This is a genomic window from Mycobacterium sp. IDUB_21, assembly GCF_055419425.1.
Map to the genome: position 1 here is coordinate 1 of NZ_JBVAXQ010000013.1, position 57,671 is coordinate 57,671.

A 57,671-nucleotide genomic window follows, 5' to 3' on the forward strand; every position below is an offset into this window, starting at 1 on the left:
AGCCCCGGCAAAAGCCAGGGCAATCTGTAACCGATGACGCGACTCAGATGTCACCTATGACGCGACTCATCACAATGGCGGTGGCGGAGGGATTTGAACCCCCGGACGGTTTTAGCCGTCTCTCGCTTTCAAGGCGAGTGCATTAGGCCGCTCTGCCACGCCACCGCGGGAAATCGTACCCCGGCGCCCCGAGTGCACTCGGGCCGTCGCAAACGCGCGGGTGCGCGACGCTTTTAGCGCGAGTCCGCAACGTGGGAAGGCCCGGCACCCTGCTGGCGGTTTCTAGGGGTCGTTGCAACACTGCTTGCTAGTTGGCGGTGATTAGATCACGCAGACGCTCGGCTGGGGTTTCCCAGCCGAGTGTTTTGCGTGGACGACCGTTGAGTTGCTGGGCGACGTGTTCGAGGTCTTCGGGACCGAAGACGCTCAGGTCGGTGCCCTTGGGGAAGTACTGGCGTAGTAAGCCGTTTGTGTTCTCGTTGGTTCCACGCTGCCAAGGGCTGGCCGGATCACAGAAGTAGCCGGCCATATCGGTGGCCATCGAGAACTGCTTGTGACGCGCCATCTCGGCGCCCTGGTCCCAGGTCAGTGATCCACGCAGATGGGCCGGCAAAGTAGCGATGGTGGTGATCAACCCGTCGCGCACGGCGTCGGCGTCGTGACCAGCGGGCAGATGCACCAGCATCGTGTAGCGGGTAGCGCGTTCGACGAGAGTGGCGATCGCGGTCCTGTTGCCTTCCCCCATGATCAGGTCGCCTTCCCAATGACCGGGCACCGCACGGTCTGCCACCTCGGCGGGCCTGTCGCTGATCATGATCATCGGATCGACGAACCGGTGTGTGCGTTGGCCGGCGACCCGATGCGGTTTGCGACGCGTCCTACCCGTTCGGAGTGCCTGCTGCACTTCCTTTTTCAGCCCGCCCCGGGCCTGAAAGTACAACGCCTGGTAGATCGTTTCGTGACTCACTCGCATGCTCTCGTCGTCGGGGTAGTCCCGGCGCAGCCGATGCGAAATCTGCTCCGGTGACAACCTGCGCGCCAGACCATCCTCGACCGCCGCCCGCAGGACGGTGTTGGTCACCAGTTTGGACTGCTTGGGCCGCGCCCGATTGGCGGTAGCTGCCCGATGAGCCTGATACGGCAGATACTGCCCGGCGACGCTGTGCCGGCGCAGCTCCCGCGACACGGTGCAGACGTGCTTACCGATACCGTCGGCGATCGCCTGCATCGGCTGCTTGGTGAGCAGACCGTCGGCGATGGCGAGCCGGTCCTGCAAACACAGATACCGGCCATCAGCCGCTGACTGGGCATCGTCACCGCAGGTCACATCGGTCACTGGAGTTTTGTAGCGGGTGCCGGTGGTGTAGTCCACCACCGTCCCGTCCGGGTGGATCCGCGTGTCGCGGGTCTTCCGAATCCCATCGCGCCAGTCGCGGACAGTGCGTTCGTTGACTCCGACCTCGCGTGCAGCCCGTGCGGCCGACCACCCCGAGGCCATCAACTCCAGGCACCGGCGCTTGGCCTGCGGCTTACCCACCGGTCGCAGCCTCTGCCCAGTGACCAGCCCCTCCTCGACCAGAATGCGGCGGGCCACCGAATGAACAACCCCGCAGGCCTTCGCCGCAGCGTTGATCGACCCAGACTCGGTGAACACCGCGACGATCACCCCGCGATCAGCAGTGCCTCCGCGGCCACGAGGCCTACCCTTCGGCTGCCCGACAGCCCGCAGGATCGCATAACACCGATGCCTCGACAGCCCAACCGCCACCGCAGCGTCCTTGACCGAGACCCCCGCATCGACCATCCCCACCAACCGGTCCCCAAACCGAGCACAGTCCTCCGAAAACGACATGGTCGCCGCAACCTCTCAATCGAGAGTGTTGCGACGACCATGTGAACCCGCCGCTGCGTGCCGGGCCTTCGCCACTTGTCGGCCTAGGCTGCGGGAGCCACGTGGGCGCCGGTGCCGCCCGCACCGCCGATGCCGCCGGTGGTCCCGGTGGCCGGGGTGCCGGGTTGGCCGAGGTCACCGGCCGTGTCAGCAGCGGCACCGCCGTTGCCTCCGCCGCCCCCGTTGCCGCCGTTGACCGCGCCGGCGCCGTTGCCGCCGGCGCCGCCCTGGCCGCCCACTCCGCCGTCACCGCTGGTGGAAGGGTTACCCCCGGCGAGATAGCCATTGGCGCCTTGGCCACCGGTGCCGCCATTGCCACCGTTTCCGCCGTGGCTGGGGCCGATGCCCAGGTCGTTGGTCGGGGTTTCCACGCCGCCGCTGGCACCGCCGGCACCACCGGCGCCGGCGTTGCCGCCATTGGTCGCACCGGGGCCACCATCACCGCCGTTACCGCCGTTACCGCCAGAGGCGGTCCCGGACCCACCGGCACCCCCGGCACCACCGTCACTGCCGGCACCACCGCCGGCGAAGATACTGCCGGTGTTGTACCCGCCCGCACCGCCGTTGCCGCCATTGCCGCCCACACTGACCACGCCGGGACCGGTGGCGCCGTCACCGCCGGCACCCCCGGTGCCCCCGCCACCCGTGGTGGTAGTGCCCTGGCCGCCGTCACCGCCGTTGCCGCCGATGCTGTAGATGGTGCCGTCGTGCAGCCAGCCGGTGCTGGTGCCGCCGTTGCCGCCGTTGCTGCCGCCGTAGCCGCCGTTGCCGCCGTCGCCGCCGGCGTAGGTGCCCGTACCGCCGTCACCGGCCGCCCCGGCGAGGCCGCCGAAGCTCGTGCCGCCATCACCACCGTTACCGCCGAAGGTTTGGACGGTGTTGTCATCGGTGGCGCCGTTGCCGCCGGCTCCGCCGTTGCCGCCGGTGCCGCCGGCGCTGAAGCCGCCGATCCCGCCGTTGCCGGCGTGACCGGCGCTCGCGCTACCGCCGTTACCGCCATTACCGGCGGTCGAACCGTGGTAGCCCTGCAGGGACGAGGAGCCGTCGCTGCCACCGCTGCCACCGTTGCCACCGTTGATGCCGGCTCCCCCGTTACCGCCGTCACCGCCGTTACCACCGATGGGGCCATCACCTCCGTAGCCGCCGTCGCTGCCGTTGCCGCCGTTGCCGAGGTAGTTGCCGGCGCCGTCTTGGTAGCCGTCACCGCCGTCACCGCCGGCGAGGCCGACTCCGCCGACACCGCCGGCGCCCGCGTTCCCGTACATCGGGCTGGTGTAGATGCTGGAACCTCTGGCGCCGCCCGCGCCGCCAGTACCGCCCATACCCGACCAACCGCCGTCGGCACCGTCGACGTGGTCGATGGTGCCGGAGGCGCCCAGTCCGCCGGTGCCGCCGCCACCGCCGTTGCCGCCGATTCCGCCGATTCCGAACATGAAGCCGCTGCGCCCGCCGGCGCCGCCGTTGCCGCCGAGGCCACCGGTTTCGCCGCGGCCGTCACTACCGTTGTCGAAGGTGCCTGCGGCGCCATTGCCGCCGTCGCCGCCGTTTCCGCCGTTCCCGCCGTTGCCGAACAGCCAGCCCGAGGCGTTGCCGCCGGCCCCGCCGTCGCCCATATAGACCAGACCGGCGATACCACCCCCGCCGTTGCCGCCGTTGCCGCCGTTGCCCATCCACAGGCCGCCTGCGCCACCGGCGCCGCCGTTGGCAGCACCGGCACCGCCGTCACCGCCGTTCCCGCCGTCGCCGATCCAGCCGGCCGCGTTGCCGCCGTTGCCGCCGGCAACCCCGGCGGCGTCGGAGTCCCAGCCATCGCCGCCATCGCCGAACCACAATCCGCCGGCACCACCGTCGGGGTTGGCCTCGGTGCCATCAGCACCGTCACCGATCAAAAACTGCCCGGCCGAGGTGTTGATCCACCCATTGACCAACTCCCCGAAGTCACTGTTGATCCAGGCCTGCATCGAGGTGTGGATCGGGTCGTAGAACCACTGATCCATCATGGTGGTCCAGTCGATCGGGTCACCGACCGCGATCCCCTCCACCCCGAACGACACGGTGTCGGCGGCTCCAACCCCACCCAACAACGGCTCGAACAGATCAGTGATCCAATCGAATTCATCGGCCTGCGCCGCCGGGGCAATGGTCAACGGGGCCATCCCGAATGCCAGGAACGCACCAACCGCACTGGCAGTGCCGATCACACGGCTACCACGCCGAGTGCGCGGGTTGTGGTGAAGACTCATGAGCGAAAACCTTTCTGAGGTAAGCACAATCGAAGAAGGGGGGGTGGCGCGATCAGAGGCCGAGCAGGTCCTGCAACCAACTCGTCGCCTCAGCGCCCATGCCGCCATCGTCAAGAAGATCGGTGGGCACCAACGGCAGATCCGTCCCGGCCAACGGTGGCGTCACCACGACTGCGCCCTTGCCGTCCCAGCCCGATCCCAACAGCGCACCAACGGTCTGACCCCAGGCCTGCCACGCCGCGATCGGCCCGATCCCCGCACTGTCCAAATCCAGCGTGCCCAGCACCGGAACCCCACTGAACTCGATGCCGACACTCTGGAACAGCGACCCACCGACCGCGGGCACCGAGGCCACCACCTCACCGCCCGTACCGAGCACCTCATAGGGGCCCACCGCTACCGCACCCGGGGACAACAATCCGCCGAACGCGAAATCCAGGTGATCCATGGACATTCCAGCCGGGAAGAAGCCGGCGTCGTTGATCATCGGCAACAGCGCGTCGAGGTTGAGGGTGGCGCCGTTGAAGAACGCCCCGCCCATGTTGGTCAGGATGTCGAAGGGGTTGTCGCCGTCGGTGATCCCGTTCAACAAGGCGATCAACGGGCTGATACCCGGGCCGATCATCCCCATCAACACCGCGCTCGACGGGGATCCCAGGTAGTCGATGATCGGCAGAATCTGGTCAGGATCGACATCGGCGGGCAGATAGCCGGCCACCTGGCCGAACATCAGGGCATGGGTGCCATCCATGGTGTGGTTCAAGATCGTGGCGCGGGTCTCGGCGGTCATGTCCTGCATGGCGAAACCGGAGATCACCGCATTCAGATGCAACTGGATCTGCTCGTTGACCGCGTTCGTCGAACCGGCCGGATCATTGGCCAGCTGATCCCAGTAACCCATTTGGTTGGCCATAAACTGCTGCATCCCGACCCCGGGGGCCAAGAACCAGTTGTTCATCAACGTGGTCAGATTCGCCGAGGTCGCGTTGAGCACGTCATCCCAGGCACTGGTCAACGCCACCGCGCGGGACGCGATATCAGACAGGGCGGTCAGCGGCGCCGCCACCGGCGTCACCGCGATCAAGCCGGCCCCGACCAGCACCACACCGGCGGTGGCGTAGGGGCGAAGAGTGACGTGCAAGGGAACTCCTTCAGGTATGTGACGCACAACGCAGGGGAACGAGACATGAGAGTAACTGAGAGCATCCTTGTTTGTATATATATAATTAGAACTTGTTCTAAAATAACGTGGCAGCCTAGGCGGAGGGCTAGTTATACGCCCGGAGAGATCACCGGTATTCGCTGGTAAACCATTGGAAATCTGTTGAACACAGTAGAACTTAGGACGACCACCTGCGCTCTGCTGGCCCCGTCGGGACCGACCCCTGGCCAGCCCTGGATGTATACGATTAGAAATCTGGCCCCAGTATCCACAAGGTCACATGGGAGAAATTTCCAGGGTCTCTCAGACTCCGCTTGGGCAGGTGGGTTTCGCGGGCCCTGGCTGCTGCCCGCCATTGGACACCGCCCAAGGCCCGTCGGCCTCGTGCTCGCCCCGTGGGCCGTGGCCTCTTATGTGGCCGGGCTCCCGGCCGGCGCAGGCGTGACGGCAGTGGCAGTGGCTCGACGGACATGCGCCGCTACCGATCGATGACTATTTGTAAATCCGTTGCCGGTCATACCAATTCGCATGATTGTTCAACGCGGGGATAGCTCGTCCAGCCGGCGAATCACTCCACGCCCAGCGGTGATCGCGGCGCCGCGCGGCGTAATACCGTGCGAGTCCCGCCGGTAGGTAGCGTGTTCGGCATGCGTGCCATCGTCGCCGAGTCCACCGAAGTACTGACCTGGGCAGAGGTCCCCGACATCCGACCCGCCCCGGGCGAGGTGCTGATCCGAGTCGCCGCGGCCGGGGTGAATCGAGCCGATCTGCTGCAGGCCGCGGGGCACTACCCGCCGCCACCGGGCGCGAGTGACACCATCGGCCTGGAGGTCTCCGGTGCCGTCGCCGCGGTGGGTGATGACGTAGCAGATTGGACTGTCGGGCAAGAGGTTTGCGCGTTGTTGTCCGGCGGGGGCTATGCCGAGTACGTCGCGGTGCCCGCCCCGCAGGTACTGCCGATTCCCTCTGGTGTGGACCTGGTGGACGCCGCCGGCCTGCCGGAAGTGGCCTGCACGGTGTGGTCGAACCTGGTGCAGACGGCGGGCCTGGGCGAGGGACAGCAGTTGCTGGTGCACGGTGGTGCGAGCGGGGTCGGCAGCCACGCCGTTCAGGTGGCCCGCCAGCTGGGGGCCTGGGTTGCCGTCACCGCCGGTTCAGAGGCCAAACTGGCGTTCTGCCGCGAGTTGGGCGCCGAGGTCACCATCAACTACCGCGACGAGGATTTCGTGGCGCGAATCCGCGAGGCCGGCGGCGCCGACGTGATCCTGGACATCATGGGAGCGGCCTACCTGGACCGCAACATCGACGCGCTGGCCAACGACGGACGCCTGATCGTCATCGGGATGCAGGGCGGGGTCAAGGGCGAGCTGAACCTGGGCAAGCTGATCGGCAAACGCGCCGGAGTGATCGGCACGGCGCTGCGCGGCCGGCCGGTGGAGGGCCCGCACGGCAAGGGCGCCGTCGTCGACGCGGTGGCCACCGAGGTGTGGCCGATGCTCGGCGACGGCCGGGTCAAGCCGGTGATCGGCGCCCGGGTGCCCATCGACCGGGCGGGCGAAGCGCACCGGCTGTTGTCATCGGGTGAAGTGATGGGGAAGGTAGTGCTGACGCTCTGAGGCGCCGAACGTGCGCAGTGTCATCGCGGCTGTCTTTTCCGACATCACTTTGTAAGTCAACGTGGGATCATTGACGGAACCCAATGGCGTACGGCGCTGCCGTCAACGGATTCCCAGGAGGCACTTGTAATGGCTACCGAAACCGGCTCGGTTACAACGGATTCGGGTGCGCTATGAGTTCACTCATGCCGCGGCAACGGCCTGACGTCACTGACGAGGTTCGCATGGTTCCGCCGCCGCCGTTACCGGCGCTGGCAGCGCCGTACAGCACTCGTTTCGCAGACCCGGCCGGCGACGCCGAGATGATCTCCGAGTGGATGAACCGGCCGCACCTGGCCGATACCTGGGACTACGCTTATCCGCCCGACGAATGGCGCCGCCACTTGGAGATCCAGTTCGAGGGAAACTACTCGCGACCCTACGTCTGGCTCCTCGACGGCCAGCCTCTCGGCTACATGGAATTGTTCCGTGCCGCGCAGGATGACATCGCTACCGTTTACGATGCCGATGCCCACGATGTGGGCTTGCACGGCGCCATGGCCGACCCCAACGCGGTCGAGAAAGGCCACGGCGCCAACATCTTCGGCCCACTGGTCTCGAGCATCTTCGAGGCCGACCCGCAGTGCCGACGGATCATCGGAGATGCCCATGCCGCCGGATCTCACGGGCGCCGGTTCTGGGAGCGACGCGGCGGAGCATTCCTCGGAGAGCACTACATCGCCAAGTGGGATCAGCGGATCGCACTGTTCGCCTGGCCGAGAACGCCGGAGGACATCCCCGCCTACCGCGAGACGCCGTAATGCGGTAAGGGCGGTGACGGATCATCATCCGTCACCGCCCTTGCCGTTGCTGCCATCTGAGCGTGCGTGGTCCCGGTCTCGGCACGGAGTGTCGGACCGGGGACACGCACGCTCGCGCCGGGGCTACGGTGCGCCCGTACCGCCGCCTCCGCCGGCGCCGCCCGTACCGACCGTGCTACCGCTGGAGTTGCCGCCGAGGACACCGGCCTTACCTGCTGAACCGAGAACGCCGTCGCCGTTCGCACCACCGGCACCACCGTCGCCCCCGTTGCCACCCCTACCGGCGAAGCCGGCCTTGCTGGGCTTGCTGGCACCGTTACTACCCTTGCCGCCGGTACCGCCCTGACCACCGGAGCCGGCCTGACCGGTGGTGCCGTCGGTGTTCTCACCGCCCTGACCGCCGGTACCGCCGGTGCCACCGTTGCCGCCGGAGCCGCCTGCTCCGCCGCCACCGGTGCCCTGACCGACGAGGCCGTTGTAGCCGGCACCGCCGGCTCCGCCCGCACCGCCGACCCCGGCGTTACCACCCAGGCCGCCCTTACCGGCCACACCACTGTCACCGTGCTCACCGGCCTGGCCGTCGCCCAGCGCGACACCACCGGCGCCGCCCTGGCCGGCGTTGCCACCGACACCACCGTCGCCGCCCTGACCGCCCTCGCCGCCGGTACCGCCTTGGCGCCCCGGCAGGCCGAGGGAGCCGTCACCGCCCTTGCCACCGCCACCGCCGTTGCCACCGGTGGCGCCCTTGCCACCGATCCCACCGGAGCCGCCGAGGCCGCCCTTGCCGCCGTCACCGGAGGATGTGCCGCCGGCACCGCCGACACCGCCGGTGCCACCCTCGCCGCCGACGAACCCGGTGGCACCCTTGGCGCCGTTACCGCCGGTGCCACCGGCCATCACCTGACCCTGCGGGTCCTTGGGCGCGTTGGCGCCGGCGGCGCCGTTCGCGCCAACCGAGGTGTTGGCACCAGCCGCACCGCCGTTACCGGCGTTACCGCCGGTGCCGCCGGTGCCGTGCTGCCCGGCCGCGCCGCCGTTACCGCCGTTACCGCCGGCCGCGCCGGCACCGTTCGCGGCGTTGGTTCCCGAGATGCCGGCAGCGCCGGTTCCGCCGTTACCACCTGTGCCGCCGTTACCGAACTCCCCGGTAGAGCTACCGCCGACACCGCCGTTGCCGCCGGCCTGCGCGAGGCCGCTGCCCAGCGTCACCCCGTTGCCACCGTTGCCACCGTTGCCACCAGCGGCGATCGCGCCGTCGTTGCCGGCGCCGCCACTCCCAGCTTGGGTGAGGCCGTCGCCGCCAAGACCACCGGTACCGGCCTCGCCGCCCGCACCCGCGGTGCTGCTGCTGTTACCGCCCTGGCCGCCGCTTCCCGCAGCAGCATTGGTTCCGCCACCTGCGCCGTCGCCACCGCGGCCGCCGACGCCGGCGTTGCCGCCCGCGCCGCCGTCGCCACCGACGCCACCGTCACCGTCGGCGCCGTTGTTGCCGACGTTGGCAACACCGCCGGTGCCGCCGGTACCGCCAGCTCCGCCGGCACCGCCGTTCCCGGCCGCGCCGGTGGCATCACCGCCGGTGCCACCGTTGGCGCCGCTGCCGGCCGCGGCGTTGGTGCCCGCGCTGCCATTGGCTGCGTTGCCGCCGACACCACCGTGACCACCGATGCCACCCTGGCCGCCGGCACCGCCGTCACCGGAGATGGTGCCGCCGGCACCGCCTTCGCCGCCGTTGCCGCCGGCCGTACCGTCGGTGCCGTCGGTGCCGTCGATGCCGCTGGCGGCTCCAGCCAAGCCGCTGGCACCGGCACCGCCGTCGCCGCCCGCGCCACCGTTGCCGACCTCGCCGGCCGCGCCACCGGCACCACCGTTGCCGCCGATCTGGCCCAGCGCGGCGTTACCGCCGGCGCCGCCGTCACCACCGGTGCCGCCGAGCACGGCGCCGTCCTGGCCGTCGGCAGCAGCAATGCCCTCGCCGCTGAGACCGCCCACACCGCCCTGGCCGGCCGTGCCCGCGTTACCGCCGTGGCCGCCGCTACCACCGGATCCGGCGATCGCCTCGCTGCCACCGCCGGCACCCGCGCCGCCGTTGCCGCCGTTGGCGCCGTCACCGGTGTCACCCCCGACGCCGCCCTTGCCCCCGGCCCCGGCTGCGCCGGTGTTGCCGTTGGTGGCCTGACCACCGGCTCCACCGCTACCGCCGTTACCACCAGCTCCACCGTCACCGTTGGTGCTGGTGGTGTCGCCGCCATTGCCACCGTTGTCGCCACTGCCTGCCGCTGCATCGGCGCCGGTCACGCCGTTGACACCCGCACCGCCGTGGCCGCCGGCTCCGCCGACACCACCCACGCCGCCGTTGCCGCCGTCGCCCGACACGAAGCCGCCGACACCACCCTGGCCGCCGCTACCACCATTGCCGCCGCTGCTGCCGCTGATGCCGTCGCCGGCGCCGTCGGTGGCCCCGTCGACACCGACCGAGCCGGCACCACCGTTACCACCGGCACCGCCGGTGCCGATCGACCCGGCAGCACCGCCCTTACCGCCGGCCCCGCCGTCTTGCGCGGAGCCGTCGGCGAAGGTCACGCCTGCACCGCCGTTACCGCCGGCGCCACCGGCACCACCGGAACTGTTGGCGCCGCCCTGGCCGTTCGCAGCTTGACCGCCCTGGCCGACACCGCCGGCGCCACCGGTACCGCCGAGGTCGCGGTTACCGCCCTGGCCACCCTGGCCACCGTTGCCGGCCGCGGCCTCGGTGCCGCCGTCGCCACCGTGGCCACCCACACCACCGTTGCCGGCGCTACCCGCATTACCGCCCGCACCGCCGACGCCGCCGGCGCCGTTGCTGGCCGTGCCACCCTGGCCGCCGGCACCGCCGGCAGCCGCGTCGCCGCCCGAGCCACCGTTACCGCCGGTGCTTCCCGCAGCGCCGACGACGCCGTCGCCACCGTTGCCGCCGCTGCCGCCGCTACCGCCGCTACCACCGACTCCGCCGGCGCCCGAGATGGTGCCACCGGCACCACCGGTGCCGCCGTAACCGCCGAATCCGGCGTTGCCACCGGCAGTTCCGTTGCCGTCGATGTCGGTCGAACCGGCCACGCCGCTGCCGCCGCGGCCGCCGGCGCCACCGGCGCCGCCGGTACCGATCGTCCCGGCCGCACCGCCGTTACCGCCGTAGCCGCCGGACTGTCCGGTCGAGCCGTCGGCGAGCAGGGCACCGTGGCCGCCGGCACCGCCGCTGCCGCCGTTGCCTCCGCCGCCGTCGCCGCCGGCCGCGCCGTTAGACCGGTAGGTGACGCCGTCACCGTTCAAGCCGCCCTTACCGGCGGCGCCGCCGGTGCTGCGGTCGCCACCGGCGCCACCGTTGCCACCGTGGCCGGCGAATTCCTGGGTGCCCCCGCCGGCACCGTTGCCACCGCTGCCGCCGTCGCCTGCGGCGCCGGCCGAGCCGCCGCTGCCACCCAGGCCACCGGAGCCGTTGAGGCCCGCGATGCCGTTGGTCGCGCTACCGCCCTGACCGCCGTTGCCGCCGACGCCGCCGTTACCGCCCTGGCCGCCGTTGCCTCCGTCGGTGCCGTCGCCACCGTTGCCGCCGCTGCCTGCGGCAGCGTCAACCCCTGCGAGGCCTTGCACGCCTGCGCCGCCGGTGCCACCGTTGCCGCCGGCACCGCCGACGCCGCCGAGACCGCCGTTCCCGGAGATCGAGCCGCCCTTGCCGCCGCTGCCCGCGTTGCCACCGGCCGCGCCGTTGCCACCGGTTCCGCCGTTGGCCAGAACCGTCGAGCCGGTCGCGCCGGTCGCGCCGGCGCCACCGTTACCGCCGACTCCACCGTTGCCGACCGGTCCAGCGTTACCGCCATCGCCGCCCGCGCCGCCGATCTGTGCGGTGCCGTCGCCCAGCAGCACGCCCGTGCCGCCCCTACCGCCGGCGCCACCGTTGCCGCCGATAGCGCCGGTACCGGCGTTGCCGCCGGCCGCCTGGTTGAAGTGCCCGGCGTCCCAGCCGCCCGCACCGGCCGTGCCCGCCGTGCCACGGACACCGCCGTCGCCACCGTTGCCGCCGGAGCCGGCCACCGCACCGCTGCCGCCACCGGTGCCGTCTGCGCCGCGACCGCCGTTTCCGGCGTTTCCGGCGTTGCCGGCGTTACCGCCGATGCCGCCGGATCCGTCCGCGCCGGCATTGCCGTTGCCGGCGGTGCCACCGGCACCACCGTCACCACCGACGCCACCGTTACCGCCGATGCCACCGTTGCCGCCGTCGGTTCCGTCAGCACCCGATGCGCCGGTGCCCGGCGTGACCGCGACCGAGGTGCCATCGGCACCGTGGCCGGCGCTGCCGCCGGCACCGCCGCCACCGCCCAGGCCACCTGCGCCACCGTTGCCGGCAGTCGTACCGCCCGCACCACCGACACCGCCGCTGCCGCCGGCGCCGCCGTGGGTGCCATTGCTGCCGTTGCCGTCGCTCAAGGTGACGCCGCTGTCACCGGCCGCACCGGCGCCACCATTGCCGCCGATACCACCGTTGCCGACCGAGGCGGCGTTACCGCCGTGACCGCCGGCACCGCCGCCCTGGGCGGTGTCGCCTCCGGTGATCAGACCCGCACCGACACCACCGTTGCCGCCGGCCCCGCCGTCGCTGCCGGTACCGGCCACGCCGTTGCCGCCGTCGGCGCCGTTGCCGTCGGTGCCGGTGCCGCCCGTGCCCGCGGTGCCCGCAGCGGCGCCGTCGGCGCCATTGCCGCCCGTGCCACCCGCGCCCGCGTTGGCAGCGCCGCCACCACCGAGGCCCGCACCGCCGGCCCCAGCCGTACCGGCATTGCCACCGTCGCCGGCGTCACCGCCGACACCGCCGGTACCGGCGAGGGCCTCACCACCGGTGCCACCGACACCACCCTGGCCGCCGGTCCCGGCGTCGCCGCCGTTGCCGCCGGCGGTGTCGGCCAGCGTCGCGTCCAATCCGGCACCGCCGGCACCGCCGGTGCCGCCCTTACCGGCGTTACCGCCCGCACCACCGTTACCCGATGTGGTGCCACCGACACCACCGGTACCACCGTTGCCGCCGACGCCACCGACCGCACCGGCGGTGCCGTTGCCGTTGATGTCGGTGATGCCGTCCACGGTCGCGCCGGCGCCACCGGTACCACCGGCACCACCGTTTCCGACGGCTGACGCGTTGCCGCCGAGGCCGCCATTGCCGCCACCTTGGCCGACGTTGCTTCCGGCGATCAGGCCTTCACCGACACCACCCTGGCCGCCGACGCCGCCGTCGCTGGCGATGCCGTCCTGGCCGGCGCCGCCGTCGGCACCGGTTGTGGTGCCCGTTCCACCGGTCCCGACGGTGCCTGCGAAGCCACCGTCGGCACCGTTGCCGCCGGCACCGCCACTACCGGCAGTGTCGGCGCCGCCACCACCGAGGCCCTTGCCTCCGGTCCCGGCTACACCGCCGTTGCCGCCGTAGCCGGAGTTGCCGCCCGCACCACCGGTGCCGTCGGTTGCCGCACCGCCCTGGCCGCCGTTCCCGCCGTTGCCCCCGGCACCGGCGTTTCCGCCGTTGCCGCCGTCGGTGTCGGCAACATTGGCGTCCGCGCCCACACCGCCGGCACCACCCTGACCGCCGATACCGCCGACGCCGCCCGCGCCGCCGTCACCGGAGGTGCTGCCACCGGCACCACCCTGACCGCCGTCGCCACCAACACCACCGGCGTAGCCGTCGGTGCCGTTGCCGTTGGCGTCGGTGCTGCCGTCCACGGTCGCTCCGGTGCCACCGGTGCCGCCGACGCCGCCGTTTCCGATCGCGCCGGCATTGCCGCCCTGGCCGCCGGCGCCGCCGCCCTGGCCGGTGTTGGTCCCGCCGATCAGGTCGTAGCCGTCGCCACCGCGACCGCCGTCACCGCCGTTCGCGTTCGCGCCCGCGGTGCCGTCGGCGCCATCGGCACCCTGTTCGGCACCAAGGCCGCCGGTTCCTACGTCGCCCGCCGCGCCACCGACGGCGCCGTCGCCGCCGTTACCGCCGCTGCCGGCGTTGGCCCCTCCGCCGCCGCCGGCGCCCTGACCGCCTTCTGCCGCCGTGCCGGCATTGCCACCGCTGCCCGCCGCACCGCCGGTGCCGCCGGTCCCGTCGGTCGCTGCACCACCGACACCGCCGTTACCGCCCGCGCCGCCGGCGCCCGCGCCACCGCCGTTGCCGCCGGAACCGTCGAAGGTGTCGGCTTGCAGGGCTTCGCCACCGTTACCACCGGCACCACCCTGACCACCGGCACCGCCGGCGCCACCGTTGCCGGAGTTCGAGCCACCGAGACCACCCGCGCCACCGTCGCCACCGACCGCACCGGTTCCACCGGTCGTGCCGTTGAGGCCGACGGTGGTCCCGTCGACCGCCGAAGCGCCGCTACCGCCGGCGCCACCGACACCGCCGTCGCCATCGGTACCGGCCGCGCCGCCGGCGCCACCGTTGCCACCGGCCTGGGCCACGTCGCCGGCGAGCAGCTCGCCGTCGCCGCCACGGCCACCTGTGCCGCCGTGGCCACCGCTACCTTCGGCGCCGTTCGCGCCCTGGCCGGCCTGAGCACTGTTGTCTGCGTTCCAGCCACCGGCGCCACCGGTACCGGCCGCGCCGCGGTTACCGCCGGTACCGCCCTGCGCGCCGGATCCGGCCGTGGCGTTGTTGCCGCCGCCCGCACCGTCGCCGCCGCTGCCGCCGTTGCCGGCATCTCCGGCCGCACCACCGGTACCGCCCTGGCCACCGTCACCCACGACGCCCGCGTTGCCCGCGGATGCGGCGCCACCGGCGCCGCCCTGACCGCCGGTACCACCGGCACCACCGTTGCCACCGTGGCCGCCGTCGATACCGACCGTGCCGTCGCCGCCGCTGCCGGCCGCCGCGTCGACTCCGGCCTGGCCGTCGAGGCCGCCGCCACCGGTGCCACCGGTGCCGCCTACGCCGCCCGTGCCACCCGCGCCACCATTGCCCGAGGTCGTGCCGCCGGCGCCACCGGTGCCGCCCGCCCCACCGGCGCCACCGGCAATGCCGTCCGTGCCGTCACCGCTGATGTTCGTGTTGCCGGCCTGGCCGGTTGCGCCCTGACCGCCGGCACCACCATTGCCACCGTCGCCGACCGCGCCGGCGTCGCCACCGTTGCCGCCGACGCCGCCGGCCTGCACGGTGCCGTCGCCAAGGACCGCGCCGTTGCCACCAACACCGCCGGCGCCACCGTTACCGCCGGAACCGTCGGCGCCCACGGCGCCCGAGTCCGCCTGTGTAGAGCCACCACTGGAGCCGCCGGCACCACCGGCGCCACCGGTACCGATCGCGCCGCCGGCACCACCGTTACCGCCGTTACCGGCCGCTGCCCCGGTACCTCCGCCAGCACCTGCACCACCGTCACCGCCGACTCCGGTCGCACCTGCCGCGCCGCCATCGCCACCGACACCGCCGGCGCCGTGTGCACCGGCATTGCCGTGCGCTGAGGTACCGCCCGCGCCACCAGCGCCACCGACACCACCCACACCACCATCACCGGCAGTGCTGGTCGCATCACCACCGTCGCCACCGTCATCACCGCTGCCGGCGACCGCATCCTGGCCCGCGACACCATCAGCACCGGCACCACCGACACCACCATGGCCGGCGTTACCGCCCGCACCACCAGCGCCACCATTACCGGCAATCGCGGTACCACCAGCACCACCCACACCACCGGCGCCACCGGCCAGACCCGTGGTGCCATCACCACTGCCATCGGTGTGCCCCGCCATGCCGTCCGCGCCAGCACCACCAGCACCACCAGCACCACCATTGCCCAAGTTGCCCGCGTTGCCACCAGCACCACCAGCACCACCAGTGCCACCGGCAACGGTCGCGTCAGCACCGTCACCACCCAGGCCGCCGTTACCACCACCGAACGTCGCCGGACCCGAAACACCCGCGTTACCACCGGCACCAGCGCCCGCAGCACCACCACCGCCGGTCACACCCGTGTGCCCACCGGCACCACCAGCACCACCATCAAGAGTCGAGGAGTCACCGTCAGCACCGGCACCACCATTGCCACCAGCACCCGCAGCACCACCATTGCCGCCGCTACCGGCAACACCCGCCGAACCCGACGAGCCGATCAGACCACCCGAGCCACCAGCACCCGAAGCACCACCGACACCACCTTGACCACCATTGCCACCATCACCGGCATCCCCACCATCAGCACCAGCCTGCGTGGCATCCACACCATCGCCACCAAGACCACCGGCACCACCGTTAGCGCCCAGCCCACCAGCGCCACCCTGACCACCAGAACCGATCAGCCACGAACCCTTACCCCCGGCACCACCATTGCCACCGGCACCACCATTGCCACCAACACCGCCATCCACACCGGCAAGACCCGCAGCACCGATCGCACCCACCGCACCATCGCCACCGAGACCACCGTTACCACCAACGCCATACATGAAGCCGACACCCGCGCCACCAGCACCACCATTGCCGCCGACACCGCCATCAACACCGCCACCACCAGCGCCACCATCACCACCGACACCCATCCACCAACCACCGGCACCACCAGCGCCACCATCACCACCGAGCAGGCCCGCACCCCCGGCGCCACCATCACCGAACGAACCCGCCGAGCCACCCAGACCACCGGTGCCATCGGCCGCAGTACCACCTGCACCACCATCGCCGAACCACAAACCACCAGCACCACCAGCAGCCGCCGCCAACGACCCGCCATCCACACCATCGGCACCGTTACCGATCAGAACCTGACCGAAACCGAACATGTTGATGAACGAATTAACCTCAGCACCAAACGGACTCAAAATCCACTGCTGCCCCAAATCATGCAACGGCGTGTAGAACAACGACTCGAACCAATCATCAGCAGCAGCCGAACCCGGCACATCCGCCACCGACGCATCAAACGACAACCCCACATTGGCCAACAACGGCTCCCACGCCGCACCATCAAACACCGTCTCCCACGACGACACCTGACTCAAATCCCCCAGCGCCCCAACCAAATCCGCACCAAGCAGATCAACAACCCAATCCAACTCATCAGCCTGGGCCACCGGCGCCACCGACACCGGCGCCACCCCAAACGCCAAAAACGCCCCCACCGCACTACCCGCAGCTGCCACCCGGCGGCGCCGGCGGCCACCCGCGGCAGTGAGACCACGACGCCCTGTGCCGTGCTGCTTGTCAGTCATGTGGGACTCCCTATTCTGCGACGAACCCATGTCAGTGCTGTTGTGTCGGAATACGTTTGAGCGTTATCGGTACCGAGTCTTCGGCACCATTGGAGGAAATTCGGCGTTCCGTTCGGATGGTGTCGATCTGCATCTCTGCGCTGACACCCGCCGGGAGAAGTGGCATCATGGGCGAACCCGGTGGCGACGGCGCTGCCGTCAACGGACTTCCAGGAGGCGCTTGTGATGTTTACCGAAACCGATTCGACTGCAACGGGTTCGGGTGCGCGATGAGCTCGCTGATGGCACGGCAACTGGCCGACGTGCCCGACGAGGTCCGCGCGGTTCCGCCGCCGCCCCTGCCGATATTCCCCGCCCCGTACAGCGTGCGTTTCGCAGACCCGGCCGGCGACGCGGAACTGATCTCCGACTGGATGAACCGCCCGCATCTGGCCGAGACGTGGCACTACGACTATCCGGCCGACGAATGGCGCCGCCACCTGGAGATCCAATTGGAGGGCAATTACTCGCGGCCGTACGTCTTCAGCATCGACGGCCGGCCGATGGGATACATGGAGTTGTTCCGGGCCGCCCAGGACGACATCGCCACCGTCTACGACGCCCATCCCTACGACATCGGCTTGCACGCTGCGATCGCCGAACTCGACATGGTCGAGCACGGCCACGGAGCGATCATGTTCCGCGGATTCGTGGACAGCGTCTTCGAGATCGAACCGCAGTGCCGACGAGTCATCGGCGACACCTTTGCCGGCGACAGCTCGTACGGGCGCCGATTCTGGGAGCGGCGTGGCGGGGCGTTCCTCGGCGAACACTATGTCGCGAAGTGGAACCAGCGGATCGCGCTGTTCGCCTGGCCGAGAACGCCCGAGGACATTCCGGACTTCCGCCAAGACGGCTGACAGCGGTCGTCGGGGGCGGTGGATCATCATGATCCGCCGCCCTTGCCGCCGGTACCACCGGCGCCACCCTGACCGGGTGTAGCACTGTCGGTACCGCTGGCGCCGGAGCCGTTGGCGCCGCCCGAGCCGGTCCCGCCGGGCAGGCCCGAGCCGCTCGCACCACCGCCACCACCGGTGCCGCCCTTACCGCCGGCGCCGGCGGACCAGCCGTTCTTACCGGTGCTGCCGTTGCCGCCGATGCCGCCCTTGCCGCCGGTACCGCCGTTGCCGCCCTTGCCATCTGCGCCGTCTGCGCCGGTGGCACCGCCCACGCCGTCACCGTTGCGGACAGCGCCGCCCGCGCCGCCACTGCCGGATGCACCGCCGGTAGCACCGCTGCCGCCGGTACCGCCGAGCCCACCGGCCCCGGCGGTGTTGCCCTTAGAGCCGCCCCCGCCGGTGCCGCCAGTGCCGCCAGTGCCGCCGTTGCCGCCCGTACCACCGGCACCCCCGGTGCCGCCGGTTCCGCCGTTGCCGGACAGGGTGCCGCTGGCGCCGCCCGCGCCGGCAGCGCCGCCCGCGGCGCCCGCGGTGCCGTCGCCACCGACACCACCGGTGCCGCCGGCAGCTTTCGAGCCGCCCGTGGGGCCGGTGGTGCCGGCAGTGCCGTTGACGCCGTTTCCACCGGTGCCGCCGTTGCCGCCCGTGCCGCCGTCGCCGTGAAGTGCCGCGTCGCCACCGGCGCCGCCCGCACCGCCCTGCTGGGCAGCCGCGCCGCCGGCCACGGCATTGGTACCGGTACCGCCGTTACCGCCGGCGCCACCGTTTCCGGTGCTACCAGCAGCCCCGGCCGTCCCGCCGGCCGCCTGCGTGGTGTGGTCGGCGTTCCATCCGCCGGCCCCGGCTGCGCCAGTTGTTCCTGCGGTGCTGGAGCTGTCGCCGCCATTGCCGCCGGACCCCGCGACGGCGTTAGCGCCACCGCCGGCGCCATTACCGCCGCGGCCACCGTCGCCGGCGTTACCGGCGTTGCCACCGCTGCCGCCCTTGCCGCCGACTCCGTCAGTGCCCGCAGAGCCGTTGGTAGCGCCACCGCCGTGGCCGCCATTGCCGCCTGAACCGCCGGCCGCACCGTTGCCCGCCGTGCCGGTCGCGTCGCCACCGTCGGTGCCGCTCCCGCCACTGCCCGCGGTCGCGTTGACGCCGGCTGTGCCGTCGGCGGCGTCGCCGCCGTGACCGCCCGAGCCGGCCGCGCCGCCAACGCCGCCCGCGCCCCCGTTACCGGCCTGGCTGCCGCCTGCGCCGCCGCTACCGCCCTGGCCGCCGTCGCCGCCGGCGACACCGTTGGTGCCGTCACCGGACGCCTCGGTGATCCCGTTGCTGCCGGTCGCGCCCGCACCACCGTCGCCACCGTGGCCACCGGTACCGACAGCGCCCGCAGCGCCGGCGTCACCGCCGTTGCCGCCGGACTGCGCGACGCCGTCGCCGAGCATCACGCCCGCGCCGCCCTGGCCGCCGTCACCGCCGTTGCCGGTGGTGACGTCGCCGTCCGCGCCGCCCTTGCCGTTGGCCGCGATCAGCCCGTTGCCGCTGACGCCGCCATGGCCGGCGGACCCGCCGTAGCCGGCGTAACCGCCGTCGCCACCGTCGCCGCCGATACCGGCGATGTGGTCGGCGCCGCCGCCGGCACCGTCGCCACCGTTGCCGCCGCGCCCGGCGGCACCACCGGCGCCGCCGTTTCCACCGACGCCGCCGGCACCTGTGCTGCCCTGCGTTCCGTTGGTGGCGGTGCCACCGAGGGCGCCCGCACCACCGTGACCACCGGCACCACCGTTGCCGCTCACGCCCGCATTGCCGCCGTCAGCGCCGTCTCCGCCGCTGCCGGCAACCGCGTTCTGCCCGTCGGTCCCTTGGGCGACGCCACCGATACCGCCGATGCCGCCCGTGCCGCCGTAGCCACCGGTGCCGCCATTGCCGGAGATGCTGCCGCCGGCGCCGCCGACGCCACCGTTTCCACCCGCGCCACCGTCAGCACCGTCGGTGCCGTTGCCGCTGCCATCGATGATTCCGTTGGCACCGAGCGCGCCGGCACCGCCGTTGCCGCCGGCCCCGCCGTTGCCGATCGTGCCCGCCGCGCCGCCGATGCCACCGTTACCACCGGCCTGCGAGGAGCTATCAGCGAGCACCTGGCCGATGCCGCCGTTGCCGGCCGCGCCGCCGTTGCCGCCGATGCCGAGTCCTCCGTCAGTACCGGCCGCTCCCGGGCCGCCGGCACCGGTACCGCCGGCACCACCGACGCCGGCGTCGGCCCGGTCGCCACCGTCGCCACCGTTGCCACCGCTGCCCGCGACGGCGTTGACGCCGCCGCCCGAGCCGTTGGCACCGGTACCGCCGTTGCCCGCATTTCCGGCGTTTCCGCCGTTGCCGCCGTTACCCGCGGTGCCGTTGACGGCGCTGCCGCCCTTGCCGCCGGCCGCACCGGATGCGGCGTTGCCGCCGTCACCGCCGCTGCCTCCGGAAGCACCGTTGCTGCCCACGGCTCCGTTGCCGCCGGCCCCACCGTTGCCGCCGTTACCGCCATTGCCGCCGTTACCGGCGTTGCCGGAGATGGAGCCACCGTTACCGCCGCTACCGCCGGTGGCACCGGCGGTACCCGAGGCGCCGTCGGTTCCGTTGCGGTCGCCACCGGTGACTCCGGCCGCACCGGTGGTGCCGTTGCCACCGTTGCCACCGTTGCCGCCGTTACCGACATTGCCGCCGTCGCCACCATTGCCGGCCTTGCCGCCGGCCTGACTCGTGCCTTGCGCGTTGGCGCCGTTACCGCCGTTACCGCCGTTGCCGCCGTGTGCGGCTGCCGCACCATCGACACCGTCCGCCCGCGCGGTGCCATCACCGTTCAGGCCGCCGGTACCACCGGACCCGGCCGTGCCGATGTTGCCGCCATGACCACCGTTGCCGCCGGATCCGGCCACGCTGTTGACACCACCGGCGGCACCATTGCCACCACGCCCGCCATCCGCACCGGTCCCGGCGTTGCCGCCGCGGCCGCCGACCGTGCCGAGACCGTTACTGCCGGCGTTGCCGTTGGTTGCGGTTCCACCGGCGCCGCCGTTACCACCGTTACCGCCGTTACCGCCGTAGCCACCGTTACCACCGCTGCCTCCGTTGCTGCCGACGCCGCCGGTGCCCGAGACCGCATCGATGCCGGCCTTGCCCTGTGCCCCGCTGCCACCGTTGCCGCCGTTGCCCGCAGCTCCGGCGCCGCCACCGGCACCACCGTTACCGGCGATGGAGCCGCCCTGGCCGCCGGCGCCACCGTCGCCGCCCGATCCGCCGGACTGCCCGTTCTGCCCATGGACCTGCCCGAGTGTCGTGCCGTTCGCGCCGTTGCCACCGACGCTGCCGGCACCACCGGCACCGCCGGCGCCACCGTTGCCGATAGTTCCGGCGTTGCCGCCGGCCCCGCCTGCGCCGCCGCTCTGCGGGTTACCGCCGGCCAGCACCGAACCGTTGCCGCCACGGCCACCGGCTCCGCCGTTACCGCCGGACCCCGAACCGCCGTTGCCGCCGTTGACGGCCTGCTGGCCGTCGCCGCTCAGGCCGCCCTTACCGCCGAGGCCGATCGCGCCGCGGTCGCCGCCGTCACCACCGTTGCCGCCGTGGCCGGCGACCGCGTTAGCGCCCCCACCGGCACCGTTCGCGCCGGTACCGCCGTTGCCCGCGTTACCCGCAGCGCCACCTTGACCGCCGACGCCACCCGCGCCGGCCGCACCGTCGTTGCCGAGAGTGGCCGTGCCACCGACACCACCGACGCCGCCGTTACCACCGAGGCCACCCGCGCCGCCGTCGCCGCCGTACCCGCCGTCAGCACCGGAGAGCCCGCTGCCGAATGCCACCGAGGCAGCATTGGCGCCATCAGCGCCGTAACCACCGCGGCCGCCCGCGCCACCGGCACCACCGGCGCCACCGGCACCTGCATCACCGGACTCGCTGCCGCCGGCGCCACCGTTACCACCAATACCGCCTTCGCCGCCGAGGCCGCCGTCGGTGCCGCTGCCGCCGTTGCCGGTGCCATCGACAACGCCGTCGAGACCGGCGTTGCCGGCCGAGCCGATTCCGCCGTTACCACCCGCGCCGCCGGTGCCGACCGGACCGGCCGCGCCACCGAGGCCGCCGTCGCCGCCGGCCTGAGGCGATCCGTCGCCGTGCGCCACACCGGCGCCACCGTTACCGCCCGCGCCACCGTTACCTCCGGTGGCCGCGGCGCCCGCCGAACCCTGGGCGGCCTGCTCGGTGTGGCCGGCGTTCCAGCCGCCCTCACCGGCGGTGCCACCGGCCTCGCCGCGGACACCGCCCTGGCCGCCGGCGCCACCGTTTCCGGCCTTGACGTCCGCGCCGCCGCCGGCACCGGTGCCGCCCTGGCCGCCGTTGCCCGCGTTGCCCGCGTCGCCCGCGTTACCGCCGACGCCGCCGATTCCGTCGGTACCGGCGTCACCGTTGGTGGCGGTACCGCCCGCGCCGCCGTCGCCGCCCTGGCCGCCGTTGCCGCCGACGCCGCCGTTGCCTGCGTTGCCGGCGTCGGTTCCGTCTCCGCCGCTGCCCGCGACGGCATCGATTCCGTCGGTTCCGTCGGCGCCGTTTCCACCGTGTCCACCGTGGCCGGCCGCACCGCCGTTACCGCCGGCGCCTCCGTTGCCGGAGGTGGTGCCGCCGGCGCCACCTGCGCCACCGATACCGCCGACTCCACCGTCGGCGCCATCGGTCCCGTTGCCGTCACCGCCTGTGATGCCGTCGACCGTTGCGCCGGCGCCGCCGTTACCACCGGCACCACCGGTGCCGATCGATGCCGCGTTGCCACCGGCGCCACCGGCGCCACCGCCCTGGCCGGTGTTCGTTCCGCCGATCAGGCCGGTACCGGCGCCACCCTGGCCGCCGGCACCGCCGTCGCTGCCGTCTCCACCGTTGCCGGCCCCGCCTTGGGCTCCGCTCTCGGTGCCGTTGCCGCCGACGCCCGCGGCGCCCGCACTGCCACCCTCGGCACCGGCGCCGCCGGCGCCGCCCGCACCCGCGTTGGCAGCGCCACCACCGCCGAGGCCGGTACCACCAGTGCCCGCCGTACCGGCATCGCCGCCGTCGCCGGCATTACCGCCGGTACCACCGGTGCCGTTGTTGGCCACACCACCGGTGCCGCCGGTACCACCCTGCCCGCCGGCCCCGGCGTTACCGCCGTAGCCGCCTGCGGTGTCGGCGTCGGTCGCCTCCACACCCTGACCGCCGGCGCCTCCATTGCCGCCGTTGCCGGCGTTGCCGCCGGCGCCGCCGTTGCCGGACGTGGTGCCACCGGCTCCGCCGGTACCGCCGTTACCGCCGACGCCACCGAGGAGACCGTCCGTGCCGTTTCCGTCAAAGCCGGTGATGCCGTTCACCGTCGCGCCGATACCGCCGGTACCACCGGTGCCACCGCTTCCGACTGCTGCCGCGTTACCACCGGCTCCGCCGTTACCGCCGGCCTGAGCGGTCAGGCCGTCGCTGGCCAGACCACTGCCGTCGCCGCCGTTACCACCGGCCGCGCCGTCACTGCTGAGGCCGGCCTGACCCGCGCCACCGTCGGCACCCTGCTGGGCGCCCGCGCCGCCTGCTCCGACAACGCCTGCCGCGCCACCGTCGGCGCCGTTGCCGCCGCTACCGCCCGCGCCGGCGTTGTCGGCGCCACCGCCACCGAGACCCTTGCCGCCGGCCGCCGCAGTGCCGGCATCGCCGCCGTTGCCCGCCGCGCCGCCCGCGCCGCCGGTGCCGTCGTTGGCGGCGCCACCCTGGCCACCGGAACCGCCCTGGCCACCTGCGCCGGCGCTGCCACCGTCGCCGCCTGATGCACCCGCCGATGTCGCGTCGTCTGCCGCACCGCCGTCACCGCCGGCGCCACCGTGACCACCGGCGCCACCGGCGCCGCCGTTGCCGGAGTTGCTGCCGCCGGCACCGCCCGCACCGCCGGAGCCGCCGTGACCACCGGTTGCGCCGGGATTGCCGTTGCCGCCGAACGCGTCGGCGCCGTCATAGCCGTGGCCACCGTTACCGCCGGCGCCACCGTTGCCGTTGGTCGCGGCGTTGCCACCCTGACCGCCCGCGCCGCCCCACTCGCCGTTTCCGTTGGGGCCGACGCTGATTCCGTCGCCACCGTCACCGCCGGCCGCGCCGTCACTGCCTGCCCCGGCCTGGCCCACGCCGCCGTCAGCACCCTGAGCAGCGCCGAGGCCACCGATTCCGGCGCTGCCTGCCGCGCCGCCGTCGGCGCCGTTTCCGCCGTTTCCGCCGCTACCGGCAGCAACGGGGAGGTGGATGCCACCGAGTCCCTTACCGCCGGCCGCGGCCTGCCCGGCCGCGCCGCCGTTTCCGGCGCTGCCGCCCGCACCGCCGGTGCCGCTGGTCGAAGTGCCGCCGGCACCGCCGGCGCCGCCTTGACCGCCGGTGCCGGCGCTGCCGCCGTTACCACCGTCGGTACCGGCGTTCTGTGCATCCTCTGCCGCGCCGCCATTGCCGCCTATGCCACCCTGGCCGCCGGTGCCACCGGCCCCACCGTTGCCGGTGTTGCTGCCGCCGGTGCCGCCGGCACCGCCGGCGCCACCGGCGCCGGCGTTGCCTCCGTCGGTGCCACTGCCTCCGTTGGCACCGGGGTTGCCACTGCCACTGGTGTCGGTGATCCCGTTTGTGCCGTCAGCTCCCTGGCCGCCTGCGCCACCGATGCCGCCGTCGCCGTCGATGGCGGCGTTACCGCCCTGACCGCCCGCGCCACCGGCCTGACCGGTCAGTCCATCGGAGGCCAGACCGGCGCCATCGCCGCCGGTACCACCGGCGCCACCATTGCTGCCCGCGCCGACGTTGCCCGCACTGCCGTCAGCGCCGCCGTCTGTTCCGGTGCCGACCGCACCGGCCGCACCGCCGTCGCCGCCGGCCCCGCCTCGGCCGCCCGCGCCGGCCGAGTCGAAGCCACCACCGCCGAGGCCCTTGCCGCCGGCCGCAGCCTGACCGGCGTCGCCACCGTTGCCCGCGGCGCCGCCGGCACCACCGAGTCCGTTGCCGGCGCTGATCCCGCCGGCACCACCGTCGCCGCCGATACCACCGGCACCGGCGCTACCACCATTGCCACCGATGGCACCGGCCAGCGTCGCGTCTTCTGCCGCACCACCGTTGCCGCCGGTGCCGCCCTGGCCGCCGGCGCCACCTACGCCGCCAACACCCGAGTTGGTTCCGCCGGCGCCGCCGGTGCCGCCCGCCCCGCCGGCGGCACCGGTGCCGCCGGAGGTGCCATTGCCGCTGAGATCGGTGGTGCCGCCTTGGCCGGTCGCGCCCTGGCCACCGGCGCCACCGTTGCCGCCGTCGCCGTCAGTTCCGGCGTCGCCACCATCGCCGCCGGTGCCACCGGCCTGAATCGTGCCGTCGCCAAGAATCTCGCCCTGACCGCCGACACCACCGTTGCCACCATTGCCGGCCGCACCGTCGGCACCCGCGGCACCCGCGGCTGCGATCGAGTCGCCGCTGGAGCCACCAGCGCCAGCAGCGCCACCAACACCAGCTGTGGAATCAGCCCCGTTGCCGCCCTTGCCGCCGGCACCGGCGGTCGCCGCGGTACCACCACCGGCACCAGCACCACCAGTACCGCCACTGCCCGCGTTACCACCAGCACCGCCATCGCCACCAAGGCCACCCACACCATGAGCACCCACATCGCCATGAGCCGAAGCGCCACCGACACCACCAGCGCCACCGACACCACCCACACCACCATCACCGGCAGTGCTGGTCGCATCACCACCATCGCCACCGTCAGCACCGCTGCCGGCGACCGCATCCTGGCCCGCGGCACCATCAGCACCGGCACCACCAGCACCACCATGGCCGGCGTTACCGCCCACACCACCAGCGCCACCATTGCCGGCAACCGCGGTACCACCAGCACCACCCACACCACCGGCGCCACCGGCCAGACCCGTGGTGCCATCACCACTGCCATCGGTGTGCCCCGCCATGCCGTCCGCGCCAGCACCACCAGCACCACCAGCACCACCATTGCCCAAGTTGCCCGCGTTGCCACCAGCACCACCAGCACCACCAGTGCCACCGGCAACGGTCGCGTCAGCACCGTCACCACCCAGGCCGCCGTTACCACCACCGAACGTCGCCGCACCCGAAACACCCGCGTTACCACCGCCACCAGCACCCGCAGCACCACCACCGCCGGTCACACCCGTGTGCCCACCGGCACCACCAGCACCACCATCAAGAGTCGAAGAGTCACCGTCAGCACCGGCACCACCATTGCCACCAGCACCCGCAGCACCACCATTGCCGCCACTACCGGCAACACCCGCCGAACCCGACGAGCCGATCAGACCACCCGAGCCACCAGCACCCGAAGCACCACCGACACCACCTTGACCACCATTGCCACCATCACCGGCATCCCCACCATCAGCACCAGCCGTCGTGGCATCCACACCATCGCCACCAAAACCACCGGCACCACCGTTAGCGCCCAGCCCACCAGCGCCACCGTTACCACCAGAACCGATCAGCCACGAACCCTTACCCCCGGCACCACCATTGCCACCCGCGCCACCATTGCCGCCCACACCGCCATCCACACCGGCAAGACCCGCAGCACCGATCGCACCCACCGCGCCATCGCCACCGAGACCACCGTTACCACCAACGCCATACATGAAGCCGACACCGGCGCCACCAGCACCACCATTGCCACCCACACCGCCATCGACACCGCCACCACCAGCGCCGCCATCACCACCGACACCCATCCACCAACCACCGGCACCACCAGCGCCACCATCACCACCGAGCAGGCCCGCACCCCCGGCGCCACCATCACCGAACGAACCCGCCGAGCCACCCAGACCACCGGTGCCATCGGCCGCAGTACCACCGGCACCACCATCGCCGAACCACAAACCACCAGCACCACCAGCAGCCGCCGCCAACGACCCGCCATCCACACCATCGGCACCGTTACCGATCAGAACCTGACCGAAACCGAACATGTTGATGAACGAATTAACCTCAGCACCAAACGGACTCAAAATCCACTGCTGCCCCAAATCATGCAACGGCGTGTAGAACAACGACCCGAACCAATCATCAGCAGCAGCCGAACCCGGCACATCCGCCACCGACGCATCAAACGACAACCCCACATTGGCCAACAACGGCTCCCACGCCGCACCATCAAACACCGTCTCCCACGACGACACCTGACTCAAATCACCCAGCGCCCCAACCAAATCCGCACCAAGCAGATCAACAACCCAATCCAACTCATCAGCCTGGGCCACCGGCGCCACCGACACCGGCGCCACCCCAAACGCCAAAAACGCCCCCACCGCACTACCCGCACCCAACAGACGCCGACCACGCCGACCCTGCCGGCCGTTGCCCGAAGTGTTACGCCCTACAGCCATTTGGGATTTCCTATCTGTGTGGCCCACAGTTGTGCTATCTCTGTCTGTGAATTGGTTCTGGAACATCGGCTTGCCCGGTCAGCAGATTCAGCCGTAGAAGCCCAATGCCGCGGCGATCTGCTGCGGAATATCGTTGAGCCACTCGGGGATCAGCCCGTAGAAGTCGCTGTTGACATCGACCAGACCCAGCTCGGACAAGCCCAAGCCGTCGAGCAGGGTGTTGATGTCGAGGCTGCCCAAGCCGAGATCGGTGAGCAGCGAGTTGATCGTCACGCCACCCAGGCCGAGGTTCGCGACGATGGTGTCCAGGTCGTTGTTGTCCAGGCCCAGCCAGCCGAGCAACGTGCCCAGGGTCGGGTCGCCCAACACGCTGGTCATCAGGTCGGTGATGAAGGTGTCGAGATGCACCTCGTCGAGACCGAGACCACCCAGCATGCTGCCGATCGACACACCGCCCAACAGATCGTTGAGGACGTCGTCGAGGTGCCTGGTGTCCATACCCAGATCGCTGAGCAGTCCGGCGATCGAGATGCCGCTCAAGCCGATTCGGTCGATGAACATGTCCAGGTCGATGTTGTTCAGGCCGAGGGCGTTGAGCATCGACTGGATGCCGAGGTTATCCAGCCCGAGGCTGTCGATCAGGTTGTCCAGACCGACACTGCCCATCCCCCAGTCCTCGAACAGGGAGAGCAGCGTGGTGTCGCTCAGCCCCATCCCCGCGAGCAGGCTTTCCATCAGCTGCGTCAGCGTCGGGTTGAAGCCCAGGTCGGTGAAGAACTGCTCCAGGGTGACGTTGCCGCTCAGGTTGCCCAGGCCTTCGAACAGGGTCTCCAATTGGAAGTTGGACAGGCCCATGGCCTGGACCAGCTGGCTCACCGTGGCGTCGTAGAGGTGCAGGTTGGTCAGGGTCTGGCCGACGGTGTTGGTGCCCAACAGTGCGTTGAGCGTGGGGTTGCCGATCTTCTCGATCAGGCTGGCGTTCTCCGGCGAGAGGGTGGCCAGCGGCGTGTCACCGATACCGGCGATGGACATCAGATCGGTGAACTTGATGTCGGTCATCGCGGTGGTCGGATCGATACCGAGAGTGTTCTCCCCGACCGCCATTGCCCCCAGCACCTGGCCGAGCGTCTGGTTGCCGTAATCGCCGATGAAGTCGTTGAAGGTGGTGCCGGGCGGGAACATCGAACTCAGCAGGGCGACCAGCCCGGTGTTACCGGTGACGTCCGGCCCGAGGAAGCCGTCGTTGAGCAGCTCCAGCAACGTGCTGTCGCCCATGTCCCCGAACGCCGCGCCGAGCGCGCTGCCGAGGGTCATGCTGCCGAGACCCAATTGCTCGAAGAAGTCGGTCAGCGGCGGGTTGCCCATCGCGTCCGTCAGCAGGCCGCCGACGGTCCAGCTCGGGTCGACCAGGCTGGCGAGGGATTCGTTGCCCGTAGCACCGAGCAGGTCCTTGATCAGCCCGCCCACCGACTGGTTGTCACCGCCGACGAGGTCCAGGATCAGCTCGGAGAGGGTGGGGTTGCCGATCCCGACTTCCGGAGAGTTGAGCAGTGCGATCAGCAGGCTGGCGATCGAGTCGTCCGGGCTGATGCCACCGAGGTCGGTCAGCAGTTGAGCGATGGTGGGGTTGCCGATACCGGCCTCGTTGAACACTCCGATCAGCAAGCTGGACAGCGACTCCGTGCCGATCCCGAAGTCGTTGAGCAGGTCTACCGGAGTCATGTGGCCGAAGCCGAGCTGGTCGAGGAGACCGATGATCAAGGTGTCCAATGGCGTGTCGCCGATGCCGGCCTGGGTCAGCAACCCGGTGATGGTCTCGTTGCCCATCCCGCTGGCATCGACGATGGTGCCGATGTCGATGCTGATCCCGAGGGGTTGAGCTGACGTGAGGAGGCCGTTGAACAGGGGAATCTCGAAGCCCCCGATGCTGAAGCTGTCGTGGCCGTTGAGGAACGCGTCGAGCAGGGTCGCCGGCGCACCGACCAATGCCGCGAACGCCCCCATCGGGTCGCTGAAGTCGAAGATCTTCTCGAGCAACTCCTGCATCGCGTTGAAGACCGTGATCATCGGGCCCATGCCGGCGAGCATCGAGGACAGCCAGGTCGGCAACTGCACGCTGATGTCGGCCGGGAAGGGCAGCAGCTGCGCGTCGATGGTGGGCATCGGGTTGGTGAAGATGTTGATGACGTCCGGGATGCCGGCCAGCGCCTGCTGCGGGTTGGTGAAGATGTGCTCCAGCAGCCCCCAGATGTCGACCGAGTTCTGGTTCAGCGCCTGCAGATTGGCGGTCGTGTGGGCGAACAGGTCGGTGTAGGGCGAGAAGAAGTCGCCACCCGCCGTCAGCTCCACGGCCCGCTGCTCGACGACCGCGAGCTGCCGCTGCAGCTGCGGCAGGTGCGACGCCGCGGGCGGAACCGCGACGAGGCCCACACCGACGATGGCCAGGCCGGTGGTGACGTAGGGACGAAGTGTTTGCTGCATGATGCCCTCCCGGACGGAAGTTCCGAAGTTGCTGAGTCGTTCAGGCCGCTCGGGTCGCTTAGCCACCGAGCACCGCCGCGATCTGGTTCGGCAGGCCGTCGAGGAAGTAGGCCATCGAGCCGAAGAACTCCTCGATCTGGGCGTTGATCACCGAGAGATCGCCGAGTCCGAGCGAGGCGAGCAGCTCGTCGACGGTCTGGGCGCCGAAGTCGCCGAGCAGCGAACTGACGGTCGAAGCCCCGAACAGCGAGTCGATCAGCTCGTTCAGCGTCTGGGTGCCCAGGCCCAGATCGATGAGCCCGTCATGCACGGTCGTGGTGCCGAAGAACTGGTCGAACAGTTCGGACAGCGACTGGCCGCCGATACCGAAGTCGTTGAGCATGTCGTTGAGGCTCTGCGGGCCCAACGCCTGGCTGATGATGTCGTCGAGGTGCATGCTGCCCAGGCCGCCGTCGTCCAGTGCGTTGGCCACCGTCTGGTCGCCGAAGAACTGGTTGAGCAGGTCACTGAGGTGCTGATCGCCGATGCCCGCGTCGTTGAGCATGTCGACGATGGTCACGTTGGACGGGACCATCTGGTCGATCAGGTCGGCGAGGGTGGTGTTGCCGGTGACACCGAGCAGCTCCGACAGTGGCTGGTCGGGCATCATCGACAGGACCAGGTCGTTCAGGGTCATGTCGGCCATGCCGGACTGGGAGAGCATGTCGCCCAACGTCATCGCGAAGTTGGCCTGAATCAGCTCGGCGAGCGTTTGGTTGCCCATGTCACCGAGCAGTGCGGTGAGCGGCGAGTTGAGCATGCCTTGGTCGTCCAGGATCGAGCCGATGGTCTGGCCGCCCAGCGCCGAGATCATCGACGTGTCGCCGCCCTTGTCCAGCGGGGTGCCTCCGGTGGCGGCGATGAAGTCGTTGATCGTGAGGTTCCCGATGATCCCCATGCTCTGCAGATTGCCGAACACGGTGCCCAGCGACAGGTTGGTGATACCCATCAAGTCGGTGAGGTCTTTGACCGTGACATCTTCGAAGCCCGCGTAGGTGAGGACGTCGACCATCGATGTGTTGCCTGCGTCGCCGAGGATGCTGACGATGATCTGACTCATGTCGGCGTTGGCAATGCCGGCCTGACCCAGCAGGTCCATGACCGTCTGGTTGCCCAAGCCCAGGCCACCGAGCAGTGAGGTGAACACCTCGTGGGTGGTCAGGTCGCCGCCACCGAGGGCGTCGAGCAGCGAGGCCGGAGTCTGCCCTCCGAGGCCCAGCGCGTCGACTGCGGTGCTCAGCAATCCGTTCAGCGTCAGCTCGTCGGCGCCGATCGTGCCGAGCAGTCCGCTGACCGTCGGGTCACCGATACCCAGTGCGTTGAACACGCTCATGCCGAGGTCGGCCAACTTGAGATCGGCCACGCCGATGTCACCGGCAATGCCGGTGATCGTCGGGTTGTCGAAGCCCAGCGCGTGGGTGAGGTCGATGACCAGGTCCGACACCTGCACGCTGCCGATGCCCAACTGGTCCATGATGTCGGTGATGGTGGGGTTGCCGATTCCCACGGCGTCGAGCACGGTCGACAACACGCTGGATATCTGCTGGTCGCCGAGCCCGAGGGAGTCGAGCAGGTCCACGGGGGTCTGATCGCCCAGACCCACGGTGTCCAGCAGGCCGGTCAGCATGCCCGCCACCGACATCGTGCCGATCCCGGTCTGGTCGAGCAGGCTTGAGAGGGTCTGGTCACCGAGCTTCAGGCCGTCGACCACGTCGCTCGCGGTCAGGTCGATTTCAAGGTTCTGGCCGGCGACCAGGATGCCGTTGAAGGCGGGGATGTGGATGCCGGCAACGTCAAGGCCGCTGGTGCCGTTGAGGAAGGCGTTGAGCAGTACCGCCGGCGCGGTGAAGATCGCCGCGAACGGGTCGAGCGGGTCGCTGGGGTTGAAGATCTGGTTGAGGATGTCCTGCCAGGCGTCGTTGACCGTGACCATCGGGCCGATGAGGCCCATCCCGATGGTCAGGACCGGCGAGAGCAGCACCATGATCGGGTCGCTGCCGCTGACCTGAGGCATGATCTCGGTCAGGAAGTCGATCACCTCCGGCAGCCGCGACAGCGAGCTCGGGTCGCTGAAGATCTGCTCGAGCAGGTTCCCCCAACCGTTGTCGGACCCCATCGCCACCAGGTTGGTGGCGGTGTTGCTGAACAGGTCGACATACGGCGCGAAGAAGTCCGGGCCCGCGGTGAGCGCCACGGGGTGATGCTGGACCTTGGGAAGTTCCAGACGGAGCTCGGCGGGCGGGCGCACCACCCCTACGGGTACCGCCGCATTGACCGCTATGAGGGCGGCGCCCGCGATGACGACGCCGGGTGTGACGTACGGGCGAAGCGCCAGCTGCATCATGGTCTCCTACAGGAACTGATCATGGACGTTGCTGAACTTTACATGAGTTTTTTACTTTGTCGACGCGTATCTTTTCTCATGCAAATCAGCGCTAAAGTGCCGTTGAACCTCACGTGATGCGATATATGTCCGCTGTAGCGGACACCCGTACTCTAGGCATCCCCATACGTCTGACATGTCAAAAACGTGATTCTTAGGTTTTGTTAATGCCGATTCGACGCTGTGCGAGCCGCTAGGGTGGGGGCCACGATGACCGCAACCAACCTGATGAACCTGCTACAGCAGCAGGCCGACCGTTACGGGGAAAAAGTCGCGTTCAGCTTCTCCCCGGACGGCGGCGCCGAACAGAGTCGGATCACCTACCGGGAGCTCGACGCGCGCGCACGCGTCGTCGCAGCCGACCTACAGCAGCGAGGTGCCGCCGGGCGGCGAGTGTTGCTGGCCTGCGAGCCCGGGCTGCACAACGCCGTGGGGTACTTCGGCTGCGTCTACGCCGGTGCCATCGCCGCACCCATGAACGAAACCCTGTCCAGGCTCAAGTTGATCGCCACCGATATCCAGGCCGACTTCGTGCTGGCCACCGAAGAGATGGCGTCCCGGGTCCGTGGCCCGATCGACGCGCTGACCACCGATCGTCCGCTGCAGTGGTGCACCCTCGATCAGGATCCTGCCCGGGACGCCACCGGGTGGGTCGCCCCGGACATCGACCCGGATGACACCGCGCTGATCCAATACACGTCCGGGTCGACCAAAGCGCCCAAGGGCGTCATGGTCAGCCACCGAAACCTGCTGCACAACATGGAAGTGGTCCGCAGGCGGTGGAACGGCGGCGACGCCGACGTCGCGGTGTGGTGGCTGCCACAGCACCACGACATGGGCCTGATCGGCGGCATCCTGGAGATGGTCTACGTCGGCTGCACCACCTACATGATGGCGCCCAATACGTTCATCAAGCGGCCGCTGCGCTGGCTGGAGATGTTGTCCCGGCACCGTGCCACTATCACCGGCGCACCGACCTTCGCCTACGACCTGTGCGTCAAGACCACCACTGAGGCTCAGCGTGCGGCGTTGGATCTGTCCAGCCTGACGCACGCCTGGATCGGGACCGAGCCGGTGCGCGCATCCACCCTGCAGAACTTCGCAGAAGCGTTCGCACCGGCCGGGTTTCGGCTGGGGGGATTCCAAGCGGCATTCGGCCTGGCGGAATCCGCGCTGTTGGTCACCGCGATGCAGAGCCCGGAGATCGCGGGGGCACGCTACGTCGACCGCACCGAGTTGGGCCGAAATCACGTGACCGACGTCCCGGCCGACCACCCCGACGCGATGGCGGTGGTGGGCTGCGGCCGGGAGTTGGACGACATGCGGGTGCTGATCGTCGACCCGGAGACCCGGATCGAGTGCGGCGCTGATCAGGTGGGCGAGATCTGGGCGTCCGGCCCCAGCATCGCCCAGGGCTACTGGGATCGGCCCGAGGAGACCGAGCGCACCTTCGGCGCGATGCTGGCCGACACCGACCAGGAATTCCGAGGGCCTTTCCTCCGCACCGGAGACCTCGGATTCCTGTGCGCCGGCGAGCTGTTCGTGACCGGGAGGTGGAACGACCTGGTCACCATCCGCGATACGAACTACTACCCCAACGACATCGAGGACACCGCCGGCGGCAGCGACCCAGCGCTGATGCCGAGCCGCGGCGCGGTGTTCACGGTCAAACCGAACCCGCGCGCCGACGAGCAGCTGGTGGTCGTCCAGGAGGTGAGCCGCGCGTCGATCGACACCGACCTCACCGGTGCTGTCGAGGCTATCCGCGCGGAAATTACTGCCAAACATGGCATTTCGGCGCACAGTGTGCTTCTGGTCGAGCCGATGCAGGTACCGACCACCACCAGCGGCAAGATTCAGCGCAGCGCGTGCCGGCAGCGCTTCCTCGACGGGAAGTTCACCCCGCTGGCCGAGTGGCATGCACCGGCCGCCGAACGCACCGGCACGCCCGGGAAGCTGGACCTGGGCATCCTGGGCAACGCCTTCAAGGCAGCGCTGGCACAGCGGCGGTCCCAGCGGAGCTGAATCTCAGGGCCGGCCCTGTGATTCCCGCCCCCGCTGGGCCAAACCGGACGCGACGAGCCGGGCCAATCCGGTCATCAGTGCGCCCTTGACCTCCGAGGGTTTGGTTTCCGGCTTGGGCTCCGCCCACTCCGCCAGCACCAGCAGTTCACCGGCGACGTACTGGTCGCGGCAGGCGCTGCGCTGAATCTTGCCGCTGGTGGTGGTCGGTATCCGCATCGGCTTGAGCAGCACGACGGCCTGGGCGTCGATCCCGTGGTGGGTGCGGATCGCCACCCGGATCGATTCGATCAGGTCGTTCGGATCGACCCCGGCGGCCTCGTGGTGGTGCAGCTCCTGGACGACCACCAGGTACTCGGGGGCGTTGCGCTGGGTCGGCAACTGGAACACCGCGCCGCGGCCGGGCATCAGCGCCGGGTGACAGGCCTGCACGGTCAGTTCGATGTCATTGGGGTAGTGGCTGTAGCCGCCGATCGTCATCAGGTCCTTGCACCGGCCGGTGACGTACAGCTCGCCGTCGGAGAAGAATCCCAGGTCGCCGCTGCGCAGGTAGGGGCCCTCCCCGGTGTCGGCCAGGTGCGCACGGAAGGCGTGCTCGGTCTCCTCGTGCCGGCCCCAGTAGCCCGCGCCGACGCTGGGTCCGGACACCCAGATCTCGCCCACCTCGTCGGGCTCGCGGCGTAACCGGGTCTCGGGATCGACGATCAGGACTTGCTGCGTCTCCGGCTGCACACCGCAGGCCACCAGGGGGACCGCCCCCGCGGTGTCGGCCGGCACCTCGAGGACCCGCTCCTCGCCGAGCGCCGTCCGGTCGATGTGCCGGATCAGCGGCACCGGGGCGTCGGACATCCCCGTCACACCCAGGGTCGCCTCGGCCAGCCCGTAGGCGGGCAGGAATGCCTCGGGGCGAAAACCGGCCGGCGCGAACGCCTCGGTGAAGGATCGCAGCGTCTCCGCGCTGATCGGTCCGGCACCGATCACGGCGATCGACAGGTTCGACAGATCCAGTGCGGCGCGCTCCTCCGCGGTGCTGCGTTTGATGCAGGCCTCGTAGGCGAAGGGGGGTGCGGCGGTGATCACCGCCCGGTAGCGCGATATCGCCTGCAGCCAGCGCATCGGGCGCATCAGGAAGGCGCTGGGCGACATCAGCACGGTGGTGCGACCGCCGTAGATGGTGCCGAGGATGCCGCCGACGAAGCCCATGTCGTGGTACTGCGGCAGCCAGGACACTCCGCTGACCGTGCTGGAGAACACCGGAGAGTCGTCCGGGGGGTTCAATGCCCAGCGCATGACCTCCAGGTTGTGCACGTAGTTGCGGTGCGTGAGCACGCAGCCCTTCGGCACCCCGGTGGAACCCGACGTGTACTGGATCATGGCGATGGTGTCTTCGTCGACGTCCTGCGGCACCCAGGTCGCTCCGTCGCCCTCGACCTCATCCATCGCCAGCCAGTTCACCGGCCCACCGGTCAGCGAGGCCACCGCGGCCTTCATTTTCGCCTGGGTCTTGGCGGTCGCCAGAGCGAAGCGCGCTTGCGCTTCGGGGACGACGGTCTCGACCCGCCGGATCGGCCAGTGTTCGTCGACCGGAACCGCGACGGCGCCGGCGTAGAAGCAGCCGAACAGCCCGGCGATGCTGTCCACTCCGGGGCGGCACAGCACCAGCACCCGCTCACCCGCGGCGCCCCGACGCTGCAGGCTTGATGCGATCGCGCGGGCCCGCTCGTCGAGTTCGCGGTAGCTGACCCGGCTCTGTTCCTCATCGCCTTCCGGGCAGAAGATGAACGCGGGCGTGTCCCGGAGACGTTCGGATTGCTGCCGCAGCAGGTCCACCAGGGTGTCCGGCGCCGTGGGCGTTAAGGATGTCGTCGGTTCTGCCATCTGCTGATCTGCCTTCGGAAGTGCTTCGATAATCGCCGACAGCCTAATGGCGATCGCAAGAACGGCGAGGCTATCCCAGAGAAGCCAGCGCGCGCACCAGCTGGTCGACCTCCGACGTCGTCGAGTAGTGGCTCAACCCGACGGTGACCGCTCCCCCGATGTCGTTGACCCCGATCACGTCCAGCACCTGCGACCCGGCGTTGGCGATCGCCAATACGCCGTTGTCGGCCAGCCGCTGCACCACCCGCTCGGCGGGCACGTTGCGCACCGCGAAACTGACCACCGGAATCCGCACTTCGGGCTGGCCGATCATCATCACCAACGGCAGCGACCGCAGTGAGCTGACCAGATAGTCGAACAGCCGGTCCAGATACTGCCCGGCCGACCGCATGGAGATCGACAGCCGTTCGGGCCTGCTGCCGCGGGCGGATTCGTCGAGCGAGGCCAGATATTCGACGCTGGCCACCAGCCCGGCCAGCAGGCCGAACTGGTGCAGGCCCACCTCCAGGCGTGCCGGGCCGACGGCGTGCGGGTTCAACGACACCGACCCGAAGGTGTCGATCAGCGCCGGGTCGCGGAAGACCAACGCACCCACCGGCGGGCCGCCCCAGCAGGCCGCGTTGAGGGCCACCACGTCGGCCTCGACGCCGTTGATGTCGATCAATTGGTAGGGCGCCGCCGCGCAATGGTCGACGACGGCCACCCCGCCCACGTCGTGGACCAGCTTGGTGACCGGCCGCAGGTCGGTGACGGTGCCCAGCACGCCCGACGCCGAGGTGAGCGCCACCAGCCGGGTCGACGGGGTGATCAGGTTCTCCCACTGCCAGCTCGGCAGCTCGCCGGTCTCGATGTCGACCTCGGCCCATTTGAGCTTGGCGCCGTAGCGGTTGGCGGCACGCACCCAGGGCGCGATGTTGGCCTCGTCGTCGAGCCGGGTGACCACGGTCTCGTAGCCCAGACTCACCCGCGACGACGCGGCATCGGCCAGTGCGCTCAATAACACCGCGCGATCGGGGCCCAGCACCACCCCGGCGGGATCGGCGCCCACCAGGTCGGCCACCGCCTGGCGCGCCGCGACCAGCACCGCGGCACTGCGCCGGGCCGCCGGGTGCGGACCCGTCGACGTGGCCAGCGACCCGCGGAACGCGGTCGACACCGTGGTGGCCACCGAGTCCGGGATCAACATGCCGGTGGGCGCATCGAAGTGCACCCACCCGTCACCGAGCGTTGGGTGCAGTCCGCGCACCCTGGCGACGTCGTAGGCCATGTCAGCCACCTTAGGACTTCTCAAGATCGGGTGATCGGTGAAGGTATCGGATAACCGGATAGCTCCCCCGCTGCGCTGAGCCGTGTCACCTTGTTAGACATACTAGTGCAGTGCTCCTGGGGTTCGGAATGGTTGCCGCGCTACTGCTGCTGGTCGTGCCGGGAGCGCTGATCGCCGCCGGTGCGCGGCTGACCTGGCCACTGGCGGTGACGGTCGGCCCGGTGCTGACCTACGGGGTGGTCGGCCTGGCCATCGTGCCGTTCGGCGCGCTCGGAATCCCGTGGAACGCAGGCACCGCACTGGCAGCGCTGGTGGTGATCGGCGCGCTGGTGGGCGGCCTGGCCAAGGGAGTGCGGGGGTTGCTGGACCGCCGCCCCAGCATCCACGTGGCCGCGCCGACCGCCGCCGTCGGACCGACGCTGACGGTGGCCGCCGGAGTGCTGCTGGGCATGCTGCTGATCGGCTGGGCGGCGGTGCGGGGCATCCCGGATTGGCAGAGTGTTCCCAGCACCTGGGACGCGGTCTGGCACGCGAACACCGTCCGCTTCATCCTGGACACCGGCCAGGCGTCGCCCACCCACATGGGTGAACTGCGCAACGTCGAAACCCACGCCCCGCTCTACTATCCGTCGGCGTTTCACGCGCTGACCGCGGTGCTGTGTCAGTTGACCGGCGCGGCGCCCACCACCGGCTACACCCTGGCCGGCGTGGCCGCCTCGGTGTGGCTGTTCCCGATCAGCGCCGCGCTGCTCACCTGGAATCTGCTGCAGCGCGTCACCACCACCGCGGTGACTGCGGTTTCAGCGGCCACTGCCGCCGCCCTCTCGGCATCCTTCACCGCACTGCCCTACGTCGAGTTCGGCACCGCCGCCATGCCCAACCTGGTGGCCTACGGGCTGGTGGTGCCGGCCTTCGCGCTGACCACCGCGGTGCGCACCATGCGGGACCGAATCGGCGTGGCGGTGCTGGCGCTGGCCGGGGTGTTCTCGGTGCATCTGACCGGGGGCGTGGTGACGGTGCTGCTGGTGGCCGCCTGGTGGCTGTGCCCCAAGGACGGGGCGCTGTGGAATCCGTTACGGGGCAAGCGGCGTGACACCCTGGCGCTGGCCGCCGTCCTGCTGCCGACCGGGCTGCTGCTGCTGCCGCAGCTGCTGAGCGTGCGCGAGCAGGCCGACATCATCGCGGGGCACTCGTTCCTCACTCATGAGGGCCGCAAGTCGGGCCTGCGCGACGCGCTGCTGCTGTACACGCGGCACCTCAACGACTTTCCGATTCAGTACGCGCTGGTCGGCCTGGCCGCCGTCGGCGCGGTGGTGCTGGCGGTCCGCAAGGTGTGGTGGCCGCTGGCGCTGTGGGCGGTGCTGGTGGTGGGGGTGGTGCAGTCCTCGGCTCCGCTCGGCGGCCCGGTCGGCGCCGTTCTCGGCCGCTTCACCGACCTGTTCTACAGCGATCCGCGCCGGATCATGGCGGCGATGACGCTGCTGCTGATCCCGATCGCGGGCGCCGGGCTGGCGGCGCTGGTCGAGTTGGTGGTCAAGCCGGTGGGCGGCCGTGCCCGTCCGGTGCTGACCGGGGCATTTCTGGCGGTGGCGACCGTCGGGCTGGCCTGGCACTACCTGCCGCGGCATGCGTTCTTGTTCGGCGACAAGTACGACTCGGTGATGGTCGACGCCCGTGACCTGGAGGCCTTCGCCCACCTGGCCGCGCTGCCCGGGGCCCGTGACTCCGTGATCGGCAACGCCAACGTCGACGGCAGCGCCTGGATGTATGCGGTCGCCGACCTGCATCCGCTGTGGACGCACTACGACTATCCCCAGCAGCAAGGCCCGGGGCCGCAGCGGTTCGTCTTCTGGGCCTACGCCGACGACGCCGACACCGATCCGCGGGTGGCGCAGGCCGTGCACGCCCTCAACATCCGCTACGTGCTGATCAGCAGCCCCACGGTGCGCGGGTTCTCCCTGCCCGACGGGCTAGTGTCTCTGGAGAAATCGCGGTCATGGGCCAAGATCTACGACAATGGCGGGGCGAGCATCTACCAATGGCAGGGAGGCGAGGGGCAGTGAGCACCGGCTATGGCAGCGAAGGCGTCGACGACGGCGAAGACGGCGTGGAGATCATCAGCGGCGCGGATCCGCGCCTGCTTTCGGCCGGTATCAACACCGACGCAGCCGACGACGACGAGCAGTCGCTCACCGACCTGATCGAACAGCCCGCCAAGGTGATGCGGATCGGCACCATGATCAAGCAGCTGCTCGAGGAGGTGCGCTCCGCGCCGCTGGACGAGGCCAGCCGGGTGCGGTTGCGCGAGGTGCACGCCGCCAGCATCCGCGAGCTCGAGGACGGCCTGGCCCCGGAGCTGCGCGAGGAGCTGGACCGGCTGACCCTGCCGCTGCGCGAGGACGCCATCCCGTCGGACGCCGAGCTGCGGATCGCCCAGGCCCAGCTGGTGGGCTGGCTGGAGGGGCTGTTCCACGGCATCCAGACCGCGCTGTTCGCCCAGCAGATGGCCGCCCGCGCGCAGTTGGAGCAGATGCGCCACGGCGCGCTGCCGCCCGGGGCAGGAGCCGGCCCCGGCGGACCCGGCAGCCACAGCCACAGCCCCGGCCACTCCGGCACCGGCCAGTACCTGTAGCACGGGATTTCTTGGTGCCCAGTCCGACTCCCCACATCGAGACCCAGAATGCCTGGGTCGAGTTCCCCATCTTCGACGCCAAATCGCGGTCGTTGAAGAAGGCGTTCCTCGGCAAGGCCGGCGGGGCGATCGGGCGCAACAACTCCAATGTGGTGGTCATCGAGGCGCTGCGCGACATCACCATGTCGCTGTCCCTCGGAGATCGGGTCGGGCTGGTCGGGCACAACGGCGCGGGTAAATCCACACTGCTGCGGCTACTTTCGGGTATCTACGAGCCCACCCGCGGGTCGGCGACGGTGGTCGGCCGGGTGGCGCCGGTGTTCGACCTCGGCGTGGGCATGGACCCGGAGATCTCCGGCTTCGAAAACATCATCATCCGCGGGCTGTTCCTGGGGCAGACCCGCAAGCAGATGGCCGCCAAGGTCGACGAGATCGCCGAATTCACCGAGCTCGGCGACTATCTGGCGATGCCGCTGCGCACCTACTCCACCGGCATGCGGGTGCGGCTGGCGATGGGCGTGGTCACCAGCATCGACCCGGAGATCCTGCTGCTCGACGAGGGCATCGGCGCGGTGGACGCCGAATTCTTGAAGAAGGCCCAGAACCGGCTGCAGAAGCTGGTGGAGCGGTCCGGAATCCTGGTGTTCGCCAGTCACTCCAACGAGTTTCTGGCCCGGTTGTGCAAGACCGCGATGTGGATCGACCACGGCACCATCAAGATGACCGGCGGCATCGAGGAAGTGGTCGGCGCCTACGAGGGTCCCGATGCCGCCCGCCACGTGCGCGAGGTGCTCGACGAGACCCAAGCCGGGGACAAGGCGTGACCGAAATCGTCCACGCCGTCGTCGTCACCCACCGGCGGGTCGAGCAGCTGGCCGAGTCGCTGGCGGCGCTGGTGACCCAGACCCGTGCACCGGACCACGTGATCGTCGTCGACAACGACAACGATCCCGCGGTGGCCGCCCTGGTGGCCGGCCAACCGGTACCGTGCACGTACCTCGGATCGCAGCGAAATCTCGGTGGCGCAGGCGGTTTCGCGTTGGGCATGCTGCACGCCCTGGCGGCCGGCGCGGATTGGGTGTGGCTGGCCGATGACGACGGCCGGCCGGCCGATTCGGGCGTGCTGGCCGCGCTGCTCGCGTGCGCGGCCAAGCACAGTCTGGCGGAGGTGTCGCCGATGGTGTGCAACATCGACGACCCGTCCCGGCTGGCGTTCCCACTGCGACGCGGCCTGGTGTGGCGGCGCGAGGTCAGCGAATTGCGCAGTGGCGGTGGCGATCTGCTGCCGGGGATCGCCTCGCTGTTCAACGGAGCACTGTTCACCGCCGATGCGCTGGATGCAGTGGGGGTGCCGGACCTGCGGTTGTTCATCCGCGGCGACGAGGTCGAGGTGCACCGCCGACTGGTGCGCTCCGGCCTGGCGTTCGGGACGTGCCTGACCGCGGCCTACCTGCACCCGTGCGGGTCAGCGGAGTTCAAGCCGATCCTGGCCGGCCGGATGCACACCCAGTACCCCGACGACGCGGCCAAACGCTATTTCACCTACCGCAACCGCGGTTACCTGATGGCCCAGCCGGGAATGCGCCGGCTGCTGATCCAGGAGTGGCTGCGGTTCGGCTGGTTCTTCCTGGTGTCGCGTCGCGATCCGGCCGGGTTGGCCGAGTGGGTCCGGCTGCGCCGGCTGGGACGCCGGGAGCAGTTCTCCAAACCCGAGGGGCAGCAATGAGCTTCACCGATATCGCCGCGCAGTCCAAGACTTTCGCACGGGCGCGGGCCGATCTGGTGGACGGGTTCGGTCGCCGTGAACTATGGCTGCACCTGGGCTGGCAGGACATCAAGCAGCGCTACCGGCGCAGCATTCTGGGCCCGTTCTGGATCACCATCGGCACCGCCACCACGGCTGTGGCGATGGGCGGCCTGTACTCCAAGCTTTTTCACCTCGACCTGGCGGTGCACCTGCCGTACGTGACGCTGGGGCTGATCGTGTGGAACCTGTTGAATGCCGCCATCCTTGAGGGCGCCGATGTGTTCGTCGCCAACGAGGGACTGATCAAACAGCTGCCGACGCCGCTGAGCGTGCACGTCTACCGGCTGGTGTGGCGGCAGATGATCCTGTTCGCCCACAACATCGTCATCTATGTCCCGATCGCCCTGATCTTCCCGAAACCCTGGTCGTGGGCGGATCTTTCGGTGGTTCCCGCGCTGGCGCTGATCGCGCTGAACTGCGTGTGGGTGTCGCTGTGCTTCGGAATTCTGGCCACCCGCTACCGCGACATCTCCCCGCTGCTGTTCTCGGTGGTGCAGCTGCTGTTCCTGATGACACCGATCATCTGGAACTACGACACGCTGCGCGCCCAGGGCGCGACCCGATGGATGACGGTGATCGAGTTCAACCCGCTGATGCACTACCTGGAGATCGTGCGCGCCCCGCTGCTGGGCGCGCACCAGCCGCTGCGGCACTGGGCGGTGGTACTGGTGCTGACCGTCCTCGGCTGGACGGTGGCCGCGCTGGTGCTGCGCCAGTACCGGGCCCGGGTGGCCTACTGGGTGTAGGCGCCAGTTCAGGCGATCAGGTCTTCCAGGCCGAGATCGGTGAGCGCGGTGTCGAATCCGTCCATGGTGAACACGTAGTCCCCTGCCCCGGGGTCACCGAACACCGCCGGGTCACCGAACGCCGCCGGGTCACCGAACACCGCCGCGTCACCGAAACCGCTCAGGTCGACGGCGTCACTGGGGGCTGCGTCGAGCAGGACGCCGGTGAACGGGTTGTGCGTCGCGTACCAGTCCTGGAGTCCGTCGAACAGGGTCGTCACGTGGTCGGTCACCGAGCCCAGGTCGTTGAAGATCTCCTGCAGACCTGACGCCCCTTCGGTGATCAGCACCAGGGGCGTTCCCACCACCAAGAGCAGCGGCATGATCACGAAGATTTCGCCGAGCGCCTCGAGCATGATCGCGAACGGGAACAGCGGGCTGAACGGGTCGTCCAGGAGCTGCACGATGAAAGATAAGCCGGTCAACTCACCGATGATGTCCATCAGGCTGGAGTCGCCGGTGAGTGCGGTCAGCTCGACCGGTGCGGAGACCGCCGCGACCGGGAGAGCGCCTGGATGCGCCCCGGCCGGAGTGGCGGTCACACCACCTACCGTCAACGCGACCACACCCGCAGTCGCAACGCTCGCGAGGGCCCGCGAGCATCCGTTCGACGTCGTCCACATAAGCCTTCGATTCTATTGCAGCGCACTTCGTTTCGGACACCGAACGCCCAAACCCGAAAGGCCCCGGCCCTGCGCCGCCAGTGGCGGGCAGAGCCGGGACCCCCCGTGTCTGCGGCTACGGCTTGTTCGCTCCGGGGTCGCCGGTTGCGATCTGGCCGTCCGTCTGGGTACCGCCCTGGTTGACGATGTTGCCGTCGGTACCGTTGCCACCGACATTGCCTGCGCCCGTACCGCTTCCGCCATCGCCGCCGGTGGCGGTGCCGTTGGTGGCCGTGGACGGGACGGCGGGGTCGGCGCCGTCGTTGCCGAACGCGTCGAGCCGGCTCGACCCACCCAGTCCGCCGGTGCCGCCGCCCAGGCCTTCACCGCCCTTACCGCCACTCGAGGTGCCGTTGGCGAGGTTGTCCGGGTCGCCGCCGGTGGCGATGCTGGCCTTGCCGCCGTTGCCACCGGTGCTGCCGGCATCGGCGTTGCCGCCGTTACCGCCGGTCGACGTACCGCTGGCCGTTCCACCCGCACCGCCCGCACTGCCGACCGGCTTGGAACTCTGGATGTCGGAGCTGCCACCGTCACCACCCTTGGCGTCCGTACCGGTGGCGTCACCGCCGCTACCGCCGGTGGAGGTGCCGTAGGAGTTGCCGCCGGCAGCACTGGCCTGCCCGAGCTCACCGGATTCCAGCTCACCCCAGCTGCCCTTGCCGCCGACACCACCATCGGTGCCATCGCCGCCGTTGCCGCCCTGAGCGATCGCGTCGTTGCCGCCGCCACCGATCGAGCCGCCCGCGTTGTCGACGACCAGGTAGCCGGCGCCGCCGTCACCGCCGGTGCCGTTGTCACCGGTACCGCCGGTGCCGCCGGTAGCGCTACCGGTGATGGTGCTGCCCGCGCCGGTTGCCGAAGCAATGGCCTGACCGCCGTTACCGCCGGTGCCGGCGTTGACGGCGACGCCGCCGTCGCCGCCGGTGACCGTGGTACCGGTGATCGAGCTGCCCGCGCCCGGGTTGATGTAGCCGATCGCACCGTTACCGCCGGTGCTGCCGGTGCCAGTGCCGTCGCCGCCGTTACCGCCCTGTGCGGTGTTGTCGGTCCCGGTGGCGTTGTCGCCGAAGACGTTGATCTGGCCGGCCATGCCGTTGCCGCCGGTGCCACCCTGGAGCCCGTCGCCGCCGCTACCGCCGGTCGCGTTGCCCGATGCCTCGGCGCCGTTGCCGCCCGACAGGATGCTGCCGTAGCTGCCGTTGCCGCCGGTGCCACCGCCGGTGGCATTACCGCCGTCACCGCCGACCGCGGTGCCGTGCGAGGTGCCACCACTGCCGCCACCTTCGGCGCGAGCGCTCTGAATGCCGCCGTTGCCGCCGTGGCCGCCGGTGCTGCCGGTGCCGTCCGCGCTACCGCCGTTGCCGCCGGTTGCACTGCCATACGAGGTGCCGCCGGTGCCGGTGGCCCCGACCGTCTGGCCCGCCTCGATGTTGGCGAAGCCGGCCGCGCCACCGTGGCCACCGTTGGTGGCCGCACCGCCGATGCCGCCCACCGCGTGGACACTGTCGGCAGCGCCGCCGTTGCCGATGACGCCGCCGGACTGGTCGACCGCCAGGTACGCCCCGCCGCCGTCGCCGCCGATGCTGCCCGCACCGTCGCCGGTACCGCCGGCGCCGCCGGTGGCATTCCCGGTGATGGTGCTGTCGGCCCCGGTCGCCCCGGCCGCAGCCGCACCGCCCGTACCGCCGGTGCCGGAGTTGCTGCCGGCACCGCCGACGCCGCCGGTGACGGTGGCCTGGTCGATGACGGCTCCGTCGGCCGCCGTGATATCGGCCGTACCGCCGGCACCGCCGTTGCCGCCATCGGTCCCGACACCGGCGTTACCACCGGTGGCGTGGCTGTTGGTGATCGCGCTGCCCGCGCCGATGGCGCTCAGGCTCGCGGCACCGCCATCGGCGGTGGCGCTGGCGTCACCACCGGTCACCGAGCTGTGCAAGATGCTGCCGCCGTTGCCGACGTTGACCGTGGCGCCGCCGCCGACATGGTCGCCGACGTTCTCGCCGCTCTTCACCGTGACGTCCTGGACGGCACCGCCGCCGTTGTTGATCAGCGTGTTGTTGGCGCCGTCCTGGCCGTTCACCCCGTTGGCGCCGCCGTTGGTGGCGTCACCACCGGCCACGTTGGCGCTGTCGATGGTGCTGCCCTGGCCGTCTGCCTGGATGCCGGCGTAGCCGCCGGTGCCGCCCTGGCCGCCGACGCCGGTGGCGCTGCCTGCCCCACCATCGCCGCCGTTACCGCCGGTCGCGGTGCTGCGGGTGACGGCGCCGCCGTCGGTCTGCTGGATGATGGCGCCACCGCCGCCGCCGCCACCGCCGCCGCCCTGGCCGGCGGTCGTGCCGTCCGCGGCACCACCGGTACCGCCGTTGCCGCCGCTGCCGCCGGTCACGAGGTTGGTGTCGTCGGCGCCGTTGATGCCGCCGCCGTTGGCGCCCGCGCCACCGTCACCGCCGGCCCCGGCAGTGCCGGTTCCGGCGTTGCCATCCTGGTCCACGCCCACCGCGCCGCCGTTGCCGCCGACGCCACCGTGGCCACCGGTGAAGCTGCCGGTATTGCCGTCGCCACCGTTGCCCCCGTTGCCGGCGGTGCCGCCGACGGTCGCGCCGCCGGAGCCGCCGGAGCCGCCGGAGCCGCCGGTGCTGAGCACCGGGTTGGTCAGGTCGTCGCCGGCGGGTGCGCCCGTGCCACCGTTGCCGCCGTTGCCACCGGAGCCGGCCGCGCCGTTCTCGGAGGTGCCGCCGACGCCGCCGTTGCCGCCGTGGCCGCCGGCCAAGGTGCCGAACTCCCCGGTGTTGCCCTCACCGGTGGTGTTACCACCGGCGCCGCCGTCACCGCCGTTGCCGGCGGTCTCGTCGCCAGTCGCGTTGGCACCGGCGCCACCCTGGCCGCCGTAGCCGCCGTGGCCGGAGCCGTCGCCGCCCCTACCACCGGAGCCACCGTTACCACCGGCGTTGTTGCCGCCGTCAGCGGTGCTGGTCACCGCACCGCCGGTGCCGCCGGCACCACCGGTGCCGCCGTAGACACCCTGGCCACCGCCGCCACCGGACCCACCGTTGCCGGCTTGGTAGCCGGTACCACCGTTACCGCCGTTGCCGCCGGAACCGCCCACGCCCGTCGCGTCATCGTGGGCCGGGCTCAGACCGTTGCCCAGGAAGTCGCCGGCCTCGCCCCTGGCCGCATCGCCGCCGAGTCCGCCGGCTCCACCGTCGCCACCGTTGCCGATCTGACCGAGGCTGCCGTCGGTGCCGTCGGTGTGGCCGTCGCCGCCGCCGGTGCCGCCGGTTCCGGCCGTGGCGCCGGGCGCTCCGCCGTTGCCGCCGTTGCCGCCGGCACCCGCTGCGCCGCCGTTTTGGAGCTCGGAGTCGGTGTCGTTGGCACCGGCGCCACCTACGCCGCCGACGCCGCCGTTGCCACCGTTGCCGGTGTCGCCGCCGTTGCCACCGTTGCCGTTGGTCGCCGAACCGCCGTTACCGCCGGAGCCGCCGACGCCGCCATCACCGGCGTTGCCACCGGCTCCACCGGCCACGCTCGAGTCGAACGACGCCGCACCGTTGCCACCGGTGCCGCCCGTTCCGCCGACACCACCGGCGCCACCGTTACCGCCGTTGCCCGACACCGCGCCGCCGGCACCGCCGAGGCCACCCGTGCCGCCGGCACCACCGACGGCGCCGTCGCCGCCGGCAGTCCCGGTGTCGAAGCTGTCGAAGCCCGCCAGGCCCTGCGCACCGGCGCCGCCGACACCACCGTTGCCGCCGTTGCCGTGGTCGCCACCGGCACCACCGGCGCCACCGTTGCCGCCGGCCAGGCCCGAGCCGTCCACGTCGGTGCCGAGACCGGCACCACCGATGCCACCGTTACCGCCGTTACCCGACACCTCGGTCGGCAGCGTGCCGTCGGCGCCGTCCGCGCCGGCGTTGCCCGGTGTACCGGAGAACGGACCGGCGCTGACACCGGCCGCACCGCCCTTGCCGCCGACGCCGACCGAGCCGAGGTTGCCACCGTGGCCACCGGCGCCACCGTCACCGCCACCGACCAGTGCGGGTTCGGCCGCGGGGTCGGCCGCCGCCGCGAACGCGGTGCCTTCGGTACCACCCCCACCGGATGTGCCGCCGCCACCGCCGTTGCCGCCATTGCCGCCGTTGCCGGCCAAGCCGGAGCCGCCGCCGGCACCACCCGCGCCGCCGCTACCCGCGGCACCGGCGGTGTGAACACCGAAGAAGCCACCGGCGCCGCCGTTACCGCCGACGCCACCTGCACCACCGGCGGCGCCGGACCCGGCGTTCCCGCCGTTGCCTCCGAGACCGCCCGTGCCGCCCGGGTCGGCGGCCAGCGCCTGGATCGAGACCTCGGGTGTGGGGCCCTGGTCGCCGGTATTGTCGTTGCCGGCACCACCGTTGCCGCCATCGCCACCGTTACCACCGCCGCCGCCGTTACCGCCGACACCACCGGTACCGCCGGCACCGGAGTTACCGAACAGGCCTGCCGCGCCACCGTTACCGCCGGCGCCACCGATGCCACCGACAAAGCCATCCGTACCGTCCGTGCCGTCGGTTCCGGCGATGCCGGCTGCGCCGTCGGTTGCGCCCGGGAAGCTCAGCCCGCTGACGCCGATGTTGCCGTTGGTTCCGGACGCGCCGTTACCGCCGGCGCCACCGCTGCCGCCGCTGCCGCCGTTGCCGAACAGGAAGCCGCCGGCGCCACCGGTGCCACCGAGCAGGCCGTTGGCACCGGCCGCGGCGATACCGTCAGCGCCGAAGGCACCCGCGCCGCCGTCGCCGCCGTTACCCATCAAACTGCCGCCGGCCCCGCCGTCACCACCGATCAGGCCGATACCGACGCCGCTGCCACCGGCACCGCCGTCACCGAGCATGCCGGCGTTGCCACCATCGAGGTCGAGCTTGGACGTGTCAGCAAAGCTGTAGGTGCCGTCCTCAACGTCCGTCAGCGTGATGTCATTGCCGTCGGCGTCCTGCAGCACTGCGCCATTCGCGCCGAGCAGATCGCCGTCGCTGTCGAAGTATGTGCCGCTCCCGCCGTCACCGAACAGGAAGCCACCCGCCGTCGCCGCGTGATATAAGAGATCGCCGTCGTCACTTAGGCTGACATAAGCATTAGCGCCGTTGGCAAAGATTCCGTCGATGCTCAGGCCGCTGCCGATCAGTGTCTGACCGATGTCGTGCAGTGGCTGGTAGATGACCATGTTGAACGCGTTGGCCACCATCTCGTTCAGACCCTGCAGCGGATCGGTGCCGGCCGCGGAGCCCGCGAGATCGCCACCGAACAGCGCGCCCAGGTCAAACACCGATGTGTCGGCCGTCGCAGGTTCGAACCACATCGATGCCTGGCTGACCAGCTCATCGAAGAGATCCTCGAAGCCGTCGGCACGAGCCGGAGCTGCGGTGAGTGGCGTCATGCCAAACGCAAGGAAGGCACCCACAGCACTGGTTGCGCCGACGGCGCGGCTGAGACGGTTTCTGCTTCTGGAAGCGGAGCGGTTAGACATCGGATCTCCTAGTGGGACGGGCGCCCTCGGCAGTTGACGGAGGAAAAAGTTATTTAGGGTCCTTTAAGCTAACAAATATGATGGTTAGCGACAAGTGAAATTTCCAACAACTGTGAAAATTTCCGTGACGTTCGTGGATTGCTTGCCTTCTATCGAGAGATTCGTCCAGAAGCCGGCAAATCTTTCCAAACGCGGGCGCTAACATGCCGGCTCGGGCGCAAGGGGGTCGGCTGGGCGGTGGCCGCCGTGGTGCTGCGCCAGTACCGGGCGCGGGTGGCCTACTGGGTGTAGCGCCGCACCGGTGTCAGCCCGTCACGGGCCCGGCGTGACACCGCTGTCGCCGTCATTTCCGGTCGCGCCCGCATGGCTGGTCCCGTTTGCACCGGTTCCTATGCCACCGCTACCAGCGGTTCCACCGGCACCACCCGCTCCACCGGCACCACCTGCACCGCCGGCTCCGCCGATTCCGGAACCACCGGCGACTCCACCGTTGCCCCCGGCTGCGCCGGCCGCTCCACCGGCACCACCGTCGCCCCCGGCGCCCCCGGCGCCGCCCACGCTGTTACCGCCGGCACCGCCTGGACCGCTTGTTGAGGAGCCGCTACAGGGGGCATTGCAGCCCTCAAACGCGTCGCCCGCGTTACCGCCGTTACCCGCCTGACCGCCGACAGCACCGGCACCGCCAGTACCGCCGACCCCGCCGGCACCACCGGCACCGCCGTTGCCCGACACCGATCCGCCCGCGCCGCCGGCACCGCCCACACCGCCGGCCCCGCCGGCCTGCCCGGCCGCACCGACACTGTCACCGCCCGCCCCGCCGGCACCACCGATCACCGCCGCATCACCGACGTCGGAGAACGACGAAGCGTAGCCGCCCTTGCCGCCGTTGCCCCCGGGCGCGCCGTAGCTGCCGGTGCCGCCGGCACCCCCGGCACCGCCGGTGATCGCACCGAGGGGACCGCCGCCATGGATTTCGCCACCGGTGCCGCCGTCACCGCCGGCCTGTACGGTGCCGTCGGGATTGATGGCGCCGGCGACGCCCGGATCGCCGGGGTTGCCGGTGGCCGGAGCAGTGGCCCCGGTCACGGTCTCGCCGACGGCGCCGTTGGCCGCCTTTCCACTCACCGCCAGGTTTTCACCGTTGGCGCCGGCCGCACCCGTGCCGCCCTGCCCACCGTTGCCGCCGTTGCCGATGGTCCCGGCGTTGCCGCCGGCGCCGCCGTCACCGGCAGTCCCGCCGAAACCGAGCACGCTACCGCCGGTGCCGCCGTCACCGCCATCACCGCCGCCGGTCGGCAGTTGCCCGGCGGCGCCGTCGGCGGCGCGGGCGGTCCCGTCACCGCTCAGGCCGCCGCGGCCGCCCGCTCCGACCACCCCGGCATCCCCACCGTCACCGCCCTTGCCGCCGGCACCGGCCGGGGAGCCCGGCCCGCCGTCGTGGCCAACGGACCCGCCGTTACCACCGGCACCGCCGACGCCACCGGCGGCACTATTGCCGCCGGCTCCGCCGATGCCACCGGCACCGTCCACGCCGTCGTGATAACCGGCCGCCTGCGCCGCACCCCCCACGCCGCCGTTGCCGCCGGCACCACCGTCACCACCGTCACCACCGTCGCCGGCGTTACCGCCGGCGCCACCGTCGCCGGCGATCGCGCCGTCAAGGCCATCACCGCCCGCACCGCCGACGCCGCCATTGCCACCGGTCTGCCCGTTGCCACCGGCAGCACCGAGCCCACCCTGGCCGCCGGCGCCGCCGTCGCCGCGGATCGCCCCGCCCAGACCGCCCGCCCCGCCGTGACCGCCGGCCCCGCCGGCCTGCCCGGCCACGCCGTCGCCACCGACCCCGCCGGCCCCGCCGTCTCCGCTGGTGACATTCGGGCTGTCGGGATAGTCAGCCACGCCGCCCGCGCCGCCCGCGCCGCCCGCAGCGCCCATGCCGCCGTGGCCACCGGCGCCGCCATTGCCGGCGGTACTGCCGGGCTCTCCGAATGCCCACCCGCCGGTGCCGCCGTCGCCACCGGGTGCGCCGATCCCGCCGTCGCCGCCGTCGCCCCCGGCGCCCGCGGTCGCGACACCCTTGGCGCCCGGTTCAAGTTCGGTGTCGGCGAAGCCGCCGTCACCGCCTGCGCCACCGCTCGCGTTCGGTCCGCCGTCACCGCCGTTGCCACCGGCGCCACCGGTGATGTCTTGCCCGGACACCGCGCCCGTGCCGCCGCCGCCGTCACCGCCGACTCCGCCCATCTGGCCGACGGCGCTGCCGTTGGCACCGTTACCGCCCCCAATTCCGCTGCCGGCGGGGTTGCTCAGACCCGTGAAACCATTGTTCGCCTGGCCGTCAGAGAGGTCGCTGGTCGACCCGTTGCTGCCGAGTGCACCATTGCCGCCGGCACCGCCGGCACCGCCATTGCCGTAGCCGCCGGCGGCACCACCGACACCGCCGTCGCCCCCGTTACCGGCGCCCGTGGCGTTGCCGCCGTTACCGCCGGCTCCACCATTGCCACTGAATCCGTCGGGCACCTGGCCGCCGGCACCGTCAGCACCGGCCTTGCCGGCCGTGCCGGAGACGACGCCGCTGCTGGTGCCGGCAGCACCACCGGCGCCACCGTTGCCGGCCGTGCCGACGTTGCCACCGGCGCCCCCGTCTCCACCGATGCCGCCGCCGGTCGAGCCGTCAGCACCGGCTCCGCCGGCCCCACCGTTGCCGGCCGTACCCGCAGCCCCGCCAACGCCGCCGGCGCCGCCGTCGCCGGCCGCACCCGCCGTGAACAGGCCGAAGAAGCCACCCGTACCGCCGTTGCCACCCGCGCCACCGATTCCGCCGGCACCACCGCCCGCCCCGTCACCGCCGTCGCCCCCGGCAGCACCGAGACCGTCCGCTGCAAGGCCGCCGTTGCCACCGGCACCACCGACTCCACCGGCACCGCCGACACCACCGGCGCCGCCCCCACCGGCGGTGCCGAACAGACCGGCGGCACCGCCATTGCCCCCGACACCACCGGCGCCACCGGCAGAACCGGCAGTGCCGTTGCCGCCGTGTCCCCCGGCAGAGGCGGCAACGGTGACACCGGTGGCCGGGTCCAGGCCCGCCGAACCCAACGCTCCGGCAGCACCTTCGGCCCCGGCAGCACCGGTGCCGCCGCTACCCCCGGCGCCACCGTTGCCGAACAGGAATCCGCCGCTGCCGCCGGCACCACCGGCAAATCCAGCCCCGCCGGCAGTCCCGGCAGCACCCTCGCCGCCGGCACCACCATTGCCCATCAACATGCCGCCGGCACCACCGGCGAAGCCGGCGTCACCACTACCGAGGCCACCGGCGCCGCCGTCACCGAACAAGCCGGCGTCGCCACCGACGGAACCGGCGACCTGATGCGCATCGGCACCTTCGGTCATCACGATTCCGCTGCCACCATCACCGAACAGCCAGCCGCCATCGGTGGCCGCGGTGATCGACCCATCGCTGTTGAGCACCGCGTCAGCACCGTTGCCGAACACTCCGTCGATGACGAAGCCGCCCTGGATCAACGACTCACCCAGCGCATGGATCGGTTGATAGACCAGCGTATTGATGGTGTTAGCCACGAAATCGTCAAACCCCTGCAAGGGATCGGCCATCGCTGCGCCCGGCACCAGGTCAGCCACATCCAGCCAGGACAGGCCCACCGGCGGCGAGTCGAACCAGGTCAACGCCTGCCCCCACAGGTCACCCAGGACATCGTCGAATCCCTCGGCCTGCGCCGGCGGAGCCGCCAGTGGCGTCCCGAGCGCCAAAAAGACTGCGGCGGGCGCCGCTAACCTCACCACACTGGGCCGGCGCAACTTGCGGGTGCGCGAACGACGCTTGCACTGGTGACGAGACATCGGGGGCCTCCAGACACGACTGGTATAGCTGATAACTACACAGCTTGATATATGTATTTATTAAGCTAGACCTCACGTATACCGGTAGGCGGGCTGTTTCAGAAAATTCACCCGGGTTGCTTCGTGGGTGCGAGCGGCCCGGGGTGCTGCTGCCGGCGGGCCGGGTCGCCTACCGGGTGTAGTAGGCGCTGATGACGTCAGGATCAGGGTCCAGACCCAGGCCCGGGCCCTGCGGCACCGTGACCCGCCCGGTCGTCGGCGCCAATGCTTCGCCGTAGATCGACGCCTCCAGATCGAACCAGCGCCACTCGACCATCGCCTCGGCGCCACCCAGTGCTGCGGCCACCTGGATCGCGGCGAGCAGGCCCGGACCGTCGTAGAACGAGTGCGTCATGACAGCCACCCCGCGGGCGGCGGCGAGCGGAAAAACCTTGCGCAACTCGGTGATTCCGCCCATCTTGGCCGGGCTGGGTTGCGCGAAATCCACCGCCGCGGCAGCCAGCAACCGCTCGAATTCCATTGTGGTCGAGACGTTCTCACCCGAAGCGATCGGCAGGCCGGTGCTGCGCCGCAATTCGGCCAGGCCGTCGAAGTTCTCCGGCGGCCACAGCGGCTCCTCCAGGAACATCAGCCCGACGGCATGCAGGTCGGCGGCGAGGGCCTGGGCTTGCGGAAGCGTCCAGGCGCAGCCGGCATCGACGATCAGCGCGACGTCGGGCCCGGCTTCGTCGCGGGCCGCCTTGATCGCGGGCAGCTGGGATTCGTGCAGCTTGATCGCGGCGAACCCGTCGTCGACGACGCGGCGCACCGCGGCGCGGACTCGTTGCGGCTCGGTGTAGCAGGCCAGGCTGGCGTAGCAGGGCATGGTGCGGGCGTCGCCGCCGAGCAGCGTCGAGATCGGCACCCCGGCGCGCTTGCCGGCGATGTCCCACAGCGCGATGTCGACCGCCGACAGCGCGTAGGTAATGGCGCCGCCGCGGCCGAAGACGTGCAGCTTGCGTTGCACGTGGTCCATCAGCGCCGCGACGTCAACGGCGTCGCGGCCCAGACACAACGGTGCGACCAGCTCGTCGAGTGCGTGGACGGCCAAGCTGACGCCGGTCAGGCCGAACGCCTCGCCCCAGCCCACGGTGCCGTCGTCGGTGGTCACCTTGACCAGCAGCGAGTCCGCGGCGGTCAGCGGCTCACCCCACAATGCGGCACCGGGCAGGTCCGGTTTGAGCGGGATGCGCAGCGGGATGGCCTCGACGGCGGTGATGGACGAGTCGGCCATCTAGCTAGCGTAGGGCGCTGATTAAGCTTCCCGGGTGGCCGAGACGACACCCAGTCATCTGCACCTGTCTACCCAGGTGTGGCGTTTTCTGGTCACCGGGGTGCTGTCGGCGGTGGTCGACTTCGGGCTCTACCTACTGCTGTACCTGGGGGCCGGGGTCAAGGTCGATCTGGCCAAGGCGTGCAGCTTCGTCGCCGGCACTCTCACCGCGTATCTGATCAACCGGCGCTGGACATTCCAGTCCTCGGCGCACACCGGACGCTTCGTGGCGGTGATGACGTTGTACGCGTTGACGTTTGGCGTGCAGGTGGGGATCAACCACCTGGTTCTGGAACTGCTGGACTATCAGCGGTGGGCGCTGCCGGTCGCCTTCGTCGCCGCGCAGGGCACCGCGACCGTCATCAACTTCATCGTGCAGCGGACGCTGATCTTCCGGGTGCGCTGAGCACCGGGTTCGAGCCACATCCGTCACTTCCGCACCGGAGCGGACATTAGGGCTACGTTGACCTGCTGCTCTGCTGATTTAGGAGACTGATGAGCAATCGACGAGAGCGTCCCCGCCTAATAGTTCGCTAGACTTTTCTTAGTAACTGTGCGTTTTTTGGACGATTGGGGGGCCTGCGGTTGGGGTTAGCCGTCGGTGGCGAAGAGTTCGGTCGCTTCCGACGGGCTCGCTGCCCACGACGTCCGAAACCCTGGCCTGGTGCCGCCTGGCCGGGGTTTCGGAATCGATGGCTACGACGGCTTGTTCGCACCGTTGCCGAACGTGTAGTCGGGCTGCGTCGGATCGGTCGGGTCGCTGGTCATAGTCCGCGTCGGAGTGCCCTAAAACAGTGCCCGAGAGTTGCGCCGGCGCCGCGGTGAGGAGGTCCGCGATCTTCACACTGCGGTGACGCAGGCCGCCGACGTGGGCGAACTCGCGTTGGACTTGGAATGCCCGAGCGAAGGCCGCGGAGGCGATCGGGATGTGGCCGCGAGCCCACAACGGCAAGACCCCGGCCCTGCGCGCCGAAGCGGCCGGACCGAGGCTCTGTACCCCTCGCCTACGACGTGTTAATACCGTCTTGCCCGACAGCCGGAGACACGTGGTTCTGACCCGGCTGGGAGTAGATATCGCCCTCGGTAGGTCCACCCGCGCCGCCGCCACTCGGGGCGGTAGTGTCGCCAGACGCGTTGCCCCCGCTGCCCCCCGTCGCCACGGCGTTGACGGGGACGGGAACGCTATTAGGGGTGGTGGAGGGTCCGGCACCAATGTTGCCGTCGGCACCGTTAGCGCCGTAGCTGCCGGTACCGGTGCCGCTACCGCCGTCGCCGCCGGTCGCGGTGCCGCCGATGACGCTAGCAGGCCCATTGACGCCGTTAAGGTTGCTGTAGGAGTTGATCCGAGCGGCGGCGCCGTTGCCACCGTGGCCGCCATTGCCGTCACCGCCGTTGCCGGCCTGAGCCGTGCCGCTGGCGACGGCCTGGTCTCCACCGGCGGCGATGCTCGCCTTGCCGCCGTCACCACCGTGGCCACCGTTGGTTGCGGTGCCGCCGGCACCGCCGGTCGACGTTCCGCTGGCCGTCCCGCCGGGACCGCCGGCATTCGGGTCACCGAAGGCGCCCGTCGTCTTGGAGGCTTCGATATCAGAGCTTCCACCGTTGCCGCCGATGCTGCCGTTGCCGGTAGCGTCACCGCCTGCACCAGCGGTGGAAGTGCCGTACGCGTTGCTGCCGGCGCTGCCCGCCCCACCGTCGTTCTCGAGCCCACCGAAGCTGCCGTTACCGCCGGTGCCGCCGTTGGTACCGACTCCACCGTCGCCGCCCATCGCAATGGCACTGTTGCCGCCGCCACCGATGGTGCCGCCGGCGCTGTCCACGGTGAGGAAGCCCGTACCACCGTTACCACCGGTGCCGTTGTTACCGACCCCGCCGTCCCCGCCGTTGGCGGTACCGGTGATGCTGCTGCCCGCACCGTCTGCCCCGGCAACACCGAGGCCGCCGGTGCCGCCGGTGCCGCTATTAGTGCCGTCACCACCGACACCGCCCGTGACGGTGGTGCCGACGACGTGGGCGCCGTTGGTGGCTTGGATGGCCGCAATGCCGCCCCCGCCGCCGGCGCTGCCGGTGTTGCCGTCACCGACGCCGGCGTCGCCGCCGTTCGCGTGGCTGTTGGTGATCATGCTGCCCGTGCCAGTAGAGCTCAGGCTCGCCGCACCGCCAGCGGCGGTCTCGCTGGCATTGCCACCGGTCACCGTGCTGCCGGAGATGCTGCCGCCGCTGCCGATGGTCGCCGTGGCCCCGCCGCCGGCGAAGTTGCCGACGTTTTGCCCGCTGGTGATCGTGGTGTCGGTGATGCTACCGGTGCCACTGACAGTCAGCGAGTTGTTAGCGCCGGCGTTACCGTTGACGCCGTTCAAACCACCGTCAGTACCATCACCCCCGGCGACGTGGCCGTTGGTGATGGTGCCGGTGTCGGCGGTGATCGTTCCAGTGCCGCCGCTGCCGCCGTGGCCGCCGTCGGCGGTGGCATTGCCGGCCCCGCCGTCGCCGCCGTTACCGCCGGTCGCGGTGCTGTCGGCACTAACGGTGCCACCGTTGATGGTTGTGATGGTGGCGGCGCCGCCGCCGGCACCCGCGCCGCCGTCGTGGCCGTCGCCGCCGACGCCGCCCGCACCGCCGCTGCCGCCGGTGGCGATGCCAGTGTCGGGCGCGGCAAAGGCGTTGGCGCCCGCGCCGCCCGCGCCACCGCTCCCGCCGTTGGTGCCGCCGTCGCCGCCGTCGCCGCCGTTACCGCCGGTGCCCGTTGTGCCGTCGCCGTTCCCGTTACCGCCAATGCCGGCGTTACCGCCGACGCCGCCGTCGCTGCCGGCGCCGTCGCCGCCGTCGCCGCCGTTGCCGCCGATGCCGCCGATGGAGGTGCCGCCGGTGGAGGTGACGCCGTTCTGAGCAAAGATGCTCGCCCAACCGCCGGTACCGCCGTTACCGCCAACCGCACCGTTCGTACCGCCGTCACCACCGGCACCGCCGACGCCGCCGAGCGCGGTGCCGTCCGTAATATCACTGCCGGTGCCACTTGCCTGAAGCCACGCGCGACCGCCGACGTTGCCGTCACCGCCGTTGCCGGCGCCACCGTTGCCGGCGGTCGCGCTGCCGCCGCTGATGGTCGCCCCGCCCTGAGCGGCAATGTTGGCGGTACCGCCGGTACCGCCGGTGGCGCCGGCAGCGCTGGCTGCACCGCCGTCGCCGCCGATAGAGGTTCCACCGGCGGCACTGCCAGTCCCTGCCGATAGCACCAGGCCGTAGCCGCCGTCACCACCGGCGCCGCCGTTGGTGGCGTCACCGCCGTTGCCGCCGGTAGCGGCACCGGTCGAGTCGCCCCCACTTGCGCCGCTGTAGCCGGCTTGGACCCAAGCGTCAGCACCAGTACCGCCGGTGCTGCCGTTGCCGGTGGCGTCGCCGCCGTTGCCACCGGTGGCGGTGCCGTCAGCCGTGCCATCCAGAGCGGTGTTCACCGAGCCCACGCCGCCGGCCCCGCCGACACCGCCGTCCGTGCCATCACCGCCAGCACCACCCTGGGCCGTGCCGGTGGCGCTACTGCCTGCGGCGTGGGCGAAGACGAAGCCGCCGCCTCCCTCGCCGCCGGTGCCGTCGCCCGTCGCATCACCACCGACACCACCGCTGGCCGTGCCGCTAACGTGGGCGGCCGCGCCATTGGCGGAGATGAGGCCCATACCGCCGGTGCCGCCGTTACCCCCGGCAGCGGTAGCAGAGCCATCGCCGCCAGCGCCACCGGCCGCGCCAGCCGCCGTGCCGCTGGCGCCACCACCGGCCACGGCTATGACGG

24 protein-coding genes, 1 tRNA gene and 1 pseudogene (1 of these 26 running past the window's edge) are annotated in these 57,671 nt (G+C 71.0%); 10 read left to right on the forward strand and 16 right to left on the reverse strand.

Annotation, left to right across the window (positions count from 1 at the left end; translation table 11 throughout):
* Positions 1–75: 75 nt before the first annotated feature.
* The 4 genes from ACZYY4_RS18085 to gjpA all read right to left on the reverse strand — a co-directional run bounded on the left by ACZYY4_RS18085 (position 76) and on the right by gjpA (position 5,275).
* Positions 76–165, reverse strand: a tRNA-Ser gene (locus ACZYY4_RS18085).
* Positions 166–307: 142 nt separating this feature from the next.
* Positions 308–1,498, reverse strand: a complete 1,191-nt coding sequence (locus tag ACZYY4_RS18090; RefSeq protein WP_463811492.1) for an IS30 family transposase — start codon at positions 1,496–1,498, stop codon at positions 308–310.
* Positions 1,499–1,935: 437 nt separating this feature from the next.
* On the reverse strand, positions 1,936–4,134 hold the full coding sequence (locus tag ACZYY4_RS18095; protein WP_463811379.1) for a PGRS repeat-containing protein: 2,199 nt from the start codon (positions 4,132–4,134) through the stop codon (positions 1,936–1,938).
* A gap of 52 nt (positions 4,135–4,186) precedes the next feature.
* Positions 4,187–5,275, reverse strand: a complete 1,089-nt coding sequence (gene gjpA / locus ACZYY4_RS18100; RefSeq protein ID WP_463811380.1) for an outer membrane porin GjpA — start codon at positions 5,273–5,275, stop codon at positions 4,187–4,189.
* Positions 5,276–5,943: 668 nt separating this feature from the next.
* On the opposite strand from gjpA, the gene ACZYY4_RS18105 reads away from it, so the two are divergent.
* Both ACZYY4_RS18105 and ACZYY4_RS18110 read left to right on the forward strand, forming a co-directional pair.
* Positions 5,944–6,912: an NAD(P)H-quinone oxidoreductase gene (locus ACZYY4_RS18105; protein ID WP_463811381.1), complete on the forward strand. Its 969-nt coding sequence runs from the start codon at positions 5,944–5,946 to the stop codon at positions 6,910–6,912.
* A 224-nt stretch (positions 6,913–7,136) separates the two neighbouring features.
* Positions 7,137–7,712: a GNAT family N-acetyltransferase gene (locus ACZYY4_RS18110; protein ID WP_463811382.1), complete on the forward strand. Its 576-nt coding sequence runs from the start codon at positions 7,137–7,139 to the stop codon at positions 7,710–7,712.
* A gap of 123 nt (positions 7,713–7,835) precedes the next feature.
* Here the strand turns inward: ACZYY4_RS18110 and ACZYY4_RS18115 are convergent, their stop codons facing one another.
* A complete protein-coding gene (locus ACZYY4_RS18115; RefSeq protein ID WP_463811383.1) occupies positions 7,836–16,916 on the reverse strand; it encodes a PE family protein in 9,081 nt (3,026 codons plus the stop codon).
* Between the two features lie 281 nt (positions 16,917–17,197).
* Here ACZYY4_RS18115 and ACZYY4_RS18120 point away from each other — a divergent pair, with 281 nt between their 5' ends.
* The gene (locus tag ACZYY4_RS18120; RefSeq protein ID WP_463811384.1) at positions 17,198–17,815 is read left to right on the forward strand and encodes a GNAT family N-acetyltransferase; all 618 of its coding nucleotides are present in this window, start codon (positions 17,198–17,200) and stop codon (positions 17,813–17,815) included.
* Positions 17,816–17,841: 26 nt separating this feature from the next.
* On the opposite strand, the gene ACZYY4_RS18125 is transcribed toward ACZYY4_RS18120, so the two are convergent.
* The 3 genes from ACZYY4_RS18125 to ACZYY4_RS18135 form a co-directional block, all read right to left on the reverse strand.
* Complete coding sequence (locus tag ACZYY4_RS18125) at positions 17,842–27,258, reverse strand: hypothetical protein (RefSeq protein ID WP_463811385.1); 9,417 nt, start codon at positions 27,256–27,258, stop codon at positions 17,842–17,844.
* Positions 27,259–27,345: 87 nt separating this feature from the next.
* Positions 27,346–29,739: a hypothetical protein gene (locus tag ACZYY4_RS18130; protein WP_463811386.1), complete on the reverse strand. Its 2,394-nt coding sequence runs from the start codon at positions 29,737–29,739 to the stop codon at positions 27,346–27,348.
* A gap of 58 nt (positions 29,740–29,797) precedes the next feature.
* Positions 29,798–32,119 carry an autotransporter outer membrane beta-barrel domain-containing protein gene (locus ACZYY4_RS18135; protein WP_463811387.1) on the reverse strand — a complete coding sequence of 774 codons (2,322 nt, stop codon included), beginning with the start codon at positions 32,117–32,119 and terminating at the stop codon, positions 29,798–29,800.
* Positions 32,120–32,371: 252 nt separating this feature from the next.
* Here ACZYY4_RS18135 and ACZYY4_RS18140 point away from each other — a divergent pair, with 252 nt between their 5' ends.
* Positions 32,372–34,186 carry a fatty acyl-AMP ligase gene (locus ACZYY4_RS18140; protein ID WP_463811388.1) on the forward strand — a complete coding sequence of 605 codons (1,815 nt, stop codon included), beginning with the start codon at positions 32,372–32,374 and terminating at the stop codon, positions 34,184–34,186.
* 3 nt (positions 34,187–34,189) lie between these two features.
* Here ACZYY4_RS18140 and ACZYY4_RS18145 read toward each other — a convergent pair whose 3' ends face one another.
* Positions 34,190–36,061 carry a fatty acyl-AMP ligase gene (locus ACZYY4_RS18145; protein ID WP_463811389.1) on the reverse strand — a complete coding sequence of 624 codons (1,872 nt, stop codon included), beginning with the start codon at positions 36,059–36,061 and terminating at the stop codon, positions 34,190–34,192.
* Between the two features lie 70 nt (positions 36,062–36,131).
* Positions 36,132–37,328 carry a cysteine desulfurase-like protein gene (locus ACZYY4_RS18150; RefSeq protein ID WP_463811390.1) on the reverse strand — a complete coding sequence of 399 codons (1,197 nt, stop codon included), beginning with the start codon at positions 37,326–37,328 and terminating at the stop codon, positions 36,132–36,134.
* Positions 37,329–37,456: 128 nt separating this feature from the next.
* On the opposite strand from ACZYY4_RS18150, the gene ACZYY4_RS18155 reads away from it, so the two are divergent.
* The 5 genes from ACZYY4_RS18155 to wzm are packed head-to-tail and all read left to right on the forward strand — an operon-like array spanning position 37,457 to position 42,513.
* Entirely contained in the window at positions 37,457–39,391 is a 1,935-nt protein-coding gene (locus ACZYY4_RS18155) for a DUF6541 family protein (protein ID WP_463811493.1), read from the forward strand.
* Positions 39,367–39,960 carry a bacterial proteasome activator family protein gene (locus tag ACZYY4_RS18160; protein ID WP_463811391.1) on the forward strand — a complete coding sequence of 198 codons (594 nt, stop codon included), beginning with the start codon at positions 39,367–39,369 and terminating at the stop codon, positions 39,958–39,960. The genes ACZYY4_RS18155 and ACZYY4_RS18160 overlap by 25 nt, the downstream gene beginning before the upstream one ends.
* A 14-nt stretch (positions 39,961–39,974) precedes the next feature.
* Positions 39,975–40,784, forward strand: coding sequence for a galactan export ABC transporter ATP-binding subunit Wzt/RfbE (gene wzt / locus ACZYY4_RS18165; protein WP_463811392.1), 810 nt, complete (start codon positions 39,975–39,977; stop codon positions 40,782–40,784).
* Positions 40,781–41,686 (forward strand): galactofuranosyltransferase GlfT1, encoded by a 906-nt coding sequence (gene glfT1 / locus ACZYY4_RS18170; protein ID WP_463811393.1) that lies wholly within the window; start codon positions 40,781–40,783, stop codon positions 41,684–41,686. The genes wzt and glfT1 overlap by 4 nt, the downstream gene beginning before the upstream one ends.
* On the forward strand, positions 41,683–42,513 hold the full coding sequence (wzm, locus tag ACZYY4_RS18175) for a galactan export ABC transporter permease subunit Wzm/RfbD (RefSeq protein ID WP_463811394.1): 831 nt from the start codon (positions 41,683–41,685) through the stop codon (positions 42,511–42,513). Before glfT1 ends, wzm begins: the two co-directional genes overlap by 4 nt.
* 8 nt (positions 42,514–42,521) lie before the next feature.
* On the opposite strand, the gene ACZYY4_RS18180 is transcribed toward wzm, so the two are convergent.
* From ACZYY4_RS18180 to ACZYY4_RS18195, 4 genes are all read right to left on the reverse strand, one after another.
* Entirely contained in the window at positions 42,522–43,094 is a 573-nt protein-coding gene (locus tag ACZYY4_RS18180; RefSeq protein WP_463811395.1) for a hypothetical protein, read from the reverse strand.
* Positions 43,095–43,290: 196 nt separating this feature from the next.
* On the reverse strand, positions 43,291–48,624 hold the full coding sequence (locus ACZYY4_RS18185) for a beta strand repeat-containing protein (protein WP_463811396.1): 5,334 nt from the start codon (positions 48,622–48,624) through the stop codon (positions 43,291–43,293).
* Between the two features lie 402 nt (positions 48,625–49,026).
* A complete protein-coding gene (locus ACZYY4_RS18190; protein WP_463811397.1) occupies positions 49,027–52,572 on the reverse strand; it encodes a PGRS repeat-containing protein in 3,546 nt (1,181 codons plus the stop codon).
* A gap of 169 nt (positions 52,573–52,741) precedes the next feature.
* On the reverse strand, positions 52,742–53,845 hold the full coding sequence (locus ACZYY4_RS18195; RefSeq protein ID WP_463811398.1) for a mandelate racemase/muconate lactonizing enzyme family protein: 1,104 nt from the start codon (positions 53,843–53,845) through the stop codon (positions 52,742–52,744).
* Positions 53,846–53,879: 34 nt separating this feature from the next.
* On the opposite strand from ACZYY4_RS18195, the gene ACZYY4_RS18200 reads away from it, so the two are divergent.
* Entirely contained in the window at positions 53,880–54,290 is a 411-nt protein-coding gene (locus tag ACZYY4_RS18200) for a GtrA family protein (RefSeq protein WP_463811399.1), read from the forward strand.
* A gap of 354 nt (positions 54,291–54,644) precedes the next feature.
* On the opposite strand, the pseudogene ACZYY4_RS18205 reads toward ACZYY4_RS18200, so the two are convergent.
* Together ACZYY4_RS18205 and ACZYY4_RS18210 are read right to left on the reverse strand one after the other, a co-directional pair.
* Positions 54,645–54,812 (reverse strand): annotated as a pseudogene (locus ACZYY4_RS18205) (PIN domain-containing protein); the annotation flags it as partial.
* Between the two features lie 76 nt (positions 54,813–54,888).
* Positions 54,889–57,671, reverse strand: partial view of a beta strand repeat-containing protein gene (locus tag ACZYY4_RS18210; RefSeq protein ID WP_463811400.1) — the 3' portion only. It continues 2,161 nt past the right edge of the window; only the last 2,783 of its 4,944 coding nucleotides appear in the window; its start codon lies beyond the right edge, outside the window — the gene reads right to left on this strand; its stop codon occupies positions 54,889–54,891.

Excerpts from the sequence above, each read along its gene's own strand:
- ACZYY4_RS18090 (WP_463811492.1), bottom strand. The coding sequence starts at position 1,498 with ATGGCCTCGGGGTGGTCGGCCGCACGGGCTGCACGCGAGGTCGGAGTC.
- ACZYY4_RS18095 (WP_463811379.1), bottom strand. The coding sequence starts at position 4,134 with ATGAGTCTTCACCACAACCCGCGCACTCGGCGTGGTAGCCGTGTGATC.
- ACZYY4_RS18105 (WP_463811381.1), top strand. The coding sequence starts at position 5,944 with ATGCGTGCCATCGTCGCCGAGTCCACCGAAGTACTGACCTGGGCAGAG.
- ACZYY4_RS18110 (WP_463811382.1), top strand. The coding sequence starts at position 7,137 with ATGGTTCCGCCGCCGCCGTTACCGGCGCTGGCAGCGCCGTACAGCACT.
- ACZYY4_RS18115 (WP_463811383.1), bottom strand. The coding sequence starts at position 16,916 with ATGACTGACAAGCAGCACGGCACAGGGCGTCGTGGTCTCACTGCCGCG.
- ACZYY4_RS18120 (WP_463811384.1), top strand. The coding sequence starts at position 17,198 with ATGGCACGGCAACTGGCCGACGTGCCCGACGAGGTCCGCGCGGTTCCG.
- ACZYY4_RS18125 (WP_463811385.1), bottom strand. The coding sequence starts at position 27,258 with ATGGCTGTAGGGCGTAACACTTCGGGCAACGGCCGGCAGGGTCGGCGT.
- ACZYY4_RS18130 (WP_463811386.1), bottom strand. The coding sequence starts at position 29,739 with ATGCAGCAAACACTTCGTCCCTACGTCACCACCGGCCTGGCCATCGTC.
- ACZYY4_RS18135 (WP_463811387.1), bottom strand. The coding sequence starts at position 32,119 with ATGCAGCTGGCGCTTCGCCCGTACGTCACACCCGGCGTCGTCATCGCG.
- ACZYY4_RS18140 (WP_463811388.1), top strand. The coding sequence starts at position 32,372 with ATGACCGCAACCAACCTGATGAACCTGCTACAGCAGCAGGCCGACCGT.
- ACZYY4_RS18145 (WP_463811389.1), bottom strand. The coding sequence starts at position 36,061 with ATGGCAGAACCGACGACATCCTTAACGCCCACGGCGCCGGACACCCTG.
- ACZYY4_RS18150 (WP_463811390.1), bottom strand. The coding sequence starts at position 37,328 with ATGGCCTACGACGTCGCCAGGGTGCGCGGACTGCACCCAACGCTCGGT.
- ACZYY4_RS18155 (WP_463811493.1), top strand. The coding sequence starts at position 37,457 with ATGGTTGCCGCGCTACTGCTGCTGGTCGTGCCGGGAGCGCTGATCGCC.
- ACZYY4_RS18160 (WP_463811391.1), top strand. The coding sequence starts at position 39,367 with ATGGCAGGGAGGCGAGGGGCAGTGAGCACCGGCTATGGCAGCGAAGGC.
- wzm (WP_463811394.1), top strand. The coding sequence starts at position 41,683 with ATGAGCTTCACCGATATCGCCGCGCAGTCCAAGACTTTCGCACGGGCG.
- ACZYY4_RS18185 (WP_463811396.1), bottom strand. The coding sequence starts at position 48,624 with ATGACGCCACTCACCGCAGCTCCGGCTCGTGCCGACGGCTTCGAGGAT.
- ACZYY4_RS18190 (WP_463811397.1), bottom strand. The coding sequence starts at position 52,572 with ATGTCTCGTCACCAGTGCAAGCGTCGTTCGCGCACCCGCAAGTTGCGC.
- ACZYY4_RS18195 (WP_463811398.1), bottom strand. The coding sequence starts at position 53,845 with ATGGCCGACTCGTCCATCACCGCCGTCGAGGCCATCCCGCTGCGCATC.